50 protein-coding genes, 6 pseudogenes and 1 riboswitch (2 of these 57 only partly in view) are annotated in these 57671 nt (G+C 34.1%); of the genes and pseudogenes, 8 read left to right on the top strand and 48 right to left on the bottom strand.

Features of this window, described 5'->3' with window-relative positions; all coding sequences use genetic code 11:
• The 3 genes in view from ACUXEY_RS02845 to ACUXEY_RS02835 are tightly spaced (at most 18 nt apart) and all read right to left on the bottom strand, a layout consistent with a single transcriptional unit that may run on beyond the window.
• Positions 1-300, bottom strand: partial view of a small multi-drug export protein gene (locus ACUXEY_RS02845; RefSeq protein ID WP_000230643.1) — the 5' portion only. Its footprint begins 177 nt before the window's first position; the window shows 300 of its 477 coding nt (coding positions 1-300); the start codon lies at positions 298-300; its stop codon lies beyond the left edge, outside the window.
• An 18-nt stretch (positions 301-318) separates the two neighbouring features.
• Complete coding sequence (locus tag ACUXEY_RS02840) at positions 319-753, bottom strand: hypothetical protein (protein WP_065845814.1); 435 nt, start codon at positions 751-753, stop codon at positions 319-321.
• Entirely contained in the window at positions 750-962 is a 213-nt protein-coding gene (locus tag ACUXEY_RS02835) for a helix-turn-helix transcriptional regulator (RefSeq protein ID WP_000599740.1), read from the bottom strand. The genes ACUXEY_RS02840 and ACUXEY_RS02835 overlap by 4 nt, the downstream gene beginning before the upstream one ends.
• 229 nt (positions 963-1191) lie before the next feature.
• Between ACUXEY_RS02835 and ACUXEY_RS02830 the strand changes: the two genes are divergently transcribed.
• The gene (locus ACUXEY_RS02830; protein WP_461300034.1) at positions 1192-2622 is read left to right on the top strand and encodes an IS4 family transposase; all 1431 of its coding nucleotides are present in this window, start codon (positions 1192-1194) and stop codon (positions 2620-2622) included.
• Positions 2623-2824: 202 nt separating this feature from the next.
• Here the strand turns inward: ACUXEY_RS02830 and ACUXEY_RS02825 are convergent, their stop codons facing one another.
• The 4 genes from ACUXEY_RS02825 to ACUXEY_RS02810 all read right to left on the bottom strand — a co-directional run bounded on the left by ACUXEY_RS02825 (position 2825) and on the right by ACUXEY_RS02810 (position 6013).
• Complete coding sequence (locus tag ACUXEY_RS02825) at positions 2825-3775, bottom strand: magnesium transporter CorA family protein (RefSeq protein ID WP_461300033.1); 951 nt, start codon at positions 3773-3775, stop codon at positions 2825-2827.
• A 265-nt stretch (positions 3776-4040) separates the two neighbouring features.
• Positions 4041-5066 (bottom strand): ParM/StbA family protein, encoded by a 1026-nt coding sequence (locus ACUXEY_RS02820; RefSeq protein WP_461300032.1) that lies wholly within the window; start codon positions 5064-5066, stop codon positions 4041-4043.
• 35 nt (positions 5067-5101) lie between these two features.
• The gene (locus tag ACUXEY_RS02815) at positions 5102-5503 is read right to left on the bottom strand and encodes a peptidase U61 (RefSeq protein WP_144611875.1); all 402 of its coding nucleotides are present in this window, start codon (positions 5501-5503) and stop codon (positions 5102-5104) included.
• A gap of 123 nt (positions 5504-5626) precedes the next feature.
• The gene (locus ACUXEY_RS02810; protein WP_327960847.1) at positions 5627-6013 is read right to left on the bottom strand and encodes a YflT domain-containing protein; all 387 of its coding nucleotides are present in this window, start codon (positions 6011-6013) and stop codon (positions 5627-5629) included.
• 118 nt (positions 6014-6131) lie between these two features.
• On the opposite strand from ACUXEY_RS02810, the pseudogene ACUXEY_RS02805 reads away from it, so the two are divergent.
• Positions 6132-6236: pseudogene (locus ACUXEY_RS02805) on the top strand (acyl dehydratase); the annotation flags it as partial.
• A gap of 394 nt (positions 6237-6630) precedes the next feature.
• Positions 6631-6996: a YxeA family protein gene (locus ACUXEY_RS02800; protein WP_461300031.1), complete on the top strand. Its 366-nt coding sequence runs from the start codon at positions 6631-6633 to the stop codon at positions 6994-6996.
• A 102-nt stretch (positions 6997-7098) separates the two neighbouring features.
• Here ACUXEY_RS02800 and ACUXEY_RS02795 read toward each other — a convergent pair whose 3' ends face one another.
• The 3 genes from ACUXEY_RS02795 to ACUXEY_RS02785 form a co-directional block, all read right to left on the bottom strand.
• Positions 7099-7809, bottom strand: a complete 711-nt coding sequence (locus tag ACUXEY_RS02795; RefSeq protein WP_048525469.1) for an alpha/beta hydrolase — start codon at positions 7807-7809, stop codon at positions 7099-7101.
• A gap of 103 nt (positions 7810-7912) precedes the next feature.
• Positions 7913-8368 carry a TspO/MBR family protein gene (locus tag ACUXEY_RS02790; protein ID WP_461300030.1) on the bottom strand — a complete coding sequence of 152 codons (456 nt, stop codon included), beginning with the start codon at positions 8366-8368 and terminating at the stop codon, positions 7913-7915.
• Positions 8369-8480: 112 nt separating this feature from the next.
• A complete protein-coding gene (locus ACUXEY_RS02785; RefSeq protein WP_461300029.1) occupies positions 8481-9911 on the bottom strand; it encodes a cryptochrome/photolyase family protein in 1431 nt (476 codons plus the stop codon).
• Between the two features lie 213 nt (positions 9912-10124).
• On the opposite strand from ACUXEY_RS02785, the pseudogene ACUXEY_RS02780 reads away from it, so the two are divergent.
• Positions 10125-10693 (top strand): annotated as a pseudogene (locus tag ACUXEY_RS02780) (DUF3841 domain-containing protein).
• Between the two features lie 114 nt (positions 10694-10807).
• Here ACUXEY_RS02780 and ACUXEY_RS02775 read toward each other — a convergent pair.
• The 6 genes from ACUXEY_RS02775 to ACUXEY_RS02750 form a co-directional block, all read right to left on the bottom strand.
• Positions 10808-12025, bottom strand: coding sequence for an NAD(P)/FAD-dependent oxidoreductase (locus ACUXEY_RS02775; protein WP_461300028.1), 1218 nt, complete (start codon positions 12023-12025; stop codon positions 10808-10810).
• A 174-nt stretch (positions 12026-12199) separates the two neighbouring features.
• A complete protein-coding gene (locus ACUXEY_RS02770; RefSeq protein ID WP_461300027.1) occupies positions 12200-13225 on the bottom strand; it encodes an alpha/beta hydrolase in 1026 nt (341 codons plus the stop codon).
• A 273-nt stretch (positions 13226-13498) separates the two neighbouring features.
• Complete coding sequence (locus ACUXEY_RS02765; protein WP_461300026.1) at positions 13499-14020, bottom strand: carbonic anhydrase; 522 nt, start codon at positions 14018-14020, stop codon at positions 13499-13501.
• A gap of 79 nt (positions 14021-14099) precedes the next feature.
• Entirely contained in the window at positions 14100-16724 is a 2625-nt protein-coding gene (locus ACUXEY_RS02760; RefSeq protein ID WP_461300025.1) for a DUF2309 domain-containing protein, read from the bottom strand.
• On the bottom strand, positions 16724-18256 hold the full coding sequence (locus tag ACUXEY_RS02755) for an NADH dehydrogenase subunit 5 (RefSeq protein ID WP_429602478.1): 1533 nt from the start codon (positions 18254-18256) through the stop codon (positions 16724-16726). Before ACUXEY_RS02755 ends, ACUXEY_RS02760 begins: the two co-directional genes overlap by 1 nt.
• Positions 18257-18902: 646 nt before the next feature.
• The gene (locus tag ACUXEY_RS02750; protein ID WP_098346744.1) at positions 18903-19265 is read right to left on the bottom strand and encodes a Na-translocating system protein MpsC family protein; all 363 of its coding nucleotides are present in this window, start codon (positions 19263-19265) and stop codon (positions 18903-18905) included.
• Between the two features lie 634 nt (positions 19266-19899).
• Here ACUXEY_RS02750 and ACUXEY_RS02745 point away from each other — a divergent pair.
• The gene (locus ACUXEY_RS02745) at positions 19900-20850 is read left to right on the top strand and encodes a nucleoside hydrolase (protein ID WP_461300024.1); all 951 of its coding nucleotides are present in this window, start codon (positions 19900-19902) and stop codon (positions 20848-20850) included.
• 181 nt (positions 20851-21031) lie between these two features.
• Here the strand turns inward: ACUXEY_RS02745 and ACUXEY_RS02740 are convergent.
• The 22 genes and pseudogenes from ACUXEY_RS02740 to ACUXEY_RS02635 form a co-directional block, all read right to left on the bottom strand.
• Positions 21032-21597: pseudogene (locus ACUXEY_RS02740) on the bottom strand (FMN-binding negative transcriptional regulator).
• Between the two features lie 19 nt (positions 21598-21616).
• Positions 21617-22135 (bottom strand): GNAT family N-acetyltransferase, encoded by a 519-nt coding sequence (locus tag ACUXEY_RS02735; RefSeq protein WP_461300023.1) that lies wholly within the window; start codon positions 22133-22135, stop codon positions 21617-21619.
• A 25-nt stretch (positions 22136-22160) separates the two neighbouring features.
• Positions 22161-22613 (bottom strand): MarR family winged helix-turn-helix transcriptional regulator, encoded by a 453-nt coding sequence (locus tag ACUXEY_RS02730; protein ID WP_461300022.1) that lies wholly within the window; start codon positions 22611-22613, stop codon positions 22161-22163.
• A 290-nt stretch (positions 22614-22903) separates the two neighbouring features.
• Positions 22904-23815 (bottom strand): 1,4-dihydroxy-2-naphthoate polyprenyltransferase, encoded by a 912-nt coding sequence (gene menA, locus ACUXEY_RS02725; protein WP_429602483.1) that lies wholly within the window; start codon positions 23813-23815, stop codon positions 22904-22906.
• A 194-nt stretch (positions 23816-24009) separates the two neighbouring features.
• Positions 24010-24894: an alpha/beta fold hydrolase gene (locus ACUXEY_RS02720; protein ID WP_461300021.1), complete on the bottom strand. Its 885-nt coding sequence runs from the start codon at positions 24892-24894 to the stop codon at positions 24010-24012.
• A gap of 176 nt (positions 24895-25070) precedes the next feature.
• Positions 25071-26066, bottom strand: a complete 996-nt coding sequence (locus tag ACUXEY_RS02715; protein WP_461300020.1) for a CgeB family protein — start codon at positions 26064-26066, stop codon at positions 25071-25073.
• Between the two features lie 292 nt (positions 26067-26358).
• Positions 26359-27294, bottom strand: coding sequence for a manganese ABC transporter substrate-binding protein/adhesin MntA (gene mntA / locus ACUXEY_RS02710; protein ID WP_429602485.1), 936 nt, complete (start codon positions 27292-27294; stop codon positions 26359-26361).
• A 17-nt stretch (positions 27295-27311) separates the two neighbouring features.
• On the bottom strand, positions 27312-28178 hold the full coding sequence (locus tag ACUXEY_RS02705) for a metal ABC transporter permease (protein WP_098662346.1): 867 nt from the start codon (positions 28176-28178) through the stop codon (positions 27312-27314).
• The gene (locus ACUXEY_RS02700; protein ID WP_144611903.1) at positions 28175-28924 is read right to left on the bottom strand and encodes a metal ABC transporter ATP-binding protein; all 750 of its coding nucleotides are present in this window, start codon (positions 28922-28924) and stop codon (positions 28175-28177) included. Before ACUXEY_RS02700 ends, ACUXEY_RS02705 begins: the two co-directional genes overlap by 4 nt.
• Positions 28925-29291: 367 nt before the next feature.
• Positions 29292-29891: a DJ-1/PfpI family protein gene (locus ACUXEY_RS02695; RefSeq protein WP_322356852.1), complete on the bottom strand. Its 600-nt coding sequence runs from the start codon at positions 29889-29891 to the stop codon at positions 29292-29294.
• Between the two features lie 55 nt (positions 29892-29946).
• Positions 29947-30930: a phosphotransferase enzyme family protein gene (locus ACUXEY_RS02690; protein WP_461300019.1), complete on the bottom strand. Its 984-nt coding sequence runs from the start codon at positions 30928-30930 to the stop codon at positions 29947-29949.
• A gap of 60 nt (positions 30931-30990) precedes the next feature.
• Positions 30991-31818 (bottom strand): annotated as a pseudogene (locus ACUXEY_RS02685) (GNAT family N-acetyltransferase).
• A 148-nt stretch (positions 31819-31966) separates the two neighbouring features.
• Positions 31967-32371 (bottom strand): arsenate reductase (thioredoxin), encoded by a 405-nt coding sequence (gene arsC / locus ACUXEY_RS02680; RefSeq protein WP_461300018.1) that lies wholly within the window; start codon positions 32369-32371, stop codon positions 31967-31969.
• 25 nt (positions 32372-32396) lie between these two features.
• Positions 32397-33437 carry an ACR3 family arsenite efflux transporter gene (gene arsB, locus ACUXEY_RS02675; protein ID WP_461300017.1) on the bottom strand — a complete coding sequence of 347 codons (1041 nt, stop codon included), beginning with the start codon at positions 33435-33437 and terminating at the stop codon, positions 32397-32399.
• A gap of 18 nt (positions 33438-33455) precedes the next feature.
• Entirely contained in the window at positions 33456-33893 is a 438-nt protein-coding gene (locus ACUXEY_RS02670) for an ArsI/CadI family heavy metal resistance metalloenzyme (RefSeq protein WP_429602492.1), read from the bottom strand.
• A 60-nt stretch (positions 33894-33953) separates the two neighbouring features.
• Positions 33954-34280 carry an arsenical resistance operon transcriptional regulator ArsR gene (gene arsR, locus ACUXEY_RS02665; protein WP_175573773.1) on the bottom strand — a complete coding sequence of 109 codons (327 nt, stop codon included), beginning with the start codon at positions 34278-34280 and terminating at the stop codon, positions 33954-33956.
• Positions 34281-34703: 423 nt separating this feature from the next.
• Positions 34704-35381: a DUF1266 domain-containing protein gene (locus ACUXEY_RS02660; RefSeq protein ID WP_429602493.1), complete on the bottom strand. Its 678-nt coding sequence runs from the start codon at positions 35379-35381 to the stop codon at positions 34704-34706.
• 12 nt (positions 35382-35393) lie between these two features.
• A complete protein-coding gene (locus tag ACUXEY_RS02655; protein ID WP_461300016.1) occupies positions 35394-36674 on the bottom strand; it encodes a J domain-containing protein in 1281 nt (426 codons plus the stop codon).
• Positions 36674-38374, bottom strand: coding sequence for a molecular chaperone HscC (gene hscC / locus ACUXEY_RS02650; protein ID WP_461300015.1), 1701 nt, complete (start codon positions 38372-38374; stop codon positions 36674-36676). Before hscC ends, ACUXEY_RS02655 begins: the two co-directional genes overlap by 1 nt.
• Positions 38375-38865: 491 nt before the next feature.
• The gene (locus ACUXEY_RS02645) at positions 38866-40116 is read right to left on the bottom strand and encodes an MDR family MFS transporter (protein ID WP_429602496.1); all 1251 of its coding nucleotides are present in this window, start codon (positions 40114-40116) and stop codon (positions 38866-38868) included.
• Positions 40117-40440: 324 nt separating this feature from the next.
• Positions 40441-41646: a M20 family metallopeptidase gene (locus ACUXEY_RS02640; RefSeq protein ID WP_429602497.1), complete on the bottom strand. Its 1206-nt coding sequence runs from the start codon at positions 41644-41646 to the stop codon at positions 40441-40443.
• A gap of 88 nt (positions 41647-41734) precedes the next feature.
• Positions 41735-41836, bottom strand: a riboswitch (SAM riboswitch).
• A gap of 75 nt (positions 41837-41911) precedes the next feature.
• Positions 41912-44221: an AAA domain-containing protein gene (locus tag ACUXEY_RS02635; RefSeq protein WP_461300014.1), complete on the bottom strand. Its 2310-nt coding sequence runs from the start codon at positions 44219-44221 to the stop codon at positions 41912-41914.
• A 111-nt stretch (positions 44222-44332) separates the two neighbouring features.
• Here ACUXEY_RS02635 and ACUXEY_RS02630 point away from each other — a divergent pair, with 111 nt between their 5' ends.
• Positions 44333-44725: a VOC family protein gene (locus tag ACUXEY_RS02630; RefSeq protein WP_001145282.1), complete on the top strand. Its 393-nt coding sequence runs from the start codon at positions 44333-44335 to the stop codon at positions 44723-44725.
• An 88-nt stretch (positions 44726-44813) separates the two neighbouring features.
• Here the strand turns inward: ACUXEY_RS02630 and ACUXEY_RS02625 are convergent, their stop codons facing one another.
• The 8 genes and pseudogenes from ACUXEY_RS02625 to ACUXEY_RS02590 all read right to left on the bottom strand — a co-directional run bounded on the left by ACUXEY_RS02625 (position 44814) and on the right by ACUXEY_RS02590 (position 54333).
• Positions 44814-45185 carry a DUF1304 domain-containing protein gene (locus tag ACUXEY_RS02625; protein WP_078417456.1) on the bottom strand — a complete coding sequence of 124 codons (372 nt, stop codon included), beginning with the start codon at positions 45183-45185 and terminating at the stop codon, positions 44814-44816.
• 916 nt (positions 45186-46101) lie between these two features.
• Complete coding sequence (locus tag ACUXEY_RS02620) at positions 46102-46578, bottom strand: GyrI-like domain-containing protein (RefSeq protein WP_461300013.1); 477 nt, start codon at positions 46576-46578, stop codon at positions 46102-46104.
• 349 nt (positions 46579-46927) lie between these two features.
• Entirely contained in the window at positions 46928-47233 is a 306-nt protein-coding gene (locus ACUXEY_RS02615; RefSeq protein WP_461300012.1) for a monooxygenase, read from the bottom strand.
• A 394-nt stretch (positions 47234-47627) separates the two neighbouring features.
• Positions 47628-47858: pseudogene (locus ACUXEY_RS02610) on the bottom strand (SAM-dependent methyltransferase); the annotation flags it as partial.
• Positions 47859-47906: 48 nt separating this feature from the next.
• On the bottom strand, positions 47907-48413 hold the full coding sequence (locus tag ACUXEY_RS02605; protein ID WP_166703100.1) for a GNAT family N-acetyltransferase: 507 nt from the start codon (positions 48411-48413) through the stop codon (positions 47907-47909).
• Between the two features lie 250 nt (positions 48414-48663).
• A pseudogene (locus ACUXEY_RS02600) lies at positions 48664-48807 on the bottom strand (ABC transporter ATP-binding protein); the annotation flags it as partial.
• A gap of 342 nt (positions 48808-49149) precedes the next feature.
• Positions 49150-52347, bottom strand: a complete 3198-nt coding sequence (gene cypD / locus ACUXEY_RS02595) for a bifunctional P-450/NADPH--P450 reductase (protein WP_461300011.1) — start codon at positions 52345-52347, stop codon at positions 49150-49152.
• Between the two features lie 507 nt (positions 52348-52854).
• A complete protein-coding gene (locus tag ACUXEY_RS02590; RefSeq protein ID WP_166703098.1) occupies positions 52855-54333 on the bottom strand; it encodes a DHA2 family efflux MFS transporter permease subunit in 1479 nt (492 codons plus the stop codon).
• Positions 54334-54721: 388 nt separating this feature from the next.
• Here ACUXEY_RS02590 and ACUXEY_RS02585 point away from each other — a divergent pair, with 388 nt between their 5' ends.
• The gene (locus ACUXEY_RS02585) at positions 54722-55315 is read left to right on the top strand and encodes a hypothetical protein (protein ID WP_461300010.1); all 594 of its coding nucleotides are present in this window, start codon (positions 54722-54724) and stop codon (positions 55313-55315) included.
• Positions 55316-55590: 275 nt separating this feature from the next.
• Here the strand turns inward: ACUXEY_RS02585 and ACUXEY_RS02580 are convergent, their stop codons facing one another.
• Both ACUXEY_RS02580 and ACUXEY_RS02575 read right to left on the bottom strand, forming a co-directional pair.
• Positions 55591-56316 (bottom strand): YwbE family protein, encoded by a 726-nt coding sequence (locus tag ACUXEY_RS02580; protein WP_461300009.1) that lies wholly within the window; start codon positions 56314-56316, stop codon positions 55591-55593.
• Between the two features lie 447 nt (positions 56317-56763).
• Positions 56764-56925 carry a hypothetical protein gene (locus ACUXEY_RS02575; protein ID WP_000441003.1) on the bottom strand — a complete coding sequence of 54 codons (162 nt, stop codon included), beginning with the start codon at positions 56923-56925 and terminating at the stop codon, positions 56764-56766.
• 372 nt (positions 56926-57297) lie between these two features.
• Between ACUXEY_RS02575 and ACUXEY_RS02570 the strand changes: the two genes are divergently transcribed.
• A protein-coding gene (locus ACUXEY_RS02570) for a hypothetical protein (protein WP_461300008.1) crosses the window boundary here: on the top strand, positions 57298-57671 show its 5' portion. 4 nt of this gene lie beyond the right edge of the window; the window shows 374 of its 378 coding nt (coding positions 1-374); the start codon lies at positions 57298-57300; its stop codon lies off the right edge, out of view.

Below are 57671 nucleotides of genomic sequence, written 5' to 3'. Positions count from 1 at the left end.
TGGAATACCATATCGATCCCATATTTTTCTTGATCGGGTTTCTTTTTTAGAAGGTGTTGTTATACCTTTTTTTTGTTTTCTTGCTGCTTGCCATTTTGCATACTGTTTAAAGAAAAAACCGAGTAATAGAACCAAGATAAGATTTCCTGCAAATGCTGTTACTCCTACTGCAAATGGTTGTAATCCCCATGCGATACCAAGTGGTACAACAATTGATACATCCATCCATGGGGCAAATGCTAAAAGAAATAACACTACATATTGCCATAATGCCCCCGCATTTTGAGCCCACTCCACCATATTGTTTCATCCCCTTTGTTAAATACGATTTAAAATAAAAATAGTGGTTAACCAATAGACAATATATTGACCTGCACCTAGTAAACCAATGCACAATAATGGAACAAAATTATGTTGAGAAAAGAGAAAGCAAATCCCTGCCGTTACTGGAAGCGCAATGCTATAGTAAATATACACATTTCGGCAAGCCTTATAGGTTACCCACTGCTGCCCTTCATCTATTTCACGAAATTCGGATGGTATAAAACCAAATAGCCTAATCTTATCATGAGGATTATTTCGGTTATAAATCCTTGTGAGAATGAGCCATAAAAAAGTAACCGTCACTAAAATCCCGAAACATAACTTAGCTAAAATGACTTGTGTATTCATAAGAGAAAATAGTAAAAATGCAATAATCAACACAAATATACTGGCCCCTATAAGTGGAGATCTTAAAACCTGTTTTATCATAATCGTTCCTCTCCCTTTAAATAAAAAACCTCTTCTACGGTAACTTGAAATACAGCAGCTAATTTTAACGCCATAGTGACAGATGGAGAATAATCACCTTTTTCTATTAATCCAATTGTCTGCCTTGTGACCCCAATTGCATCGGCCAAGTCTTGCTGAGTCCATCTAAATCGTGCTCGTAATTCTCTAACTCTGTTTTCTAGTATCATAATTCCCCTTTCCTCATTTACAATTACTGTAATTGTAAATGATTACTAACAAAATGTAAACAATCATTTGCATTATGTAATGAATAATTGCTAAACACGACATAAATTACCCTTATGTTAAAAAGGGAGTCCACCCCATCGCTATCAAGATACCAAAACAAAATACCCCATAAAATGAAAAAATACGCTATTCTTTCTGTAGAATCATAGGAAAGGATGGCGTTTTTGTATGTCTATTTCTGTATCTGATGAATTACAACTATTTGCTCAAGAAATTCAAAAATTCTTATCTCCAAATATCTTACGAGATCTTGCTAGAGATGTTGGTTTTGTACAAAGAACTAGTAAATACCAAGCAAAAGATTTAGTCGCTTTATGTGTATGGATGAGTCAAAATGTCGCTACAACTTCTTTAACCCAGTTATCTAGCTGTTTAGAAGCATCGACAGAAGTGCTCATCAGTCCTGAGGGACTGAATCAACGATTTAATAAAGCGGCTGTCCAATTTTTACAACACATATTATCTGAACTACTAAACCAAAAATTGGCCTCATCTATACCTATTCCTTCTCCATATACTTCTGTTTTCAAGCGTATTCGTATTTTAGATTCAACTGCATTTCAACTTCCAGATCCCTTTTCATTTGTTTATCCAGGTGCAGGAGGATGCAGCCATACAGCGGGGGTGAAGATTCAGCTAGAGTATGATCTATTAAGTGGCCAGTTCCTGCATATCCATACAGGTCCAGGTAAACAACATGATCGAACCTACGGTTCCCTGCGTGTTCCAACTGTGACAGCGAATGATTTATGTATCCGAGATTTAGGGTATTTTCATTTGAAAGATCTTAAACATATACAAGACCAAAAGGCTTACTATATCTCTCGTATCAAGTCGAATACACGTATTTATCAAAAAAATCCCAATCCTGATTATTTTCAAGATGGAAGAATTAAGAAAGGTACAGAGTATATTCAGATAGATATGGAGGGTTTAATGAGCTCTCTTCAACCAGGACAAACATGTGAAATAGCTGACGCTTATGTAGGAATGACTGATAAAGTGCCGACTCGTGTGATTATTCATCGACTAACAAAAGAACAACAACAAAAACGATTACACGATCAAACTGTAAGAGAAAAAAAGAAAGGAATGAAGTATTCTGCTCGTAGTAAACGACTTAGCGGTATCAATGTATATATGACAAATACCTCTATAGATATTGTCCCGATGGGACAAGTACATGATTGGTATTCTTTACGTTGGCAAATCGAGCTTTTATTTAAAACGTGGAAATCATTCTTTCATATTCATCATTGTAAAAAGATAAAACGAGAACGATTAGAATGCCATTTGTATGGGCAACTGATTGCCATTTTACTTTGTTCTTCTACCATGTTTCAAATGCGACAATTGCTTCTTATGAAAAAGAAACGAGAACTGAGTGAATATAAGGCCATATATATGATTAAAGATTACTTTCTTCTTATTTTCCAAGCTATACAGAAAGACACCCAAGAGCTATCAAAGATTTTAATTCGCCTGTTCAACCTCCTACAGCAAAACGGGAGAAAATCTCATCGATATGAGAAGAAAACAGTCTTTGATATATTAGGTGTCATTTACAATTGTACCATGTTTGATAATCAAGCGGCTTAAATCAAAAAATTGAAACCCATTAGGGTTTATTTCGTATGCAAATCTTTAAATTCCCTACACGTAGCTTTTAAAAAAAGAAACAACCTCTACTATAATTAACGTTTTATGGTCTTAGCTTGATAGCGATGTGGCGCTACCCCTATTAATAAATATTACTAACCATATTTCTAGTTAATATCTATCATATTTTTTATAAACAGGACTAATTAGATTTAAAAAAAGATTTCTTTTTCTTTACTCGTAATAAATCACCTGTCCATCCTTTAACTCGCATATATAAATACATACCCCCTGTTGTGAAAATAATAAATAAGAGAGCGATTAAATAGCTATATTTCCATTCTAGTTCAGGCATGTATTTAAAATTCATCCCCCACAATGCTCCTAAGGCCGTCAAAGGCGTACTCACAGCAGTTAATACAGTAAGAGCTTTCATAATTTCATTCCCACGGTGAGAAGAAACCACTTCTTGTAAATGAATCATCGTGTCTAATTCTTCTTGATACTCTTTAACAAGTTGTAATCCACGCTCTAATTTCAAGTGTGTTTGTTTATAACAAAGAGTTTTTGTTATATTTTCTAACCAAGCTTCCTCCAAGCCTTGTAACACTTCTTGTATTAAACGAAACACATGTGTGTTCATAAATAATTCATGACGAATATGATAAATTTTTTCTAAAACTGCTATGTTATTATGATGATAAAAATCCCATAATACATTTCTAAAATGGTTTTCAAAATAGTCAACCTTTCGTAAATAGTGAGATATAAACATTGATAAGATAACACATAATCCTTCAGCGGAACTATTACAATTTTTTATACCCATAGGGAAATTATGTATTAATTTTTGAAAATCCTCTTCCTCTTTTTCCTGGACCGTTATCAGTATTCCATGGGCTACGAAATAATGAAGAAATTTTTGGATTTTGGCGTCCTTTTTATCTTGCTCATATAAAAACGAACCATATACACAAGTTTGACTCGGTGATAACGTATAAACATATAATCCATTTTCACAAGGGGAACTTATTTTCTTTACAAATTGAGAGAAATAAGATGTTACATCACGAGGGATTATAGAAGAAAGTTTTTCAAGCTCACTAGTTTTCACATGATACCAACTCCATTTCGGCATTTTTATGCATTCCATATTATTCTTCCTTTCTGAATAGTTTTATGTTTGATCGAATCATATCCGTAATATGAAATTTATATGTAGGTATTCATGTCTTAGAGGAAAAGTTTTTAGATCCTCTAAATTACAAACTAAATGGCATAGGAGGTCTTATTCTGTTACAAGGAAGACCCCCTATATATTAGCTATTTTTATCTTTTCTTATAAAGAATTTATTATATGTGGAACAGAAGCCACATAATTTGGCACGTCTATTCAACGAACTCTATTTTGGTCGTTATTATAATTTAGATTCATATGCAGATTGATTGGTGATGTCGTCAAATACTTGACTTCCAATCATATAGTATCCATAAAGTGCAGCCTCTTTCGAAGCGTCTACCATACGGAAAGAAGAAATTTCACCTTGCATTTTTTCAATTCGTTTTTTGTGGATATCTACTATTCCTCCTGTCCAAATAATAGTGTCATACTGGTCTAACTTAAATTGTTCTTGTAATACACGCATAACGTCTTGGAAGTGTGTATCCAACTCTTTTTGAATCAAAGTATCAACCTGACTTGTCTGATGATTTTCTTCTCGACCTCCATATCCTTTTTCTAATATTTTTGGCATGTCGTTCATATGCAAGTGATTACTTTCCCCTGCATAATTCTGCAGGATATTCTTAATATTTTTCAAAGGCTTGCTACATCCTAGTTCCGTCTCATAATGATTTAAAATAACATTCTGTTTCATATCTGTCATTTCTAATGTACGAAATCCACCATCAATAATTAAGATACGATCTCGTTCCTCAATGATTCCCTCTTTTAAGAAATAGGCATGTAAAGCGACCGGTTGCTGAAGAATCAAAGCATTTTCCACCGTAATATTAATAAATTTCCCATCAATTTGCACGGAAGTTTCTTTTTTCAATACATTTTGTAATTGCTCATGCTGACTACCAAAACAAGTAACGGGAAGCCCGGTAACAACTAAAGGTAACACGACATTTTCTTTATAATCCTTTGCAATGCAACCAAATATTTGTTGTTTAAACTGTTCGCTTTCATAATAATTTTCTATTTCTTCGTCAAATGGAGGAAGAAATGAAGCGTCAGATTGATGTGCTTCATTTCCCATGTAGTATGCAAAGTCTAAGTCTATAAAACTTACCTTTGTTAAATCTTCACTTTCAGCATGATTAGGTACAGGGGCTAGTGTGGAAGCTTCACTCTTAATCGTCACCTCAGAATCTACATCCTGTCGATATGCCCGTTTGGTAAAGCCAATTCCTACATCAATTGCATACAGAGATTTCATACTTTTTTCCTCACTTTCTCTTTTTAGAATTAAATCTAAGCACTCTCTTCTTTCCCTTCTTTCATATATTTCTTTTCATTTTTCGTTTTTTCCTCATCTATGTCCTTACTATTTTGATTTATTTCGTAATCCTTTTCATCTTTTTTCTTTTTATTATTTTCATTTTCTGTTAAGTCTTTAATAGTAGAAATGACAACTGGTGTGGCTGTAAGTAGTTGTGGTAATGTTTGTTTTGCAACATTAGCTGCAGTTACAGAGAATTGTTTACTTGTCTCAGTTACCTTCTCTAATGTTTCCTTTATGTTTCCTTCTTGTAGTTTGTCTTTTACGCTTTTTCCTTTTGTTTGTATAGCTTTCCGATTTTCTTTTTTTAATAGGGAAACCATGACTCCGGTCGTAATCCCAATCACTGCATATTTAAATATTGTATGTTTCATTTTTCTCACCCTTCTCTACTTTTATTTTCTTCCATGCTACAACCTAAAATGTAGCCTATTTCAATTTTTTCTTAGAATAGCAAGTTAGTATTACCTTACCTATTTATCAGATGTTGCAATCTATTAGAGAGAATGATAGTTTTGCAGCTGCCTATCACTCGCCGTTGGTGTTTCATCTGTTACTAGGAGTAAAATTCTCCCTTGATCTAGTTTTTCTTCATATAAGTTAGCTTCCTCCTTCGACAACCCCATTTCCTCCATTTGATTTCGGAGTTCGTCCCCTTTTTTGGAGAAAAAGTTGATAATACTTGTGCCTAATCCTTGTTCTTTTACTCCAATCGTATTTGTGTTTGTATCATCCGCAATCTTTTTTGTTAGATGTTTTTCATGTGTTAAGACATAAATGTCATCTTGGCGAATCCCTTGCAATTCTAGCTCTTTTACTTTCATAACTACTTCCTGTTCATTTTCATATTCATGAACCACCGGTTTTCTTTCATTCTTATGCATTGTATTTTTCCTCCTTTAGTTTTTTATTTTCTTATTTAGTTGTTATGTAATATGTAATACACCTATTTTAAAGATGTTAAACCTAAATTTTCAAAAAATTTTATGTAATAGATTATTAATGTTTTTGAATATTAAAGCAATGTCACGAGCATTTTGCTTTAATAACAGTGTTACAAATAACAATTTGTTTGGAAGACAAGCCTTTTTTTTTATCATTGGATTTTCCAATGACATAGAAGCACAGCGCTGCATTACATGTAACTGTCCCATGGAATTCCCTACTTCAAAAGAAAAAAGCATCTCACTAGATGCTTTCTTTCATTGTTCGCACTATAAATCTATTTAGATAATTCTCTTATTACTATAAAATACATTTATTCTAGTTCCTAAACCTCACTTATTTCTTAATTCACTCATACCAATATAAAAGCAAATAACCTACCATTAAAAAATAAAGAAAACAAATTATTTGGCTATTCATTCCGTAAGCTTAATACTCAAGTTAATTTTTTTCACAAGGTTAAACTTTATTAAGAAAACCTTAAGGAATTTCCCTCTATATTTATAAGATTTTTTTCTATCCTAAATCATGTAAATGAACAAGAGGAGAAATGCTTATGAAGAAATTTGTACTTTGCATACTAGGAATAGGCCTACCTATATACATACTACCTTTCATATTACGGGGGGATTTGGATAGATTTAATCCGATTGCTGAAGAAAAAAATGTATATGCCATTGCGAAGGGGTATGGTGTTCCAGATTATCATCATAAAGGACAAGCTATGTACGCCCTAAAAGGTGTTGATGAATCAAGAAATGAGAAAGAATATACAGTAGGAACTAGCGCCCCTAATGATTTTATAAAAAAAACTTACTTAAAAATTCATGTGAAAGGAAAGTATGTGTATTCTTACGACGTTATTTCTAAAAAGGATGTTCCGGAGAAAATAAGAAAGCAATTAGAGGTAGAAGTTAAATAAAAGAGCCTGCTCTTATGAGCTGGCTCTTAATTACCTCCCCAACCTACCATTAGGATATCTTAAGGAAGGAGAATTCTTTCGATCACTTGATTACATTCGCTATCATTGTTTTAACAACCATTCTTCAATTACTTTCACTGTTTCATCTCGTTGTGCTTTTGGCGTAATTAAGCTCGCATTATCACCTTTTTGCTCACCATACATGCCAAAATGAGCATGGTTTCCACCTTTTATCATGTGCATAGTTGTATTCTTTGACATGAACTTTTTATTGTTCTCTATTTTTTCTACTGTTGCTAAAGCATCTACTTCCCCATAAATTGATAACATCGGAATCGATTTCGTAGAGAAATCATCTGCAGGGTACGAGCCTAAGAAAATGATCCCGTCTACCTTGTCTTCATGTTGGAAGGTATACTTAGAAATCATAGCTCCCCCCATTGAATGCCCTGCAACATACCATTTTTGAACTTTAGGATACTGTTCCCTTACACTGTCTACTGCATTGATTCCAAGTATCGCTAAATTTAATGGTAATTTAGGCATTACTACAAAGTGCCCATCTTTTGCAAGAGCTTCCCCTAAGTAACTATAAGCCTCAGCTTCTACTTTAGCTCCTTGATAAAAAATAACCCCTATTTTAGCATCTTTCTCTCCAAAAACTATATTCTCTCCATCTTTTTTATCATCTACTAACGACAAAGCCTCTGTCGTCGGTTTATAAGTAAACTGAGACCAAACAAAAAAACTAATACTTCCTATAAGTAAAATACCTAGTAAAGAGTACAGAATAATTTTTATCCATTTCTTCACAAAGATGACCTCCCTAAGATGTATATATTCTATATTTTAGATTACCATTCATACACATAAAAACTCGAGCATTTTTATTATGCTCAAGTTTTCATTTACGTCTTTAATTTATACTAAAAATTGTCCAAGATAAATATGTAGCAAATACAGACCATAAAAAATATGGAATTAGCAACCATGTCGATACTTTAGATAATTTGGAAGAAACCGCTATGAGAAGTAACGTAGTAATAGCGACTAGTAAACAATCTACTGTTGCTAAAAATAAATTTTTTTGACTGAATTGAAAGTAGCTGAACGCTTGATTGCACATGTAATTTAAAAGGAATACAAACCAAAATGTTTTTGGGTTACATCCATATTTGTTGTAAATAATTGTAACCGTCAATGCAATAAGTCCATATAATACAGCCCAAACTATTCCGATTGTCATACCAGAAGGTGTCCAAGACGGCTTTTCTAGCGCATCGTACCACATACGATCAATAGGAAATAAAATACTAGAAACATAAAACAAACCATATGTTAGTAAGAATACTAGAATACTAGATTTTTTCATAAACATTCTCCTTTTTCAATAGAAGGTTTTAGAAACTCTATATGATTATTCTGTCCCTTTAATGGGTAATATTCTAATATTTAAATTTCAAATACATATTATTTAACCTATTTTATGCGAACTCTTTCATACTTTTATATGCACAAAGTGCTCTCTCTCGTGCCGCCTTATGATTAACAACTGGCAAAGGATATGTATGACCAAGCATTATATTGGCCTTTTGTAAAATATGCTCAGGTGCTTCCCAAGGTTTATGTATATATTTATTAGGCATATCTCTTAATTCTGGTACCCATTTTCTTATATACTCCCCATCTTTATCAAACTTTTCTCCTTGTGTGATGGGATTAAAAATACGAAAGTACGGTGATGCATCTGCCCCACTTCCAGCAACCCACTGCCATCCCATTGTATTATTTGCAATATCAGCATCTAGCAGTGTATCCATAAACCATTTTGCTCCTTCTTGCCACGGAATTAACAAATGCTTTACAAGAAAAGAGGCTACAGCCATTCTTGCCCGATTATGCATAAAACCTGTTTGCCATAGTTCCCGCATTCCCGCATCAATAAACGGATAACCAGTTTCACCCTTCTGCCATACTGTTAATAACTCCTCTTCATTATTCCACGGAAAATGTTCGAAGCTCTTATTAAGAGGTTTATATACTGTAAATGGATAATGATATAGCAAATAATAAGAAAACTCTCGCCAAATGAATTGACGGATAAAACTACTCACTTGTTTTTCAAAAAGACTACATTGTCTTTCGGTACTTTTATTGATTAAGTAATGATACATCCATCTCACTGATATTTGGCCAAATGAAAGATACGGTGCCAACATCGAATGAGCATTTTCATTTGGAAAATCTCTTCCTTCACTATAAGAGGCTAATTTGCTAGAGAAAAATTTCTTACATGTTTTGTATGCCCCTTGTTCTGTAGGCTCCCATATTAATTCAATATGAGATGTCCACCGTATAGTCGGCAGCAAATGTAATTCTGAAACAGATAAGCTTGCTGGTAAAGAGTTTCCTCCTTTTATATGCTGCACTTTACTAATAGGTTTAGGTATTACCTGCTTTTGAAATGCATTGTAAAAAGGCGTAAACACCTTATATTCAGTGTTATCTTTCTTTTTAATAATCCACGGTTCTAATAATAAATGTGAATTAAATTCCTTACAAATAATACCTTTACCTTCTAACATCATTTTCATTTTTTGATTAGATTGTAATCTGTCCGGATCAAAACAAATATTCCAATATACAGCCGTTATACCTAACTGTTCTATGAGAGAAAGTATTTCTTCGTGTGTATTTCCTTTACGAATTATTAAAGTAGAGCCCAATGCCTCAAGTTGCTTTTGGACATCTATTATAGCATGATGTAACCACCACTTTGACGCACTTCCTATTGAAAAAGTTTCGTCATGTACATATACCGGAACAACCTCACCGGACTGAGCAGCTTCAAATAGAGCTGGGTTATCATATAAACGAAAATCTTTTTGAAACATAACGATAATTTTATTTTGCATGGCTATCCTTTCTAATTCTTAAAGCACAATTCTTTCTTTATGAAAACAAGTACTTCTGTTATTTTTAAATGATTATAAGAATCACTGTTTGTAATTGCAAACAAACTTTTCTATCTTTAATGGATTTTTCCAACTCTTAATAAAAGTAAAAATACAATGTACTTTGTACTTATCTTAAACTCTTATAAAATAAAAAAGAAAATGGAGAGAAATATGAGAAAACAGTTTGATAAACAGTCAAAATTAAATACATCTATAGATTCAACAATCCTATGGACTTTTCAAAACCAAAATGCTATAAATACACTTTTGAATGAAGGTAAGCTTATAGCCGATTCTATTTTTGTTAGTAAAGAAGATTTCACCGCATATAAATACATTGTAAGACATATGAAACAGAGTGGTATTAATTTTATTATAGATTTGCCCATTTGGGCATGGCATTCATGCAACGGTTACAAAAAAAGCCTACTGTTGAGACAGCAAGGGAATTACTGTCAGATATTCAATTAGAGAAAGAAATATACCTCATCGAATTCACATGTCCTAATTTTTTATTCATGCTAACAAACTATAGTCGATGGTGCGACATTTATTTTAAACTTACTGACAATCCTAAAGCAATTATAACAAGTGATGAAGAAAAATACTTATTTGATCTTTATCCTGCCATGGAGGAAGAATGGGAATATCATCATATCCAAGCAACTCTACCCTACCTAAAAAAAGAATGGATTATACAAATAACAGAACTTAGTAAGATGAATGGATTTAACAAATAATATTGTTTATGAATGCTTTATTTAAGCATTCATAAACATAACAAATAGTCACATTAAACTAATACATTTAAAATAGCGCTTTTTATATGGTACCCTATTTTGCATACGTGCAGCTTACTCATTTAGTTTTGGTCTAGTTTGTAAATATAAATTCAAATCCGGACTTGAACCGCTAATAATTACATCTCGCATAATTTTAGAAAGTACCATACTATATACTAATCCATTATCTCCATACGCATAGATAAAGTGACAATTTGGAAACTCTTCATACATTCCAATTATAGGTAAACCATCATGAGTACCACCATAAAAAGCACTTAAATAAAATTCAGGTTCAACTGTTATATTTGGAAAGAGCTTATTAAATTCATTTACTAATTTCTCTTTTTTATGGATTAATTTTGAATCTCTTTCTTGAGCAATGTTTGTATCTTCATCTAACCCACCTATAATAATCCTGTTATCTGCAGTAGTTCTCATATAAATATATGGTCTCGCAGTTTCCCAAATGAGAGTACGTTTATACCAAGAAGATAAGTCTTCTACAGGATTAGTAATAACTGCATATGAGCTAATCAGTGTAGCGTTCTTTTCCTTTTTAAATTCCAACCCTTCATATCCTGCAGCCACAATTACTTTATTGGCAGTAATAGAATTGCCCCCTTTTGTATAAAAGATAGCACATTCTTTCTCTAACTTTTTGCCAACAATCTCTGTATCTTCATAAATGTGAACTCCTTTATTAGAAGCTTGTTCTAATAAACTATGTGTAAATTTATAAGGATTTATTTCACCATCATTATACGTATAAATAGCTGCACGTTTTTTAAATGGATATCTCTGTCCAATTTGTTCCTCTGATAGCCAAGTCGCTTTAAAATCATGCTTATGTAAATAATACAGTTCCTTTTCTAATTTCTTTATATCCTCTTCATAGCTTGCATAATATAAACTGTCACGTCGTTTAAAATCAGAGCAATAAGGTAAGTTTTGATCAGTATATTCAATATCATTAATAGCTTGTTCACACAATTTCATATGCCTAACTGCACACTCTTCTCCAAATGTATTTACAAGCTCAAAAAACATCTTGTCACCTAAATATTGAATAAGTGCTGTATTGGTAAGGTTACTCCCGTGTCCTACCTTTCTTTTATCAACGACAACAATATTTAAATCTGATTCACTCAAATAGTATGCTGATTGAGCACCTGAACTTCCTGCACCTATTATTAGTACGTCACATTTTATATCTTCGTCCAATCGAGGATAAGAAGGTGTATTAGAAAAAGTTGTGTTCCAATATAATTTCCCTTTCTGTAAATCCATTTAAAGTGCACCATCCTAAATAAAATAGTTATATCCCCATCTGTATCTCCAAATCATTCTTACTATATACTTCTTATCAAATTTATTTTTGCTATCATTAGATTATTAGTGCAATATTTTGTTCATCCATATTTGGTATTAAACTAAACTTATAAAAAGTTAATAGTATATATATTATTTATTTTCATTTAGAAATTTAAGAACTCGATTAAAAGCTTCTTGACCTGCTGGAGTGTTCATTTTAAATTGAAATTCATGTGCTAACTCACCAGAGATATTTTTATCAAAGAAAAGTGTATCTACAGGTACTCCTTTATTTTGTAAAGTAGAAGCTAATGCTTTACCTTGCTCTTCAAATGATGCAGTATTTCCATCTGTGATGAACGTTGGTGGGTAATCTTTTGTAACGTGTTTATAAATAGAGGCGATTTCCATTTCAGGTAATGTTTCAAACTTCTTTTTACCAAAGTAAGCCCAGCCAGTAGTACGCATAAAGTCTTGTACTTCTTTGGATGTTTCCATTTTAGCTAATGCAGGCATATTATACGGGCCGCAAAATAGCAGTATACCTTTAATTGTAGAAGGAGCAACAATAGCGTCAATTCCGGTTAATTTCGCATAATCTGGAGATGTTTGAATAGTAACAAATTGCCCAGATATTTGCGCTCCCGCAGAATCTCCTGCAAAATACAGGTCATCTAGTTTTACATTATATTTCTTTGCATTTGCTTTTATATATTCATAAGCCTCACCAAGTTGTAGTACTGGTGTAGGATACTTTCTTTTAGGAGCAAGAGCGTAATTTATATTTATCACTGTATAACCACGAGCAGCTAATTCTACTGCATAACCAGTAATGTTTGATTTATCTCCACCTACAAATCCACCCCCGTGTACCCAAAAAATAACAGGTGTTTTTCCTGTAATATTTTTGGGATAAATAATGTCTAATGTACCATCAGGAAATTTAGAATCATAATTGATATCTTTAACAATTCGTGTCTCTTTTAGAGCGTTTTTATAATTATTAGATTGAACAAACATCCCACCTTCAAATGCTTTTTTTATGAGAAACGCTTTTGGAATAGGTGAAACATTCCAAAAAATAACTCCAGCAATAATCAATCCGAAAACAATACAAATAGTTAGTAGCATTCTTTTTTTCCAGATCATTTTAGATTTTAACTGTTTTGTTCTCATAATTAAAGAAGCTCCATTCTTTTTAGTAATAATCTTAAAATAAATTACAACATACTTTTCGATTTTACGATTACCTTTATTTTCACCTGCCAATCCGCATTTAAAATTTCATGCAAAAAGTTATATATTTTTATTATGTACATATTAGATATCTCCTATAAAACACATGAAAAATTCAAACAAAAAGAGCAAAAGATCCCCATTTATAGAAGATTCCTTTTGCTCTTTGTAAAGGACACAAGTCCAAATAAAAGTTGCTTATCTATCGATAACTTACACATAAGAATGCATTTTTTTCGCTACTTTATTAGTAGCAATTTTAACAATCGTTTCTTTTTCACCTGTTCTATCAATCCTGAAACCATGAACTTTAACATTAGACGGCACTAATGGATGATGACGAATCATATCTATACTCTTCTCAATATTTTCACTAACATTTTCTTGTCCACTTAGCCATGCATTCAGGCTACCACTTGAAAATTCAGGCATGCAATTTTTAAAGAGATAGTCTATTTCTCTGTTATTTTTTATGGAATCACGTTGAATTTGTAGATTAACTACATCAGTTTCTTTATCCTCTATTCCGACAACAAAAATTTCTTCTACATTTTCTTGATAAATAGCAATAATAATAGATCTCATTATATCTCCATAAGGATGTATAATTACAGAATCATAGCTGTGTATAGTCAACATGTTTTCTTGTTGAATGTTAGTTACTTGTTGGATAGTAGGCTCTATCCCATGTTCAATGTCTGTTAATAATAATACTTTTTTATTCTTTGAATTCATATGGAGCACTCCTTCTTCATTATTGTATTTATGGAACTTTTAAACTAGTAACGACAGTTGATTATTCATGACATGATTGTTACCAATTTTTCCATTGTCCTTCTGGATCAACACTTGCAAGTCTAACCCATCCATTTTGAACTTTTTCTCGAAATGTGAAATCATTATTTAGCAAGCGTTCTATATATTTAGTAGGCGCTTGAATTATAATTAATAAACGAAGTGGTGAATGATACGTTTCACTATCTGACTGCATAACGGATTGCCAAGGTAAGCCTGGCAACAAGTCACTTGCATTTCCTTGCATAACACCGAGACCCGCCGTTACGGTTTGTGTTGTTTTGTTTCCACTACCATAATAATGAGGGGCTACAGTTGAAGCGTAATATTGTAGATTTATCCACTGCGCTACTGTTCCTGGTCCCGCTATGATGTTAGCTAATATATCGCCACTTTCATCCTGTTTCCAATCATAATTATGAAGGAAAGCTCTACCTTCTAAGTCACAACCCTGAGTCAATTCACGCTGCCCGATAATAAAAGATGCGTTACGGGCTAATCCCCATTCCGGACGTATTTCACTCCAATCTTCTGCAAATCGGTGTGCTTCTTTACTCGGATTTTTTATTTCCGTTTTAAAATTAGGTAATTGCATTAAACGCTCTCTATTTGCATGTTGGCTCACATTTGGCATAATCGACCCGATACAATCAAATGCTTCTTGCGCAGTTTCCGAAAGTTGTGGGACGTAAATCCATTCCAATTCATCCACTGTTGTTTTATGTTCAGCTGCTGCAAAAATGGTGTCCTCAGGAATTTTAATACCTTCAGCAGACAACCCCTCTCTTACTTCTGGAAGATTACATAAAGTAGCGAAAACTTTTGCATTGAATCCCCCTGCTGCTCCGCCACAAGCACCACACTCAAGCGCTGCGGCATAAGGATTGTTCGTACTTTGACTACTATGTCCGCACATTACAACTAAAGGCGCAAATTTTTCTGTCAATCCCACCATTTTTAAAGCCTGACGCACATAGTTCACTTTTTCTTCTTTCGTAAAACCGATAGGTATCTCACATTTTGTATCATGAACATGATTAAGTGAGAATGTTGTATCAGGTTTTTGTAACATCGTTTTACGAAGGTTACGAAGGAAACTACCTACTCTTCTTGGCACAAAACTCCTTGTTATCATTTGTAAACCAAGTAAAGGGCCACTTACCTCAGGTAATAGCATACTTGTCAGTACGTTTTGTTTCATCGTTTTAAACGTATAGCTTACTGAGCTGTCTATCTTCTTACGTTGCTCATAAGATTTAAATTCATTTTCATCCGTGAGCTCTTTTATTTGATGTTTCGGTTTTAATATAACTGGCAAAGAAGGATGGCTATCATTACTACCTAGTTCACTAGTCGCAATTGGTAACCCAAAGAAACCAGCTATTCCAAACGTTTCGAACGGACCTAATTTTTCTAGATGGCGGCGAAACGGTTCTGAACGGACATCAATACAGAATGCTAATTGAGCTAGTACACGTTTTTTATCATTAGTTGCACGTTGCTTAGAAGCAACCTTCTCCCTTAATTGCTCTGCATGCGTCTGTTCCCAAGCTTCTAGCCAAAGTTTCCTGCGAATATTTTCATCAAAACGATAAGCAAATGCTAATAATTCGCTTTGTTCAGCTGCAGACATTTGTGACCATTCCAGGGTTGAAATATTCCCCCAGTAGATCCAAGAAGCTATAAGTGGGACAATCGCAACTTTTTTCTCAGCCTTTTGATTTTTTATAGGTAAATAAGGTTTGACAATGGCCAGCTCCATAGAAATTCGAACTGCTAAATATTCTATAACGAGTTCCTGCTCCTGAGTTGACTGTCGTGAACGCCATAGTATCATTCCTGCCCACCCAGGCAAAGCAAGCAAGTGCTCTTCAAGGTAAGCTTGCATGTTAGATTCAGAAATTCCTAGTTCAGATAACGCTCTTGTTAAAGCTACCTGAGCATCCTGTGGCCAATCTTTTAAAACGCTACGCTCATTTTTACTAAGCGCTGGATCAAATTTAATAAGGTGATGCCATGCACGATACAAACCTTTCTCTCGATTTGGCATCGTCCAACTTGACCCGGAATCATCCAAATATAATTTACACCATTTAATGATATGATAATTAAGAATATTAGAGAGGTTTTCACCCTTTTGATTCTCTATAAGTGAACTTACAGGTTGCAAAGAAGAGCCTTTCATACTCTCTGTATTTATATAACTCATTTCTTCTGCCAGTTTATTTAATTGTGGCGATGATAATAGACTAGAAGGTAATTCCTCTAATTTTAATGCTGCTTGGCAAAACTGCTCCACTTTCTTTCGCGGGATATGAAAAGATTGTGAATCAAGCCAATGAGACAAGCCACTTTGTAAAAATGATTCCTCAATCTCCCCTTTCGTCTTTGCCGAATGAATCATAGAAGCACTAGGATATATATCCACATTACGAATTTCTTTTAACCAATCTGCAACTTGTTCAAATGATTGTTTTTCAAGTCCCATCCAAGGGTGATGAGCTGCAAATGTAGCGATCGGCCAAAGTGGTGCAATCACTCGGCTAGCAGATTCAACTAAATCATTCATATTCTTTTCTTGTATTTCAATATTTGTATCTTTCTTCTTTAAAGTTTCTTTCGTTAAGATTGACTGTATGCTCATCACTGATTACCTCCCTTTGATACATAATGTTTAAGATAGCTTGGATGACTTTCTACTGACTTTTGTCTCGCCTCACCTACTCGAACGAACCAAAGATACATTACAGCAAACATTGTAGAGGATTGATTACGAGTAACGAGAGTACTAATAGCACTACCAAATAATAAGAGACATATAACAAAAATAACGGCTGAAGCTGAAGGTTGAACATTTTGATACATGTCAGTATGCAACCATTTATAAAGAGAATTATGAACGGTAAAGTAAATGAGAGAAAATCCAGCTAAAATAAATAGACCAACAATTCGTCCCATTCTTCCCTCTCCAAAAACAACAAGCTGTTTCCATGAAAAGTATAATGACCACCCTAAAATGAACGCACTAACTAATTGATACCCTTCTCCAGAAGTCGTAAACCAAAAAGCAATCGCTATAAATAATCCGAAAACACGCCCGACCATAGTCCATAAATTAGACATCTTTTCATTAGACGGCTTCACTGCCCCAAAACGTTGTACGGAAGAACCAGCTTGTAAAAACAGTGTAGCTTTAAATAAACCATGTAAAATTAAATGAATAACAGCCGCCAAATAGGCTCCTAATGCGCATTGAATAAGCATAAACCCCATTTGTGCAATAGTTGATCCCACTAGCTGACGTTTATAATCAACTTGAACTAGACTAATTCCTGTTCCGATTAAGATAGAAATACTAGAGAAAATTAGTAAAATGATTTGTGCAATATCATCATGAAAAAGAGGTGAAAATCTAGTTAACATGATACCGCCAGCATTTACTAAACCCGCATGCATAATAGCAGAAACAGGAGTTGGAGCAACAGCTGACTCAATTAACCACCTTTGAAAAGGCCATTGTGCTGCTGGAATCATCACAGCTACTATAATCAATAAGTTAATTCCTGTTTTCTCCAACGTTCCAAATTGAGCTACATTTTCATTCGTTAAAACTGATGTTAACTGCCACTGTCCAGTGACTTGAAAAAGCCAAATGATAGCTGCTAGCAAGGCGATCCAGCTTATTATAAATAAATAACTAGAAATTTTTGTTGCTTCGCTAACTACTTTCCACCCTTTATTTAGACCTATGAGTAAAACCAATCCTATAAGAGTTGCTCCCCAACAAATAATCATGAAACGAAGATCATTACTTAACCATGCGACTGAAGATACACCTGTAGTAAATGTAAAAAGTGCAAAGTATTTTCGATATGAGCGATCTCCCAGTAAGTAACGTATAGAAAAACGTTGAATGATTAAACCAATTGTAAGAACAAAGAAAGCCATAAACCAAGCTAAAGTATCTAAATGCCAAGGCCCTACAACTCTATCTCCATTGTGATTAACAAGTGCGAGTAAAGAAACCAATGAAGGCAAAGCAGCGATACCAATATGGATATGAACAAAACGTAAAGGCATCCTTGCATGTAAAAACAACAATCCACTTAGCCAAGAAGCACTAAGCGCCATAAAAAATAATGTTAACAGTGTTGATGAACTCAGCGAAATTAACATGTACAATACTCCCTTCCAAACGAAAATAACCTATAAAAATTCCTTTTAAGTAAGATAGTTTTTTAATTTCAATTTTCATTCACTCTTTTTAGTACATCGTTTTTTCCCATAAAAAAAACCGACAACTTCCATAATTCAATGATTTTATATCATCATTGAATTATGGAGATTGTCGGTTTCCCTTCAACTAACTTCAATAAAGTTTTTTGAAGAGCTCCCATTTTATAGAGGATAATAATGTATGTATTACTCCTGTTAAAAAGAAATGTATATTTCTGATCTCCTAGATTATGCAATCAATATATCAATTTATGTTATAAGCTATCTTTTCATTAAGAAACTTTTTCATTTAGTCAATATTACATATTAAAAAAATGCTAAAGCCTTAATTATAGCAAACTGTTAAAATGAGCATCTATCAATTTTTTAAAACAATTATAAGATAAACCATATTAAGCAGTTTGTCAATTTATTTATCCGTTTTTTGAACGTTATTTCAATCAGAATTTATTATACCTTAATAACTTCAAATTTTTAATTATTAGCATGTTAATAAAGTTAAACAAATTGCAAAACTTGTAGGTTTCTTAATCCTCCCACTACATTTTTAGTTTATCTTCCACTAATCTTAAGATGTTTTTTATTTTTAAAACTTTTCCTCAAGATTATGAAGCAATTTAAAAATCATTACTCGTTCGCCTGTACGGGAGCTTATATCCGTATGAAAGCTTTTCACTTTCTCTCCAGTTAATTCTAGTATAATCTCTTTTAACTCTTCAATTCCAGATTCAACTAGCTCCGAACGATTTTTCTTTATCGTTAACATACCGTCTTTTGTTTCGCAAACAGTATATTCAGCCGGTGTTAAAATACCTTGTAAATTTACGATAATCATATCCCGTAATATATCTGTCTTAACGGATATAGACCCGCGTCCTAAGTAGTCCTTTTCCCAGTGAGTAATTGCTTTACTTATCTCTGATTCAATAGAACCTTTTGAGTTTTTCATTTATGTATCCTCCTTCAATAAAATAAATTTACAATAACAATATAATAATCTGGATTAATTTTATTTTCAATTCTTAAGTAGAAATTATAGCAATTACAAAAAAGACTCTTATAAAATTAATAGTCCTTTTTATATTGTTTCAGTCAATCAACCTTTTAATTGTTGTAAGTATAGTTTTTCATTTCTCCTTTGATATTTCTACAAAATAAAGTTAAGTTCATAAACAAATAAAAAGAAAAGCAAGTGCCCTCAATATTAGATCACTTGCTTTTTCTTTCATCATATACTTTCTAAACAGCTCTATGGACTATTCGAATTACTTGCTTTTGTCGTATCTGCAACGTTCATTAAATATTTCAATGCAAGAATAATGACGATGAATACAAATGGAGCTAAATAAATAACTATCTAGTATTTAAGTCCTATTTCGCTACGTATATTGGGATAGTACCCGATGACTATCAACTTAAGAACGGAAGCTTACGTTTGAACATAATATCAAATTTAGATGAGCAAGACTATTTTAAGTGAATAGAATGCAATCTTTCAGAATACATAAAATATATATACAAGCTTAACCTGATCACTTCATCATTAGTGAAAGTTGGATTATATAAATTTTGGAGGAAAAGTTATGCAAAAAAAGGTTCTCCTATTTACAGATTTGGGGATTGACGATGCGTTTGCTATACTGTACACCTTTTTTCGTAAAGATATTCAACTTGTAGGAATTGTAGCCGATTATGGAAATGTATCAAGAGAAAATGTAATAAGAAATATTAACTATTTGAAATACATTGCGGGAAGAGAAGAGATACCTGTATTCCTTGGTGCTTCTGTACCATTGACAGGTATCTTGATTCAGTATTTCCCTGAGGTACATGGAAAGGTTGGATTAGGGCCTATTATTCCACCTGAAATTTCATATCCAGTTTATCCTTTAAATGATATTTATCAAGTTATAGAATCAAATTTGGAAGATCTTACAATTATCAATTTAGGAAGACTTTCTTCGCTAGCTACGACTTTTGTATTGAATTTAGAAATAATGCGAAACGTAAGAGAATGCATTTGCATGGGGGGAGCTTTTTTCTATCCAGGTAACGTAACTGCTGTAGCTGAAGCTAACTTTTACGCCGACCCTTATGCAGCAAACTTAATTCTGCAGCATGCAAAGAACTTGACAATTATCCCTTTAAATGTGACTCAACATGCGATTGTTACACCCGAAATGGTCCAACAAATCGATGAATTTCATCGAAATACACAGGATCTTGCAGGGCTCATCCTCAAACCTATGTTGGACTATTATTATAATTTTTATTCCAAGTCTAATCCTGGTATAAGTGGAAGCCCTATGCATGATTTTGTAACAGTGTGGTATTTGCTGAACCAAGAGGCTGTTGGTCTTTCAAGAGTACCTATTAAAATAATTCCTGATCAAGGAGAAGGTTTTGGTCAAAGTATTGCAGACTTTCGTTTTGTTACTAATCCAGGCTATAAAACGCATAATGTAGCTTTTCAGTTTGATTATGAAAGATTCAAGAAGGATATTATGGAAACGTTCTTAAAGAAGAGAGTGTAATAGACTTTATTAACTTCAGATAATACGGATTATGTGAATGAAATGCCACTTCACTTAACGTACAGGAAATCTACTTTTTATATTTCTCATTCAATTAAAGCAACTATATCTTAAAAAAATCATAAAGTGTCCTATAGCACTGTTTTATAATTTTAACCCTCTTTTTCATCACCTTTGCCATTTACTGAGAATCAGGATTTTTTTCCGCTCGCAATTTATCAACGATATTTGAATAATCTTTCTCCTTACGTTTCTGGCTTAAATTATATGCAGCTTTAACTTCTTGCACTTTAATTTTAAATCCAACAATTCCTTTTAATTCTCGTTCTAATAGCTGAGGAAAAAGTTCATCCCATAAAACTATATTTTCACGATTTTCTTCATACTTTTTTAGCATCATTGCTAGTTCTTCTATTAATTCATCTATCTCTAAAATGCTTGCTGTACCATATACATGAATGGCCTGATAATTCCATATTGGAACTTCTTCCTTTCTATATACCGAAAAGAGGAAATATAAGCGTGTGGTCCTTGAAACACACCAAGCACATCTCCATGATTCCCGATATTTCCGGCTAATTATCTCCATAAGCCATATGACCAGTAATATAGTAATCATCACCTTTTTTATTTAACCCAAAGGCAAATGAATGGCAATTGGCTTCCCTTGTTCTGTTATGACAATCGTACCAAAGGGGTTTTTTAGAAAAACTCATCAAAATCTCTAATCTTAAAATATTTTGGAATATCCCCCCTTTTAACAAAGTTATTTAAGTGTTTTAATCATTATAAAGTCTGTTTGTTCTTCATCACCCATATAAAACGAGTGGGCGCCAACTTGGACAAATCCCATTTTCTTATAAAAAGCGATAGCATTTTCATTCTTTTCCCAAACGCCTAGCCAGATTTTCTTTTTATTATGTTCCATTGCAATTTCAATCGCTCTATTTAATAGATATTTACCAAGCCCATGTTTTTGAAACGTGCTTTTTATATAAATCCTCTCGATTTCAAGTAATTCCTCACCCATTTCTTCAGACTGAGCGTCATTCATATTTACCTTTACGTATCCAGCGACTTCATTATTAAAATAAATTAAATAGAAATGAGAAGAAAGATTGGCTAATTCTTTTTCTAATTGTTTTAAGTTAAATGCCTTTTCCAAATAAACATTCATATTTTCGGGTGAATTTTGATGCTTAAATGTCTCATCGAATGTTTCATAACTAATTTCTTGAAGCTTATGTAAATCTTCAAGAGTACACTTTTTTATATTTATAGTCATTTACATACGTCACTCCTTTATATGATCAATACATTCTCTTGTTCCCTTTTTTTACAAAATCCCAGTCTTTTTCTACATTCCCTCTTACCCTTTGAAGAAAATTGAAAATAGTTTCTGATTCTTTTTCAGAAAACCCCTCCAATGCAACGGCATTGGAATAATCATTTTCTCTTATTATAAAGGGATACACATTTTTCCCTTTCTCAGTTGGAAAGAGTTTTTTTATTTTTTTGTTATGTTCATCTTCTTTCTTTTCAATAAAGCCATTCATTTCAAGTTTTTTTATAGCACGAGATGCTGTTGTTCGATCCACTTTTATCATCTCAGATAGCTTTTCTTGAATGATACCTGGGTTTTCACATATTCGTACAAGGTACAAATACTGCCCTTTTGTCAGCTCATATTCTTTAAATTCTATATTACTTATAGAATCTAATACCCTTGCTATCATTCCAATTTCACGAAGAATTTCCTTCATAAGTAGCTCCTCATTACGTTTTTTGTTGCAAATGCAATATTTTAAAATTACATTTAATATAAAATATTTTTATTGTAAATGCAATAAAAAAACATATTGATGAATACTTTAAAATAACTGAATCTTACTAACCAGTTTATCCTCTTTTCGAAAAGGAAATATTTAAGTGACTTCTAGTTTTATAGTAAAACTCAAATTTACAACATTAAAGAAATTAAAAAACAAAAACCCCAATCTCTCCATATTAAAATTGAGAAATTGGGGTTAAGTTATTTAACAAGATTTTTTAATTAAAACAAATAACTGATTAATAAACCTGCCGATAATAAGAAGCCGAAAATCGTATTTGTCATCGCTGTTGATTTCATGGCGATGCGCATATACCCGGGATCCTTTGCTCCTTTTTGGAAACTTTGAATTGCAGAGATTGGCTTTCTCAAACCTAGGAACATAACTAATGCCCAAGGGCTTATATAACCCATCAATACAATTACGGCAATCCATAAATAAGCAATGAAAAAGGCTACTGCTAGTGTTACTATTGCTTTTCCTCTCCCAAGGAGGATTACTAATGTCTTTCTTCCACCTTTAATATCTTCTTCGATATCTCGGATGTTATTCGACATGTTGATTGCACCGACTAAAATTCCAATTGGAATGGAAATCAATACACTTTCAGTCGTTATCGTATTCGTTTGAATAAAGAAAGCGATGAGTACAAAACATGTCCCCATTAACAATCCAGAAACTAATTCTCCAAACGGAGTGTACGCAATTGGTAATGGGCCACCTGTATATAAATAGCCAACCGCCATCCCAATTAAACCGATGACGACTAACCACCAGCTGCTATTCATACAAATATAAACTCCAATAATTGCTGCTACTACATACAATAAAAGCGCAACTGTTAACACATTTTTTGGTTTCAATCCGTGACGGACAATTCCGCCACCAATCCCAACAGAATCAGCGGTATCTAATCCACGTTTGAAATCATAGTACTCATTAAATAAATTCGTCGCTATTTGCAATGCTAAACATGCAACCATCATCGCAATAAATAAAAGCCAATCAATTTTGGCAACATAAAGTGATGCCACCGTCCCTAAAATTACAGGAGAAAACGTCGCCGTTAACGTATGCGGGCGTGTCATCTTCCATATTAATTTAGCGGAACTAATTTCTTTTTCTGTCCCCATAACTCTATTCAAGCTCCCTACATTTAAGTATAAATTACTAGCAGTATCTTTCTATCTGTTTTCTGCCACGCATCCATTATATCAAAAAATGAATTGGTAATAGAACTGTAATGCTCTTGCTTATCCCTCTATCACTCTTGAATTCAGTTTTTCAAAAGAAAGTCCATTGCTCACATTCGAACAACGGACCTTCTTTATATGAACCATTTTAAAACATCTTCAGCAATCTCTTCTGGTCTATCCCAATGCATTAAATGCCCTGTATCTTTGTAAAGCTTAGTTGTAATATTAATACGCTTCTTAAATTCTGCTATCTGCAATTCTCTTATTTCTAAATAATTATCGGGAAGATCGCAATACAACAATAAAATATCGCTTTTAATTTTATGAGGTTTCAATGTTTTATACACCGTATATTGAAACTTAATTACACCTCTAGCGGTATCGCCAGTAGCATGCCATTTTACTTTACAATCTTCTTCTCGCATTAAGTCATAAACCGCACGTTCTATTAATGGTGACCACCTGCTGTAAGCCATTTTTTCTGATTGGATGAATGCTTCTTTACTGTCAAAAACATATTCATTAAAATCCTTTTCGTAATGAGTGATCTCTTCTTCTAATGATCGTGGTGGACACTCTCCTTCTTTCGCATCTTTATATAGCTTCGCAAAATAATCTGCATTCATTTCACCATGATGATAACCACCATCTAACAAAACCATTTTATTCACTTTTTCTGGACATTCTGCTGCATAGTGAAGCGCAACGCTTGCGCCCCATGAATGCGCTACTATATGAAATGTTTCTTTTCCTATGTGCTCAAGTAATGCTACTACCCAATTTGTTAAATGGGCTGCACCATAATCTTGATCCTTCTCAAAATTTGGTGTTTTCCCATGTCCTGGTAGATCAAACGATACAATATGGTATTTATCTTTAAAAAACTCCGCTATTTCTATAAAACTTAATTTTGTACTTCCTAAACCATGAAAACAAATGATTTGAGGGTTACTTTTATCCCCCCATTCACAAACACTTGCCTTATATTCACCAAATTCTACAAAAAAGTGATTCATTTTTAATCTCCTCTAATTATCAGATATAAATTAGTTCCAATGCAAAATTGTTTTTTCAGAATAAATAAATTCAACAAAATTATCCAAATCCCTTTTTCGTAAATGATTTTTATAGAATGCGGGAGTTACCTCTAGTTGAAAGCACTAAACACTTATCATTTCAGTTAATGGTTAGATTACATCTTCACGCCCCTCAAATTAATATAGTTTAATAATTGTATGATTCGTTTATCATATGTGTGATGTTTCAAAGTCCTATCCAGCCCATTTTTTGCTATACGTTTTCTTTCTTGTACATGTTCCAAATAATACTCCGCTTTTTCTATAAACTCCGATGCGCTATTAAAAGTTTCTATTTCAACACCTGGTATGTAATGTTTTGCTACATCTGGGCGTATATCAGTTAACTGAAAAGAACCTACAGCATTAATTTCAAACGTCCTATTATTTACTGAATACGCTTGAATATTTGCAGAATTACAATTCAATTCCTGATCAATTAGTGAACGATGCAAATTTATATTGATTTTAGTAGATACATAAAATTGTAACGCATCTTCATACTTCGCAAGTGGCAAGAGTTGTATTTTATCCTTTAACCTTTCATAATTCTTTAACTTCTCCCAACCGAACCCCACAATTTTTGTATTTTTTTCTGCTAAATACTCTGAAATAGAATCAACAAAGTTAATTCTATTTTCAAATGCTGTGCCTATAAAACTAAGATCATACTTATATGTATCTTCTTTAAGAGAAGGTTTAAATACCTCTTGATTTGCTGCTAAAGGAAGATGAAACACATTCTTACACCCTATCGCTCTATAAAACTTGATACAATTTAAATCTTGCGTAAATATGTAGTCATAATACGGAACAAAATTTTGTGTTATATCCGTATAATAAGGATCATCTGTCAGCCAAAGCCCAGTAGTAAATCCTGCCTTTTTTAAGAATGGCATAATATGATAAAATTCTTCACTTAAACCGCTTAGTACCAAAATAAAATCTGGTTTCATTTTTAACGCGGTTTTTATAGCTTTTTCTGGACTCATCATAATGGTATCGCTGTTTACCTTTTGTAAACTATTCAAAATTGCCGCTTCGATCATTGGATAATAAAAAGGAATTCCCGATTGAATAAATAAAATTTTCTTAGGAGTATTGCCCTTCATGTCATTTCCCCCTATTTCTACATAATCAAAGTGCACGAAAATTAGCAGTCTTTATTCATTTTCATGACCTCTTACTTTACATGTATAAGCACCGTTTATGTCCATTATGTTGAACTTTTCCTGATTTACAGACTAGCGGTGGATGATTCTTATAATATTGTTTCACCTTCTTTAAAATCTGTTACTTCAACCAGATTATTAATAAAACATGATATATAAAAGAAGAGCCAATTCACACATGAATTGGCTCTTTCTTATCGTATAAAATCTCAATAGTTACACTAGCTAGATTTTATTTCTGTAACCCATTAATAATGGTATCTGTATTCCATTTCATCATTTTCAAGTAAGTATCTCCATCCTCCCCTGTTTTACCTAGTGAGTCTGTAAAAATTGTACCTGCAATCGGTACATTTGTTTCTTTTGAAACAGTTTCCATACTACGTCGATCTACACTTGTTTCGACAAATAAAGCCGGAACTTTGTTTGTTTGAATTAAACTTACAACATCTCTAATTTGATCTGGAGTACCTTGATTTTCTGAGTTGATTTCCCAAATGTATCCCGTCTTAATGCCATATGCTTTTCCAAAATATTTAAATGCACCTTCACTAGAAATTAAGAAACGTTTTTCTTCAGGGATTTGTTGAATTCTGTTCACTGTCTCATCATGTAATTTTTGAAGTTCCGCTACATACTTATCGGCATTTTTAGTATAGAACTCTTTATTTTTAGGATCTTCTTTAATTAATGCTTTCTTCACATTTTCAGCGTATACAATACCATTTTTAATATTCATCCAAGCATGTGGGTCTGGTTCTTTTTCTAATCCTTTTGTTTCTAAATAAATAGCTTCTACACCTTCACTTACTTTATAAACCGGTGCATCTTTCTCTGATTTATTTGCCGTTTTTAATAGTTTTTTAAACCATGCTCCGCCCTCTTCTAAGTTTAGCCCATTGTAAAACACCATATCTGCATCTGTCATTTTCATAACATCTTTCGGTAGTGGATCATATTCATGTGGGTTAGCTCCAATTGGAACAAGACTATGAATCTCAACTTTATCTCCACCAATTTGCTTCACCATATCGTATATAATGGAGTATGTTGTTACAACTTTTAATTTTCCACTACCCTCTTCTTTCCCATTTGTGTTACTAGAACACGCTGTTAATGCAAATACGAAAATACAAATTACCGATAATAAGATATTTTTTAATTTCATCATTATCCTCCAATCAATTATGACAACTCTGCTCTATTTTTTCTAATTTTAATAGCTCTCCAAAACAAACCTTGTGACGGTGAGAAAAAGAATGCCAATGCGAACAAGAATGTTGCAACGAGAACGATTGTTGCACCTGAAGCAAGATTATACGAGAAACTAAAATACAGCCCTACTACAGATGAAAGCGCACCAATTCCTGCCGCTAAGTAAATCATGACCCATAAACGGTTTGTTAATAAATACGCTGTAGCCGCTGGTGTAATAAGCATAGCGACAACTAGAATAATTCCCACAGTTTGAAGTGAAGCAACTGTAACCATTGTAAGTAAAATCATTAAACCGTAATGAATCCATTTGTTCGGCAATCCATAACTTTGCGCCATCGTTGGATCAAAAGTGGATACGAGTAGTTCTTTATAAAACAAAATCACAAGACCAATAATGACGACTCCAATAATAAGTGTCATCCACATATCGGAAGAACGAACTGATAGAACATTCCCGAATAAAATATGATACAAATCCGAACTACTTTTCATAAAGGTAATTAAAATAATCCCTACAGCGAAAACAGATGTAAACATAATCCCTATCGCCATATCATGTTTAATTCGACTATTTTGACTTACAAATCCGATTCCAACTGCAGTAATAACACCTGTTAAAACCGCTCCTATAAAATAGTTCATACCAATCATATAAGAAAGGGCTACGCCTGGAAGAACAGCATGTGAAATGGCATCTCCCATTAAAGCCATACCTCGTAAAATAATAAAACAGCCAATTACGCCGCAAATAACGCCTACCATAACGGAAGTTAATAACGCTTTCTGCAGAAAACCGTACTGCATTAATGCATCTATAAATTCTACAATCTTCATGATGAATGTACCTCCGCTGCATTATTAAACAATATGCCGTGATTTACATACGCTTTTGACATAACAGTTGGTTCTAATACTTGCCTTACTTCTCCGTAATGAATTAAGCTCTTATTCAATAATAGTAATTTATCAAAATAGGACTCTGCTTTACTTAGGTCGTGATGTACAACAACAATTGTTTTTCCTTCTTTACGTAATTCTCTAAGAATTTTAATAATTGTCTCTTCACTTGTTACATCAATTCCAACAAACGGTTCATCTAAGAAAAATATCTCCGCCTTTTGTGCTAATGCTCTCGCTAAAAAGACACGTTGTTGTTGTCCACCTGAAAGCTCACCAATTTGGCGATTTTTAAACTCTTCCATGCCGACCTTTTTTAAACATTCAAATGCCCAATCTCGATGCTCTTTCTTCGGTCTTTTCATCATCCCTAAAGATGGATACGTTCCGATTAGCACCACATCTAAAACTGTAATCGGGAAATCCCAATCGATATCACTTCTTTGTGGTACATAAGCAACATGCTTTCTAGCACTTCGAATATCCTCCCCAAGAACTTGAACATATCCCTTATCACTTGGAATTAGATCTAAAACAGCTTTCATTAAAGTAGATTTCCCCGCACCGTTTGGACCAATAATTCCAACGAGCTTCCCTTTTTCAATATCGAAGGAAACATTTTGAACTACTTGATTCCCTTGATAAGATACAAACAAATCTTTAACAATTATAGCCTCATCCATTTTTTATGCATTCCCCTTTCTTTTTTTCTTATATATAATTATTTTGCACAAAGGCAACTTTTAAGCAAAAAAATATACAGCGAATGAAAATCCGCACTTAAGTTTCCTTAAGGAAACTTTTTTATATGAGTCAAATTATATAAGCTAGACACAAATTTGTAAACTAAATTTTACTAATTTATAAATATATAATGAAAATAATTATCAATGTGGAACAAAATATATTATCTATTTTATGATTTAAAAAAAAAGATATTACTGTGAAAAATAAGCAATATAGTATAAAAGAGAAAGAACCTACTCGTATGAGTTGGCTCTTTCTCTTTTATACTATTTAATACGCTCTACAGCAAAAAATATAATTAAATCACTTCCAAATAACACCTCGCCGCTCGTATTCCATTCTATATTCAACTGCAGCTGCAATTTGGGAGCTTGCGAACCTTTCTGTAATCCAAAGTCCTAAATCAATTCCTGAAGTGACTCCTCTTGCAGTGATAATATCGCCTTGATCTACAATTCTATAATGAAGAAGTTCAGCTCCGTATTTACTGACTTCATCTTGTGCCAAATGGTGCATCGTCGCCTTTTTACCATTCAATATACCTGAGGCTGCTAGCAGCATACCTCCTGTACAAACTCCCGCAACAATCGTTCCTTCATTATGCATCTCTCTAATCGTTTCTGTCAGTGTTCCAAGCTCTGCTTGCTTTCGTGCCCCATGTTCAGCTTTATGATTCCAGCCACCACCAGGTACAATTAACAAATCTGGGCGATTATCCATTCGTAAAAAATCATGTAGTGTAACCGTAACTCCAAACGAGGTAGTAACTTCTTGTTTTCGTTCACTTGATACGAGTTCAACTGTAAACGGAGCCCCTTCTTCTATTGCCCTTTTTAGTACTTCAAAAGGTGCAAAGGAGACAAGCTCTCCAAAACCGTCAAACAATACAATTTGTATTTTCATTTTTTGAACACCCCATATGGTTTCTTTTTCGCATCCAAAATTAGAATAATAAATGTTATCTACCAATTAACAATGACGACAGTCTTTCTCCTCTTCCTTTATAAACTCTCAAATGTTCTACTAATGCAATCTCATCACCTAATAGACCTATCGTCTTTTTAACGAAATTCCAATTTAGACTACCTGATAACCATAGCAACGAAGAAAGTCTTTTATAATCATTTGAAGTTAAAATATTATTAGCTTTATACCCTTCTAAAAATGCTTTAGCAACTTTCGGACATACTACATGTGACTCTATTCCTTCTGTCCGGGAATACCACTTTATTAAAAAGGCTAAACCTTCAATACGATCAACATATGCAATGGATTCAAAATCTATAATTCCTTTTACAGATTGATTGGAGTTCCATATGACATTTAAAGGATTTAAATCCGTTTGTACTATATACTCTAGATCATTCGTATGTGCGCTTTCTATATGATACTTAGCTAAATCCATATACCTCTGCAATTCCTTGCATGTACCACCTTTATTTTCTAATAGTCTTATAAACTCACCATATCCATCTAAATGAGATTTCTTTTGAAAAGTCGAGCTTTGAAACGTACTAGAAATATCATGTATCTTTCTTGCTTCTTTTCCGAAGACTTCTGCCATCGTTTCTGTACAATGAGTAATATGTTCCCCTTCAATCCAAGTAGACAATACAAACCGGTACTGTTCCTCATTCCAAGTGAGTAATGTAAAGCAATCCCCCGCCATATTCTCCTTAATCTGCATAAACGGAATTTCATGCTCTCGCAAATAATACGTAAACCGTACTTGCTCTTTCAATTGTTCATTAGATAACGTCCCAAAGGCTGGATTACTTATTCGATCGCTATTTATAAACCGTGCGGAATATCGTTCTCCATTTACGATAATTTTATAATGCAAATCTGTATGCCAACTGTTCTTATGTAATTCTTCTTCCACTACTAATGTATGAATTTCTTTAAAATAATTTATTACTACGTCTTTTATTATGTGTTTCATACTATTCTCCTTACATGTAAAAAACTTTCTAAGATAAGAGGTTTGTAAAACAAGCCAAACTTACTCAAACGGAAAATAATAACCTACATAATTAAACACATTTGTAAAACCTACATTTTCTACAACGGCCACAGAAGGCTTATTTATTTCCATGCAGTCCCAATATGGAATGATATGATTCGCCAAACATTCTTTTACGAAACTATGAGCTATCGTTTGAGCTAATTTTCTCCCTTGGTGACTTTCTATCGTTTCAATATCTATACAGTGTATATTTTCAAAAACGAACCCTGAAGAACAAACACTTACAATCATGCCGTCATAAACAATACAATAACCTATTCCCTTATTAAAAAATTCATCTGTTGAGGACCAAAACTCTAAAATTTTTGATTGTAAAAACTCAATATTCAATACATTCCCTTGATTTTCATAGAGAGTTTTACTTATTTTTATCACAGTATACCCTTGTTCAATTTTAGGTTCATGATTGCCTTCATAATCCTCTTCCTTTAGCGTATACACTCTTTGATTTCAACTTTTTAATTTACGATGCTGAAATATTCTTTCGATTGTTTTATTCCACTTTGAATGATTACCGATTGCTTCAAAGCAAGTTAGTCCAACCTTTCTAGCCTCAGGTATTATTATATTATCAATAAAACTATTCATTTCATTATTAAATTTTTCATTTTCAGCATTGCCAATAAAAAAGAAGCCATCATTATTCCCTAACCAAATAAGTCCTGAATGAGGAGAATAGATGTTATCTACAAATATACGACCAGGATTCACTCCTGCAATTACAGCTTTTACTTCTAATTGACCTTTTTCATTTACTAACCTGTTACATTTATAAAAATCCGTCTTATTTAATTCAGAAATCATATGTTATCCCCCCTAAAACTGCTCTATTCTAACTTTACCACCATGATAGAATATTCTCTATTCGTTTTGATAGTTGTTTTAAACCAATGAAATATATAATAAAAAAGAGCCAATCCCTATAAAATAGAAGATTGGCTCTTTCCTTTATTTACTCCCCTGTTTCAGAAAATCTCTTTATACGTTCTCCAATTTCATCACGGACACGTTGAAATTCAGACCACTCTTTTCCTGCTGGATCATCGAATCCCCAGTGAACACGATTTACGTGCGGAGGTGTCGAAGGACAAACAGAATCTGCATGACTACAAAGGGTAACAACTATATCAGCTTTATTTAAAATATTTGCATCAATCATATCCGAAGTTTGAGTTGTTATGTCGATATTTACTTCATTCATTGCTTTAATAGCATTTGGATTTACTCCGTGTGCTTCGATTCCTGCCGAATATACATTCCACTTATCACCTAAATATTGTTTCCCCCACGCTTCTGCCATTTGGCTTCGGCATGAATTTCCTGTGCATAAGAAATAAATTGTCTTTTTGTTTTCCATGTTGTTTTCCACCTTTGTTTTTAAATTATACTGGTTGATCATTAAAATATTTACGCTTAAACCAAAAAGCGACGTTTACAAGTGCAATCATTACAGGTACTTCCACTAACGGCCCGATAACAGCTGCAAATGCTGCGCCTGAATGAATACCAAACACACCAACTGCTACAGCAATTGCTAACTCAAAGTTATTACTACCTGCTGTAAATGCTAACGTTGTCGTCACCGGATAGTTTGCACCAATTTTTCTTCCCATAAAGAAAGAAACAAAAAACATCACAATAAAATAAATGAGTAATGGAATCGCTATTCTTACTACATCTAGTGGTACACTAACAATCATTTCCCCTTTTAAAGAGAACATAATGATGATTGTAAATAATAATGCAACTAATGTAAGTGGACTAATCTTAGGTATAAACACCTTTTCATACCACTGTCTTCCCTTTAACTTAACGAGTACAAAACGTGTTAACATACCTGCTATAAAAGGAATTCCTAAGTAGATAAATACTGATTTCGCTACTTCTACCATTGTAATATCGACAATAGCCCCTTCAATTCCTAACCATTCTGGAATGACTGTTACAAACACGTATGCATAAACAGAGAAGAATAGCATTTGGAATACTGAGTTAAAAGCCACTAAACCTGCTGCATACTCTTTATCCCCATCTGCAAGATCGTTCCAAACAATTACCATTGCAATACAACGTGCTAAGCCGATCATAATGAGCCCGACCATGTATTCTGGCTTATCAGGAAGAAAAATAATTGCTAAAACAAACATAAGTACAGGTCCAATAACCCAGTTTTGTACTAAAGATAAAACCAATACTTTTACATCTTTAAATACTCGGCCCATTTCCTCGTAACGAACCTTTGCTAATGGTGGATACATCATGACAATTAAACCAACAGCTAGCGGGATAGACGTTGTTCCAACTTGTAATGTATTCAGTCCGTCTACTACACTAGGAAACACAAACCCTACACCAATCCCAACAGCCATAGCTAGAAAAATCCATAGTGTTAAATATCGATCTAGAAAAGATAAACGTTTCATTTTATTTTCCATCTCCTATTAACAACAAGAATTTTGTTCTACTACGTTAGAAGTCGTGCAACAAGATGGATCTTCAATTTTATGAACATCACTCTGTGCTTTTGTATAAAAGAATTCCCACTCGTTCCCATCAGGATCTGTTATCCAAAACTTATCTTGAACTGCATAGCAACAAGTCGTATCCATCTCATCACGCGCAAAGAACCCTTCTTTTTCTAATCTTTCTTTATGAAATGTAATTTCTTCAGCTGTATCCACTTGGAAACCGAAATGATTTACCTGATTTCCGTTCACTTCATCTCTTACGTTCAGTGTAAAATTAAGTCCTGGCGTCTCTAATAAAAATTTTGCATAATCCACTTTCACCTTAACTGGTGACACACCAAATACTTTTTCGTAGAATTCGATAGACTTCTCTAAATCCGTAACATTTATACCAACATGAACATATCTCATAGCTTATTCCTCCTCTTTATTTGTTATTAATCAATTTTTTTTGATTAATAGTGCAAAATTTTAACAACAGCTACCTTTGCCTGTTTTTCTAAAGATACAACATAATTCTTCTGATAATAAATTATTTACTTCCGCATCATTTAAATCATAATAACTCCACGTACCTTTTGTTTCTTTTACAATTAAACCTGCATCTAATAAAATCTTTAAATGATAGGACAACTTAGATTGCGTCATTTCAAAAATCTCTGTTAAATCACATACACAAGTCTGGCCTCGCTGGCAAAGTTCATACATAATCTCTAAACGCTTCTGATCAGCCAACGCTTTAAACTTTTTCTCATATAACTTAAAATCCTGTGCCACTGTAGGTTCCTCTCCCTTCATCAAATTTTTTTGATATTTATAGTATATACGCAGATGAGTTTTATATGCAACTTATTAATCAATTTTTTTTGATTAACTTAACCTTCTCTTCCTTCACATCTTATAAAGAATACACCTTTAGCTCCTTAGTAAATCATTATATTTTAATGTGATTACATAACAGAAAAAATAGTACGTTATCCTTACTATGATTCTCATAAATAGGATAACGTACTATTTTTATACGAAATGAGAAGTATCAACTCTAACCGAAGACTCTTTGAAACACCTTCTCATTTCTCTATTGATTTAACATAAGACACTGTTATGGCACTACATTTAAATTTTCAAACGACCATATTAATACTTCTTCATCTGGTGAAGTAGTATTTATGATCAATCTTAATATCATACAGTCCAATTGTAAGGTTTTCCTCTCAAACATTATCCTTTCTTCATATCTGTAAGGAGGTCATTTTTCCATGCAATTGTATGCACATAAGAATCTTTAACTCTAAACATATCCAATGTGTACATAAGATTGTATTTATTTTTGTTCTTGAACTCTATATCCAATTTATTAAAATGACTACCGATATGAAAAGCAAGAAAATACTCATTCCAATCTGAATAGGAGTTTTGAGCAAGTTTTGCCGCTTGTATCATATAATGTTCCGCTTCTTTTTTAGATAAATAACCTAATCTTTTACCAATTCGACTTAAACAAATACACCATGCATAATCAAATGCAGCAATTCCAGCATCCGGTAACATGTGTAATGAGTAATTCACAACGTACATTTTTTCATCGTTTGCTTGTCCTGAAAGTAATAACTTCCGCTTTGCTTCTGAAAGAGGAGTTAATTGATTGTACATCGTTTGAAATTCTTGGCGTGACCCTTCTTTTAATAACCACTCAATCATTTCTTTCAATTGTGCTGGTTCGTTACAATCAAATCTTCGTAATTGCTCCTTCAAAAACTTTTTCCCAAGTATACGGTCTCTTATAAATGTAAATTCATATTTTGTAAAATAATGAATAAGAAAATAAGTACCCATACATATAGTAGACATGCTTCGTAAATATTGTTTTACCTGTTTTTTCTTTCTTGAAACGAACACCTAAGCTCCTCCTTATATTTTGATTTTCAGTCTATAAAACTTCCACGCTTCCCAAACAACCGGAAGAAGAAGGATATATTTGAAAGGTAGTCGCGTAATAATAGCAAGAATAAAAAAGAAAATATACACCCAAGTACGTCTTAAAAACATGCCACTATACATCAATATCCAACCAAATACATAGGCCATTGTAAACCCTGGTTTATTTGGTTTCTTTCCGCTTTGTGCCAAAAATGAATTGAAGTATGAAAGAAACTCAACATGGTTCATATCTATTTGTAAAGCATCCTGCACTATTTTTTCAGCTTTCTCTATTTCTCCCGCTTTTTCTAAACATTTTGTCATCATGAGCATCGCATCCATATGCTCCGGATAGACAGAAAGAAGATGTTCACAATCTTTGATAGCATCGTGAAATTTCCCAGAATTATACTGAATACGGGCACGATATAATAATGCATCTGGATCATCTTTATCAATTGATTGAATATTGCTAAATGCCTGTAATGCCTTCTCTTTATTGCCTATACGTAAGTAATAAATACCTTGCATACGTAATAATTCAGGGTCCCTTTGATACATTGCCAACGCACGATCCAGTTCTTCTTTTACATCCACTAATTCATTCGCTAACAGCTTCCTTTGGATTTCTTCCCGTATATAGAAATACAACTCAAAATCTAAATCATCATTTTTTTCAAAAATATCATAACGCATTTCTTTTTCGCCGCTAATTCTTTCTAATAAAAATCGGATTGTATCTTCTCCATATTCATTTACTAAATCATCTTTTTGTTCACTGAATCGAAATACTTGATCGATTAATTCCCAAATCGAATGTGGGAAGTGATAATGATATAAGAAAAATTCAATTAACTGATCTTGTAGTGCTGCTGCATATTGAACATCCCATATCACATCTGAACGTAATATTTCTTCCCAATTTCCCTGCTCAATCCGTGCAAAGAAATCATCATAAAGCGTTTCAACACTTTCCATGAATGTATAGACTGGATGCTCAGTAACTGTAGTAGTAGCAATTTCCGCATCACTGTCAGTCCATGGGGAAAATACAAATTCCCTATCAGGTGCATTTATTTCATCTATTTGAATCGACTGCTTATCTTTCATATTTTTTACACTTTTCACTGCCTGGTCAAACGCTTCTCTTACTCTTTGATATCCTTCTGGATCATCTTCTGGATGATGTATTTTTAGGAGTTTTGCATAAGCTTTTTTAATCACTGAAATATTGTCAGTAGGTTCAATCTCCAATGTATCCCAAATACTCATTAGCGATTTGCCCACCTTTCCATACTTTCAATATGTTCTTTTAACTTACTGGAAGCTTCTTTAATCTTTTTATCATTTTGCGTTGTGAGCACGCTCTCAAATTGTTGTAGTAATATAGAAATCTTTTTACGTTCATCACCAAGCAACTCTTCATAAAGTCTTTCGCACTTTGCAAGAAGTAGTCGATTTTCTTCTCTATCTCTCGGATGAATTTTAATATCTCTTAACTCTAAAAGTCTCTTTTCTATTTCTTCATCTGTAAGATTTCCAGCGTTTTGCTGTATGATTGTTCTTTTCTTTTCCCCAGTTGATGTACTTATTACCTCGACTTCAAGAATGCCATTAATATCGTATGTATAACGAATATCAACCGACTCATTTCCAGCAGGAGCAGGAGGAATTTTGATTTTGAGCTCACCTAGTTTCAAATTGTTTACTACCCTACGGTTTTCTCCTTGATAGACATCAATAGTTATAAATTGTTGTCTATCCTTTACTGTATATAGTCGCTCCACCTTACTTACAGGAATTGGTGTATTTCTCTCTATAATAGGGAAGAAATACCCAGACTCTGACTTACCATCTCCAAATTCTTGAACAACACTTGTTCCTAAAGAATATGGACAAACATCGGTTAAAATCACTTCTTCCAACGCCTTATTTCGTTCTTTTAAGGCAACTTGAATTGCAGCACCTAAAGCAACAGTTTCATCTGGGTTTATATTTGCATAAGGCATACGCCCAAACATTTTAGAAATAACAGATTTCACAAGAGGCATTCGAGTAGCTCCACCAATTAAAATGACAGCGTCTAAATCATTTAGGTTTAACGAAGCATCGCGAAGAGCACGTTCAATTGGATAACGAAGACGTAACAGTAGCGGCGTTACAATCTTTTCGAATTCCCCCCTATTTATACTTGTTTCATATGTTTGATTATGAATCACAACATTCATAGTTGCAGTTGACTCATTACACAAAGCAAGCTTACAGCGTTCTGCTTGTGTATAAATTAATGATAATGTTTTTGAATCAAGTGAATCTGGATCCAGTTGATGGGATTCTAGGAAAAATGTCATTAAACTTTTTGTGAAATCTTCACCACCAAGATAATTATCACCTGCAATAGATTTTACATCCATTATCCCTTCAAACAATTCCAAAATGGAAACATCAAAAGTTCCTCCACCTAAATCAAATACGAGAAATTTTGTTTCTGATTGTTCTTGGTATAAGCCATATGCAATTGCCGCAGCTGTCGGTTCACTAATGAGGCGTTCTACTGTTAATCCTGCTATTTCCGCTGCACGTTTCGTTGATTTTCTCTGCGTATCATTGAAATAGGCAGGGACACTAATTACAGTACCGGTAACCTCTTCATTTAAATACGCTTCTGCGTCTTGTTTCAAAGATTTAATAATAAAAGATGATAGTTCTTCAGATGAAAAAGTATATGTACCTAACTCATATTTTTTCTCTGTTCCTATAAAACGTTTAAAAGTTGCTGCTGTTAGTTGTGGATGCGTAATAAGTCGTTCTTTCGCAATACGCCCGACTAAAATTTCACCCGTTTCATCTATACTAACTACCGATGGTGTGAGAAATTCACCTAAAACATTAGGAATAAGCTTTGCACCATCTTCCGACCATGTCGCTACTAAACTATTAGTTGTCCCTAAATCAATTCCAATTATCGCCATACTAATCCCCTCTCTTTTTACTATATTTTACTATACCATTACAAATAGGAAAAGTATGTAAGAAACTAATAATACTGAACTTTCTAAATGTAAAAAACCTATTTTAATCTAGTTAAATGAAATACTTTGTTAAGTTATAAAAAAGATACTTATTTTATAATAGAATCGTTTAAAACTGCCAGTCATTGAAATTTCATTCCCAATCCATCCTTAGGCTCTCTTCCATCTAAATACAAAAACCACACAGGAATAACCGCTACTCGCTATACGCTCATCACCCAAATTTTATTTACTAAAAAACATGTACGGTGTACTTTAGCAGCAAAGTATACGTTAGCTTCCTGAAACTGTTCCCTCCTAAACTTTATCACTTCTACAAAATTACACATACAAAAACGCTATTCTCTCCTATGATTCAACGGAAAAAAATAGCGTTTTTAAATGGTATTTTATTAGCTTGTTATTGATTTACAAGCTTCTTTAATAATTGATCATTCATTATGCATAGTTGTATTTGAAATCATACGAAATACTTTCACATAGAAAACTGCACTAACAAGGGTACAAAGTAATATAATTCCGAACACAACAATTGGAGATAGCCATGTAGAAAATACAATCATTATTGGTGCAATAAAACGCCCAATGGTAAACTGTAAATTAGATGCTGCCATATACTGTCCTCTAGAATTTTCAGGTGCATATTTACTGACAAAACTATGCACAACTGGCGAACGAATCAATTCCCCAATAGTTAATATTGCCATAAAGCCAAACAGTAACCATATATTCGTCGTTAGACCTATTAAAAACATACCGGTTCCAAATAAAACATTAGAGACAATTAAAACATTTCGGTCGCTCCAATTCTCAAAGTATTTTGCAACAGGTAAAGAACATAAAACAAATAAAATCCCATTCAACCCCATCATCCATCCGAAAATTTCAGTATTACTTAGAGAGAATGAACCAGTACTCCATGAGAAAAGAGATTGTGTTGGTACAAATTCTTTTACATATAACGCAAGGTAAAGATCGAGTTGCATGAAAGCTATCATAATGAATATTCCAGCAACTATATAAAGAGCGAAAATTTTATCACTAAAGATTTTCGTATAATTATTCCATTGTTCTTTAAAGATTTTCGATATTTTGTTTTTGTCCCTATTATTTTTAGAAGCTTTTGGAAACGTTTCTCTAATTATGAAATAGATTGCTATAAAATAAATAAATGTAACAATTGTACAAGTCCATAACAATTCACTTCGATAATGAAAGAAGAAAAATGAACCTAACACTGGTCCAAATACAGCACCAATATTATTTGCTGTAACAAAAGTGGCAAAGACTACCCTTCTATCCTTTTCTGGCACTATATCAGCTATCATTGCAGAACTTGCTGGACTGTATATTGCCCCGCTAATTCCAATACCGATATAGGCTAAATAATTAATCCAATGTGAATGAGATAAAGCAAAAACCGCAAACATTGCTACTTGTATGATTGTGCCTAATAGCATGACAGGTCGACGCCCTAATCGATCAGCTAAATATCCACCTAACAAATTACCTATTATGCCTACAAGAGGTATAATTGCCATTAAAATTCCGCCAATTGCTTTACCAAAAGCATCGCTATAGTATATTGCCATAAACGGAAAATACATCCAAAACAATGTATTGAACATAGTTTCGCCAATCAATCTAGTTTTTAAATTTCTGTCCCAAGATAACCATTTCAACGTAATACATCCCCTATTTTAACTTGTCAAATATTCACTATACATTCTATAAACTGTCAGTCCAAGGGAAATATAATAACATAAATTGAATTTATTTTACAAATTAATATAGAAATATAAATTTTAATTACAACACATTCTCTAGTTATTATCCTTTAATGCAATTCGAACTCACAGATCACCGTTACTATTAAACTAGACTAGACCAGATTTAAGATATCACTAAAGAAATAAATGATTCATAAATAGAAAAGAACATTGATTTTTCAATGTTCTTTTCTATTATTTCTGCATATGAATTAGATTTATATTCGAAAAAGCGCCTTACCCTTGATTCCTCTGCGCCTCTTTAAACTCCTCCTTCACCTTATCTAACAATCCTTCTTCCGTAATTAATCGATACGCCGTATTTGCTAGTGCTTTTGCTGATGTAATTAACGCTTTGTCTCCAAGTTCTGAACGTGCTGCTTCTCTAAATTCATTCGTATGTGCAATTAAATCGTCTGAACCAATTTTAATGTACGGATGAATGGTCGGTACGACTTGACTTACGTTTCCTGCGTCTGTTGAGCCGATGCCAAATCTTTCTTTCCGATTTACGTCTTCACCTTGTAATTCTAGCTCTTCGGCTACGACTTCATTAAATGTTTTTGTTACGAGTAGTTCATCGATTTCATTTTGGAATTGATGAATTTTCACTTTCGTACCTGTTGCTAATGCTGCTCCCTCTGCGATATTTCTTACTTTCTCTGTTATTTCCGCACATCTTTTTCTCGTTGCTGCGCGGATGAAGAATCTTGCTGCAGCGTAGTCAGGAATAATGTTAGGTGCTTTTCCGCCCTCAGTAATAACGCCATGAATTTTCACATCTGACGGAAGTTGTTGGCGAAGTGCGTTAATGCTGTTATACAGCTGAATGACCGCATCTAATGCGTTAATTCCTTCTTCTGGTGAAGCTGCGGCGTGAGCTGCTTTTCCGTAAAAATGAAAATCAAGTGGATCGACTGCTAGTGATGGACTCGTTGTCGCTGTTTTTCCACTCGGATGAATCATAAGTGCCGCATCAATATCTTTAAATAAACCAGCCTTTACATAACTCGCTTTTGCACTACCGTTTGGTCCTCCTTCTTCAGCTGGTGTTCCAAACACGACAACTTCTCCCCCAATTTCTTCAAGCGTTTCTGATAATGCGATTGCTGCCGCAACGCTAATTGTGCCAATTAAATTGTGACCACACGCATGACCAAGTCCTGGTAAAGCGTCATACTCAGCTAAAAATGCGATAACTGGTCCTTGTTTTCCTGAGCTTTTTCGCGCGATAAAACCTGTTTCATGTCCAGCTATATTGTGCTGCAACTGAAACCCTGCGCTCCCTAGCAATAAACTTAACGTTCTTGATGCGTAAAACTCTTGGTTACCTATCTCCGGATTCGCATGAATATCATGACTTGTTTCTATGTACTTTTCCTTATTTCTTTCAATACTCTCTTCGATTGTTTTTCTTTGTGACGTTACTCCAGTAGCTCCCATTTTTCTTCCCCCTTATATTTTCACGTAAAAAAGCCTCTTTCTAAAAGATAGAAAGAGGCTTCTGCATATACAGTCAAAATGAGCTTCTTTCTTATCTTTCAAGTTACCTTGCTGGAATTGGCACAGTATTCATAATGAATCCGCTGCCGAGGTGTCATAGGGCCAGTCCCTCAACCTCTCGCGATAAGAATTTTCATAAAATTATATTAAATTACATTCATTCTAAGTTCATTCTGATTAAAAGTCAAGGAATTCCTATCCGAATTTACCGGATATCTAAAAACCCTTTTAATACACCAATTGTTTCTGGTGCTTGCAGTCTTGCACATACGTACGGAAATTCCGTACTACCTTCAAACATCATTTGGGATGTGAGTGGCGCGCCTGCCCAGAAGATTTCATCATCAATTACGATAAATGGGAATGCTTTGTTTTGTCTTTGTAACTTTACATTTTTTAATGGAACTGGTCCATCACTATACACTGTTATTTGCGCATTTGTACGCATTAATGCTTGCCATACTCGCTTATCCACTTGTTTTGTACTTGGAAGTGAAATAATAATTTTTCGTTTTGCGGCTAAAATATCTTTCAATAACCCTTTCGGCTCTTCAAGATTCATTTCCATAAACCAACGTAATCGTTTCGAAATTTTTCGCTCCCACAATTGTCTTGATGTCGTGCGATCATACACATCTCCGTGACGTTCTATATGAGCTGTTAATTGCGATAACGCTTGTTTTCTCGAAAGATTTTTACGCATATAATGACAATCTGATAGTTGAATGAACTTCCCTCTCGCCCTTGTCACTGCTACATTGACGAGGCGATGATTTTTATGGTCAAAGAATAATACACCAGGTCGTTCTTGCGGATAACTATCCACTGTATCAAATATCATCATATCTCTTTCAGACCCTTGAAACTTATGAACTGTTGCTGCTAAAACTGGTATATTTTGATATTTCGTTCTCTGCAATATTTCCCTGATACACGTTGATAAGAAACGGGATTGTGCTCTGTAAGGTGTAACAACACCGATCGATTGAACACCGTCTAACAATCCAATTAACATCATTTGCATCGCTACTAAACCAGACATAATGTTAAAACGAGAACCAGATGCAGCGTCTTTTAACGAAAAAGCGCCCATTAATCCCGTATCAAATAAAACACTCGCCTCATTTGCGAACGGTTGTAGTTGCGCAAGTTCTTTTCGCTCTGAAACAGACGGATGATCATATACTCTATTTTTATAAATAAATGAGTTTGTAAACTTCGAAATATCTGCATGCATACGCCTTTGCTCCTGCAACATGAAGAGGTTTGGATGTGCTTCTGATTTATTGACAGACTCAACAATTCCAGCATGATAAAACATATCTTCCCCAAGCCATTTTCGAACGAGTTCATGGTTCGCCATCGCAATTGGAGGTAACTGTAAAAAGTCCCCACAAACGACGATGCGTTTTCCAAGTGAAGCAGCTAATGCAATTTGCGGAACATATGCCATACTCACTTCATCTACGACAACTAAATCAAATGTACGCTCATAAATAAGTGAATCAATGGCACATTTCGATAAAGTTGCGCCGATTACTTTCGCATTTTCAATGTATTCTTTTTCTACTTCTTTAATTTTCGCTTTTTGCTTTCGAAGGTCACTTTCAATCTCTTGTATACGCTTCTTATCAGCAGAAGTCGCTTTATACGATAAAATCTTTTCGCGAAGATCTTGTCGTGTTTCTTCTAAATAGAGTCTTTCTTCTCCCCAAGATCCGTTCGTCGTTTCAACTAACTTCGACGCAAGTAACGTTTCATGATTTCGTATATGATCATGCTGGCTATAACCGTAACGAACAATTTCGCCAGGTGTCCATTTCTTTTTCTTCTCAATTTGCTTCGTTACTTCACTCATTAATACGTCCACTGCCGCATTACTATGAGCTAATACAAGTACCGATTTTCCTTTTTGATAATGAGCCGAAATAATACGTGATAAATTGTAAGACTTCCCTGTTCCAGGCGGTCCCCACACGTACGTCGTCGGATTGTAAAACGAACGATACGCCAATTCATTTTTCGGGTTCTTCATCTTCTCAATATGCTTCGGACTGCTCGTCCCGTCAACAAGACGCTTTATACGATTACGTTTTAATTTATCTTTATGTGCTTCTTTTAATCGCTCTTGTAGTTGCTCTAACAATTGCCACGGTTCACTATATAAAACCGCTTCTCGTATTTCACCTTGTATATAATCATTTAATTTCAGCTCTATTTCTAATCCATGTACAGATAATACTTCCCCTGTCGCTTCTTCGCCATCGAATTCAATTCGAATTGGTGAACCTTCAGGTAAGCTTACTTCCGATATAAGCTGAAATACGTATACTGTACTTTCATAATCTGTATATAAAAAACGACCGTTCATGATAGAAATTTTACTACCACCTATCGTTTTCCAATGTTTAATTTCATACGCTAATGCATAATGCCACTCTTTCATCGTTGCCGATAATGAAGGAGTTTGAGTAGGTGTATTCATCGTATAATCTCCTTCCTTCTCCCCAAACATACTTTCTCACTATACCATATAACACGCTAAAATTTGTAAGGTTTTTATCTTGCTTATTTTCTTAATTTTCAATATTATTTTATATATAATTTTCAGAAAGAAGGGTTGCACATGCCAGTTAGAAGAATAGAACACGTAGGACTTATGGTTGCAAACTTAGAAACATCTATTTCATTTTATGAAGAAGTAGTTGGCTTACAGCTCATTAAACGTATGGGACACCCGAATCCAGACTTAAAACTTGCTTTTTTAGGTGTGGAAGAATCGAAGGAAACGATACTAGAACTCATTGAAGGTTATAACTCTTCTCTTCCGGCAGAAGGAAAAGTACATCACATTTGCTTTAAAGTCGATTCATTAGAGGATGAAATCAAAAGAATACAAAAACACGGCGTAACCTTCCTACTAGGAGAAGAAATTGAAACATTACCAGATGGAACACGTTACATATTCTTTGCTGGTCCTGATGGAGAATGGATTGAGTTTTTTGAGACGGAGAGATAAAGTAAGACTTTAGTATAGAAAAGGAGCCGGAATTCCGGCCCTTGTTTTTAACCAGTAACAATGAAATTTTTATTGAAAATCTTCGTTTCTACATCACAGATAAAAGAACAACCAATGCTAAAATAGCTGGAAGTCCTTGTTTCATAATAATTGATTTATTAGATGTGAAACCTCCAAAAATAGCTGCAATCACCACACAAATCACGAAAAATAATTGCACCATATAACCAATTGGGTTAAACCCAATTATAAGTCCCCAAATGAGACCAGCAGCTAAAAATCCATTATATAACCCTTGGTTTGCAAACATAACAGCTACGTTTCGATCTCCTTCTAAATGCTTCGGTAATTTGAAAGCACGTTTCGCTACTTTTGAATTAATAAAAAACATTTCGAGGATCATGATAAACAAATGTTCTAATGCTACAATCCCGACTAAAATAGCTGCGATTATTTCCATACCATTCTACCCCCTCTCTCCGTAATATCCGTTCTATATTATTTCCATTGTGAATTCTATCAACTAGGAAACGATTCCCTTCGTCGGCTGCTTTATCGATAGAAAGAAGCATAATTGGTACATAGCGGGCAATTCCAATCGGGATTGACTAATACCATTGCATTCTTCAAACTTCTAACCAAAAACAGTTGACGTATCAATAATTGATACGTCAACTAATATACATCTCTTTTTTTATTTTTGCAAGGTTTTTTGCTCAAGTGAGTCTATTTTGTTTCAGCAGCTTTAAATTCGTTCACAACAACAGTTCAAATTTCTAGAAATCATAGTTATGAAACTCATTTTTATTATTTTTTTGAAATCCATTTTATTAGCTTTATAGGCATCAGGAACTGAAAGAAAAATTGGCTATTATATGTGAAAACATTTTTAAAGAGCATACAAAAGACACCATAAGGCGCCATCCTCCGACTTGAAAATCCTATCTATGTATAGAAAAATTTAGAAAAGACCAATATAAAAGAGCAGCTTCTAACTATAATTTATAGAACTCTTATCCTATGAATTACTTACATACATTTTTCCTCATTTACCAGAAGAAAAGTCCCGTTATATCACTTTCTAATTAGTCTCGTTAAAGTCATCCCAAGAAATCCAGCCCCCATTCCTATTAGCCATCTTGTTTGGGCATTTTCCAAGTCTTTTCGTAATAAAGAAATATAGTTTATCGTTTTTTGCGAGACTTGATTTCTTAGGTTGATGGGGATGCGATAACTTCAATAAAATGAGAATTTACACTGTAAAGAACTTTCGATATTAAAAATCTCAATTTCTCAGCATTAAAATAGAGCATTTGAGCTTTTTTCGTTCCTCCATCAAGGCATCTTTTTGCAAAGAACCCGTATTCCAGCTTTTATTATTCAACTGTATCTAACAACTCTACAACTAATTCTTTAGGATTTCCCCAGCTATGATATATTTCTAAGTGCCATTTCGTTAATGACCTTGAGTATCCCTTCTTTTCTATCCATTTATGTAAATCATTATAAGCATTCATAATCTTAGTATTTGGGCCCTTATACTTTAGCACGGCATACTTTTGAGCTGGAACCGTTAACATTACCATATCTTTTGGAATATCTTCATACACTTTAACTCGAACACAAACCCAATAACCTTCTTTTTCATTAGAACATTCACCTACAACAAAAGCTCCAACTTGAATAGCTGGATTCATTATCTGTTTAATTTCGTTAATACGTTTATTCAAAAGCATTGATGTTTTAGGTATTTCTTTTATAAATTGGTCTTCTGGACATAATACTCGAAACCCTACTAACTTCACCTCATCCAGTTCTTTAATCGTTATATTTTGTAATAATTGTTCAGACATAATAGGTAATCCTCCTCATTCTTCTGATTACCTATTACTTTCATCAAACACTTTCATTCACCTCTTTTTCCTTCAAGTTATGTTATAATCCTTTAAAAACAACCTAGATTATACAACCTTCGTTACTCCTAGTTACTAAATATTAGTTATGTTCATAATCCCTCGATATATACAGATAAGCATACGTGTTATGATTACTTTAGCAAATAACAAATATATTTGCATTTCCTGTGCCTCTTCCTCCCAGTAAGGGGCACACCCTTTTACAAAGAACTATATGCTCTATAAAACATAAAAGAAGAATTTAAAAAAGAAGGGATTATCCCCTTCTTTTTTTGAATTACCCTTACTATTTACTATAACCACGATTCAGTTTCGTTAACTTATCATTAATGTGAAAAATTCTTACTCTAATATCTTTAACACCAAATGTTTGAAGTCTGTTTTTGTGCATTTCCGCGTATTTTTCAGCATCTTGTTTTTCTTCAAATACATAGATGCCTCCTGTTTCTTTCGTTTCTTCATTCTCCGTCCATATTTTCCAATGGAATCCTTCTTCTTCATTAATACTTTTTGCTAAATCCAAAAATGCTTTTTCCATTTCTTCACCAAAAGGACCTTCAAACGGAAAATCAACCTGTAATAAATATGCCATTTTCACCCACTCCTATGTTCAATATTTTCAATTCGATTGCAGGTAATACCTTAAATGAGTACTGCTATTATTCCTGCACTCATTTGAAATTTCACCTGTATTTTCACAACCCCTTTTATAAAGTGAAACTGTAACCAGTGGGGGGGCGTCCATCCCCCACTGATTATTAGCATTCACCAATCGGGCTTTTACGGGCAGTTGATCTCCCACCTAACTCCCTCGCATTCGCCGAATTTTGAGGTAGGAGTCTTACTGCCCATTAATGCGGGATAAAACAATTACAAAATGATAGCAAATTGAACGCATACAATTTAACGGCTTTAGGTTATGAAAAAAAACAGCCATTCTTTAATGAAACGGCTGTTTTCGTAATTCAATAAAAGCTCCCATATTACGGTTCAATTATTTTATCCAGGGAAAGCCCATGTTCAATTAAAGTATTTATTAATGTGGAAACAGTTCTATGATAAATAACCACACTATCGTCAACAAACCAGTTATGTACTCTGATTCCTTCTTCTTGATAATTATCTAATGCCCAGTGTGATTTATTACCATCCTCAGTTTTTATCCAATGGTTGCTTCCTTTGCGAGCTGTTGCTATTGGATGTTCGGTTGAAAAGATAGCACAATTTTAATTATAATTTTGATTTAAACAATGCGTTCTGAGACACTACTCTTCTTCTAAAATAGCGTAATAATATTCATCCCACCATTCATTTCCATGTGGTATACACTTCCTGAAATATCCTTCTCTTCTCATTCCAATTTTCTCCATCACTCGATATGACGGGGTATTTTGTGGCTGACATGTAGCTATAATTCTATGTAAGTTCATTTCCTTAAACCCATATTTTAATGTAGCTTGTGCTGCTTCAGAAGCATATCCTTTATTGAAATATTTAGGATTGAATACCCACCCAATCTCGTAAGTATGCTCACCAAAATATTTATGAAAAACAATATGACCAATTAGAATATTTTCATCTACCAGTATCACAGGAAAGTTCTCTGCATTTTCACCCATATTTCTATTTACAAAGTTTCTTGTATCTTCTTCAGTAAAAACCCCTTCGGGTATGTATTTCATAACATTGCTATCTGATGTATACTCATGGACAGCTTGCCAATCTTTGAACTCAAAATTTCGTATTAATAATCTTTCTGCTCTTATAAACATTTACTTTTCTCCTCTCAAAAAATCGTTTCTTTATTTCAAATCCACATTCAACCCTTAAACTAAAAAGAACTTGTAGGAATCCCTGCAAGTTCTTTTTAGTTTAAGGTGAATATATGGGCTAAACAAACTATCTTACAGATTCATCATAGAAAATACAGGAATGGTACTTTGACAAATATATCATATAACAAATATTAACATTCGTATACTTTTGAAAATTATGTTAATTAATAACGAAAATAGCTTTTTCTTAACTATTCTTAATTTCGTTTACTACTAACTTCATTTTAATTAAATAAAATGCTCGATCTGATTTTTTTGCAAATTCTTGTGAATGAGTAACAACAATTACGTATTTACCTTCTTTATGTTCGACTTCCTGAAACAAGTCAATAAATTCAATTTTATTTTCACACTTAAGTAAATATTCATTTACAGCTCCATTTTCAAATCATATCCCCCAGATTTGTGTGAAGGTTTTGTTGAGTTTAAATTAATATCTACTTCTCCCTGATGTTTCCCCTTTTTATTAAGTCAAATCTACCATGTTTTGTATATAAAGCATAAAGATTATTAAATTTTGAATCAACATATACGTCCCTTTTATTTAAAAATAAGAAAACCCCATATTCAATAAAAAATACAGGGTTTTTATAAATCAGTTTATTTTGTTCAAAGTTATGCTTAGTCGAAAGAAGTTCATGAATGAAATATTACGTATCTAATTAAGAAGAATTTAGATTCCAGCCCAAACATCTTTTCCATATCGTCCTTCATCTTGCACACGTTCCAACCAATCCCTCGCTTCTTGTTCACTGACTTCATGAATTTCTTGATATGCTTGACAAAGGGTGTCTTCTACGTCAGGAGCCATTTTACTTCCATCACCACATATATAAAGATGAGCTCCATTATCTAATAACGAAATTAAATTGATTCTATCTTGTTTTATTAAATGCTGTACATATGTTTTTGGATGTCCCTCTAGACGAGAAAAAGCTGTGTGTAAAGAGATTAATCCATCTCTTTCATCATTTTCTAGTTCTGTACGATAAAGATAATCTTTTTCAGGATGACGACAACCAAAATATAGATGCGCTTGTCCTAAGTTAATACCTTTTTGCTTTTGAACACGACGCGCTTGCAAGAATCCACGGAATGGTGCAATTCCAGTACCTGGCCCAACCATGATAATTGGTGTTTCTGGATTTTCAGGTAATTGAAAGTTTGATTGTGGCGTTCGAATGAAACAAATAATCTCATCTTTATTATGGCGCTGAGCTAAATAATTAGAAGCGACTCCTTCATATGTCCCTATCCCACTCCATGCAGGTGCATTAACAACACCAACCGTAATGCTCAGACGATCCTGTGCAACGAGTGGAGAGCTTGAAATAGAATAGTAACGCGGTTTGAGCGCAGGAAGAAGTTCTAAAAAGCGTTCAAATCGGATTTCACAAGCCTCATACTTTTCAAGAAGATCCAACATTGACATACGTTTCTTTAATATTTGTTCATGATAAACTCCCTCTTCCAATAATGATTCCAATTCTTTTTTATGAGGAGGGCATGCTGTGAATGTCACCATTTCTCGTATTTGTGCTCGAGTGGCTGCTTCTTGAACTTCTACACTATAACTAAGAAGGTCAAATAAACTAACAGGACTGTCTAAAGGTATGTGATTTACACTGCGCCCACTTGCGCTCAATATGACTTGATCCTTTCCGTTTAATCTAAAGCGTTTTAAAATTCGGTTGACATTTTTCTCACTATTAATTGGCAGCACCCCAAGGTGGTCTCCTTCTTTATACGTAGCGCCTTCTGGCAAAGATATCTCAATATATCGCGTGCTTCTTTCACTACTAGATGATTGAAGTTCACGATTTTCTAGTATAGATGCATAAACTGCTTCATATGTTCGCGCGAGAGGAGATCCTCCAAGCCGACTAACAAATTGTAAACTTAATGTACTGCGTTCTTTCTCAATGTTTTTGTTAAGTTCCAATCCAAATGCCTTCATCGCATCAGACCACATACTTTGTTTCCATTGCTCGAGCTGTTCCTCGAAATCACCACTTGCATCCGCTTCTCCACGTGTAGAAAATCTTGTTGCTCCTTTTTGAGCCATTTGCTCATCAATGTATCTTGGAATTCGTTGATAGGTACTCGCCCAATTATGATCTCCACAACCAAACACTGCGTATTGAACACCTTTTAGCTCATCCGGTTTTAATTCCTCCAACCACTGCACAAACTGTCCTGCATTACTTGGCGGCTTTCCATTATAAGAAGAAGTTACAATAAGAACCGCCCCTTCTTTTGGCAGACCTCCAATTCGATCGTTAAGAGCTACCACTTCCGTTTGAACACCTTCTAAACTAGCTGTATCTGCTAGTTCTCTTGCAATACCTTCTGCTACCCCTGTATCCGATCCATATAGAACAAGAAGTGAAAGATTATCGGCCCCAATAATAGAAGGAGTCTTCTGAACTTGCTGCTTAATTTCATGGTTTTTCAGTTTCTCCTCTGTAGGCGCAAGAACAGTAGTATGGCTAATAGGTTGCTTTCGGGGGAGAATCCTAATTTTAAAATCACCAGGCTTTAGCGTTAATGTTTGTTTTACGTCCAACTGATAGTCTTGATAATCGATTAATTCAAAATGTTGAAGAAGCATTCCCATTACGAGTGTGGCTTCATGAAGTGCAAATTGCATACCGATACATGCTCGTTGGCCATTTCCAAATGGCTTATAAGCATGATGAGGAACTTTATCTAGATCTTCAAATCGTTCAGGTTGGAATTCTTCTACATTGTCTCCCCATGCATCTTTATCCCTATGTAGCTGGGGAATAAGAACAGAAATACGATCTTCTCCTTTCTTAATTGGATATTTCCCACCAATCACTGTATCTTCTTTTGCATAGAGACTGAATGCTGGAGCAGTAGGCCATAGACGTAGCGATTCATTTAAAATCATCCGTATATACTTAAGTTTCATAACTTGTTGGTATGTTGGAGTAGGATCTGTCAAAACCCGATCTACTTCTTCATAGGCTTTTTTCAATTTATCCGGATTCTTTAATAAAAAATAGATTGCAAAAGATAATAATCCACTTGTTGTTTCATGCCCAGCTATTAAAAAAGTGATAATTTGGAAACGAATATTTTCATCATCTAATTTTTCACCAGTTTCCGGATCCTGCACATTTAACATACGAGAAAGTAAATCATTTTCTTCCTGATTTCCACTACTTTTACGTTCGGCAATAATATTATCCACTAAAGAAAACATAGATTGAATATCATGCTGAAATTGACGTTTCGTTCTCCACATGAGTTTGTCTTCTATATCCAGCCGCTGTAATTGGTGCATCGCCTCATCTAGAGCACGGCTCATGCTAGTAATAAAAGGATGAGGGGTGTCACGATAAAAGCTATTAAATCGATAATTAAAACCACATAAACCAATTGTATCCAATGTAAGGCGAGTCATATCCTCCGGTACATCTACGCTTTCATTCGGATTAAGCCGTGCCCATTTTTGAACGAGTTGTACGGCAAGATCGACCATCATAGCATGATAATCTTTCATTGCTCGTTGGCTGAATGTAGGCATCAAAATATTATGAGCTTTTTTCCAATTAGGCTCATGAGTCTCGCTTGTAAATAATCCGTCTCCAGCAAAGGCGCGAACTTTCGCTAATGCACCCTCTATACTTTTATCAAATCGTGTTTCGTCACAGACTTCTGCTACCAGTTCATGTCCAGAAACGACAATGATGGTATCACTTAAAGTTTGAATTTGAAAAATGGGACCATACTCTTCCGCTATCTTGATAAAAGATAAGGTCGGTTTATCTTTATCGATTAATGGGAGATTCCCCAGTAATCCATATGTTTTCGGTAGAGGAATGGCAGATACTTTTTTATCCATTAAAAACACCCTTTCAAAAAAGCATAAAATAAAATATCCCATTCAATAAAAAGAAGATAGCAATGAATCGCCTGGGATAAAGATATGTAATTGATTACCTTATTTTATCTTTTCCCTAACTATTCACGATTATGATATTGCTTATAAGGTCGGTAATCTAAGTTGTTTGTTGCTATTACATTTATAACTTGCAGAAAAAATACTAAATTAAAATGAAGTGTATTATTATAATGTTAACCAGAAATTGAGAGCTAAAGATTGTAGTATTGGGAAAACCAGTAGTTCCTAATGTCAATTCAAACAAATACGATAAGCAAGTATGCTGTGTTACTAATGAAAAAGGATCTGATATGAATATCAGATCCTTTTTACTATATATAATTATTTCACTGGTTCTTTTCCAGATTTAAATACCAGCGCCTTAGCAGCAGAAATTTGCATTTTTTCATAGTCTAACTAAACAGCAAAAAAACTTGTAGGAATCATTATGTAGAGTTTTATTTTATTCTATCGATTTAACCTCTCGACAGCTTCCGCGCTTGTATCTACACGTTTAACGAAAAAAACTAATAGTAGTGCAACAATATTCATGCCAAGCGCTACATAGAACGAATATTGAATTCCGGATAATAAAGCCTTCTGAGTTAGCATTGCCTTCGTAGCTTCTGTAAAGGTTGTTGGATCTACATCAGCCAATAGACTTTCAGCTTTTGTTTTTGTTACAGAATTCATAATCGTAACAAGAATAGCAGTACCAATTGAACCGGATACTTGTTGCGCTGTATTATTAACAGCTGTACCGTGCGGATTTAAGCGAGTTGGCAATTGATTAAGGCCATTTGTCATAAGCGGCATCATAACCATCGCCATCCCAAACATCCGCAGTGTGTAAATAAGAATAATATGTGTGTGACTAGAGTCAAGTTGCAGGTTTGCTAGCATATAAGTTGAAACAGCTGTAATGGAAAGTCCTACTATACCAAGAATACGAGGGCCATATTTATCAAATAGTTTACCTGTAATTGGTGACATAATCCCCATTATTACCGCACCTGGAAGCATCATTAGCCCTGAGCTCAGCGGCGAAATACCGCGGACGTTTTGTACATAAGCTGGTGTTAAAATCATACCCGAAAACATGGCTACTGCGTTAACAATCGCAATTACAGACGCAAGTGCAAACATTGGGTACTTGTAAACACGTAAATCCAATAACGGTTCATTCATTTTTAGTTGGCGGATAATGAAAGCACTTAGGGCAATAGCGCCTATGAATAAAGTTGTTAAAACAATTTTATTCGTCCAACCATCGGAACTTGCAGAGCTGAATCCATATAACAAACCGCCAAAACCGACAGAAGATAATAATAATGAGAAATAATCAAGTTTTGCATTTTTATTTTGCCTCATGACATTCTCCGATTTCCAAATCCCTAACAGTAAGCTAATGATTGCTAACGGTAATATCATTTCAAAAAGCAAACGCCAGTCATAATACTCTACAATATAACCTGATAGTGTCGGTCCAATTGCTGGGGCTGTAATCATAACTAACCCAAAAATCCCCATCGCTGTTCCCCTTTTTTCTCTCGGAAAGCTTACTAGCATAATATTCATTAACAAAGGCCCCATGACTGAAGAACCTGCTGCTTGAACCATCCGGCCAGTCAGTAATAAACCAAAGTTCGGTGCTAAAGCCGCTAAGGCCGTACCAAGAATAAAAATCAACATAGATGTAATAAATAAGCTCCTATTAGAGAAGCGGGTTATTAAAAATGCTGAGGCCGGAATTAATACACCACTTACAAGCATATACCCTGTAGAAAGCCACTGAATCGTTGAATAATCTTGAATGTCTAAATCCTTCATTATCGATGGCAAGGCTACATTTAAAAGCGAGTTATTTAGAAATGAAACAAATGCTCCAATAAAAAGGATTACAAGCATTAAATATGGTGGCTTTCTTTTATGTAATGTTTCACTCATATATTCATTTACCCCTTCATTATATATTCCATTAATTCGTTTAAATTGTTTTCATATCTGCACAACAATACATGATCCTTGCAGTATTTTGCCATACTCTTCAACTGGATATTCTCTTTTTGGCAATTCTACTTGCTCAACATAACATTTTTAAACCTTTTTTTATTGATTAAACCTTTATAAACGCGTTTGTTAATCGAAATTAAATTAGGCTACATTTTGAGGGGGAGTTGTCTTATTGCCCACAAATAGTAGGATAAATCAACTAGACCATACACCTATTCCTTTAAATACAGGCTTGTAAATCTAGTTATGTAACCATCCGTAAAAAGGAATATTACATAGGCTAAGTCTAACATTACATTTTTAAAGTGAGGGGAATAAACTTATGTACCAATATTCGTATTTGAATTCAGAGGGAAACGGTGAGCGATATACGAACGAAATTGCAATGTCATCATTATATTTACAGCCTCAAATCACTAAGGCTGAGATAATTAATAATCTGAAGATTCCTAAGAATCAGAGTTGTCGAGGCTATCCATTTGGTTGGGATTCACCAGCTAATTATACGGGTTTCAATCCCCAGTCCCCTCCCTTCTCTTTAGGTCAGCCAATCCATTATGCAGGGATGATTCCTCAAGGACATCCCGCTAATTGGACTCCATTACAAGGCCATGCAGGTAATTTCCAAAAACCTCCCTTACCCTGGGCCCAACCATTCAATCATACAGGGATGTTCGCACAAGGTCACCTTGCCGCTTTACTATCGCCACCAGCCAAAGCTTTTAATTTTAATACCAATAATAACTGGGGTATTTTTGGAAACCCTCCAGGATGGGGAGGACAGGTAAGTCCTATGGGATGGGGGAATAACGGTCAGCCAGGAATGTTTGGAAACTTACTGACAGTAGGAAAAGGCACCATGAATGGAATCGGAATGCTTAGTAGTCTAATTGGTATGGGAAAGTTCTTCTTTTAGTTAGTTAGAACGGGAGGATAGATCCATATCCCAGAATAAAAAAACATTTCCTTTTAATCTTCTCAAACATACTCCCTCCAAGTTCGCTTCCTCTCCTTTCAAATTATAAAAAACATCTATTACCTTGTATGTGATAACTTGATAAAGATGTGGTGGCATCAACAAAACGCAAATTTCGTACGCTAAGCAAAACGCTACAAAAAACCGGTTCCTTTACGAAAGAACCGGTTTTTTGTAGCGTTTATTTATTTGAAAAGTAGTCAAATCTTTTTTCACTAGTTAACACTTTGAACACGGCCAATTTGTCCATCTTGTAATCGAACTTTAATGCCGTACGTATGTGTTTCACTATGTGTCAAAATGTCTTTCACAACACCACTTACAGTTTTACTATAGTCATTATCCAATTGAATAACTACATGTGAACCAACTGAAATTTGTGATCTTGTTGGTTTTCCACCTGTTGCTTGTGTTGTTTTTTCTTGTTTTTGTGTTCTCTCTTGCTGTATAGACTGTTGTTGCTGAGTCTTCTGCTCTTGTTGTTTCCGTTTTTCTTCCTCTACTCTTTGCTGCTCTTCTTGCTTACGTTTTTCTTCTACTCTTTGTTGCTCTTCTTGTTTACGCTTCTCTTCCTCTGCTCTTTGTTGCTCTTCTTGTTTACGCTTCTCTTCCTCTACTCTTTGTTGCTCTTCTTGCTTACGTTTTTCTTCTTCTACTCTTTGCTGCTCTTCTTGCTTACTCTTCTCTTCTTCTACTCTTTGCTGCTCTTCTTGCTTACTCTTCTCTTCTTCTACTCTTTGCTGCTCTTCTTGCTTACTCTTTTCTTCCTCTGCTCTTTGTTCCTCTTCTTGCTTACTCTTCTCTTCTTCTGCCACTTTTTTGTCTTCATCTATTTTTTGCTCATCTGTTGCTACTTTTAATTTTTCTTCATCACCCTTACAAGAACTTAAAGACATAACACACAAACTCAAAAGTACAAAAAATAACAATTTCTTTAACATTAAAAAATCCTCCTATATATACATTACAAACCAATAACTTTCATAGCATAACAAAAGTATATGTATTTCTTTGTCGCAATTTGTCGTATATATGGAATTTCTACTAAAAGACTGACACTACAATAAAAGCGGAAATTATTATTATATCGATTCGTGCATAGGAATTACGTTCGTTTGCTAGTCAATTAAACTTAGTTAATGAAATACAAGAAAACACCTTCATCTTATATATAAAAGATTATCGGAATCTAACGAAGTCTATTATATGGTAAAGCATTTTTAGAGAGCATAAAAAAAACACCTTAAGGTGCCATCCTCCGACTTGAAAATCATATCTATGTATGGAGAAATTTAGAAAAGAGCAGTTTCTAACTATAATTTATAAAGCTATTATGCCATGAATTACATACATATTTCCTTATTTACTGGAAGCAGAATCCCGTTATATTACTTTCTGATTAGTCTCGTTAAAGCCATCCCAATAAATCCAGCACCCATCCCTATTAGCCATCCAGCATGAGTATCGCCTAATATAGATCCCACTCCGCCGCCAAGAAACATGCAGCCAACGAATACTAATCCTCCAATTCCCCAATTCGGTCGTTCCATAGTTCAATCACATCCCTTCCATAAAACATATGCGATTAACTAGCCCAACTTTCTTGCATAGGATAGTTAATTATTTTGCTTATGTTTAGCACTTTCAGGGCATTCAAAAGATGCGAAGATTAGCCAATTTGAATGAATTGCAAAATGTGAATTTAATTTTTTCATATTATAATACCTTAAGAGTTGTGGGACAAATTCTTCTTCAACTAACGAGTTAATAGAAGTTTGGAGATTCCCCACATTTTATGACTCAACCCTCGATATCAAGTTAAGAAAAGAAAATCCCACAAAAACGAAAATTATATGCATCATTGACTACTGTTAATAATGCGTTATGTCATACAATGGAGTTACTATTAGAAAACTGTGAGGATGATTACGTTGATAAAATTTGCAATTAGTTATGCTGCAAGTCTGTTTGCTTTTATTTTTGGATGGTTCTTGATTTCATATATTTCTCATCCTAGCTTTATTCACCCGAACGTTGTATTAGGATTCATAAAAACAATCGTCACTTATGGTAGTATACCGGCTCTTGTAGCTTGTCTAATTGGGGAAGTGTTCTACAGGAAAATTAAACGATGTAGAGAATTTCAATTTGGAATTCCTGTATTTATAGGAATAGCTGTTATCTTTACACTTACACCATTTCTTTTTCTTTTTCCTTTTAACTTTTCCCATTTCTTTGATTTCGTTGCACCTGTTATTATGGGGTCCTTAGCTTTTTATTTCGTACGTAGAAAAAT

It is taken from the genome of Bacillus sp. F9_6S_D1_P_5 (genome assembly GCF_054823925.1).
This window is presented reverse-complemented; position numbering and strand designations above follow the sequence as displayed.

Coding starts and splice junctions, on each gene's coding strand:
- ACUXEY_RS02635 (WP_461300014.1), bottom strand. CDS start 44,221: ATGTTTGGGGAGAAGGAAGGAGATTATACGATGAATACACCTACTCAA.
- hscC (WP_461300015.1), bottom strand. CDS start 38,374: ATGGCGATAATTGGAATTGATTTAGGGACAACTAATAGTTTAGTAGCG.
- ACUXEY_RS02585 (WP_461300010.1), top strand. CDS start 54,722: ATGTACCAATATTCGTATTTGAATTCAGAGGGAAACGGTGAGCGATAT.
- cypD (WP_461300011.1), bottom strand. CDS start 52,347: ATGGATAAAAAAGTATCTGCCATTCCTCTACCGAAAACATATGGATTA.
- ACUXEY_RS02790 (WP_461300030.1), bottom strand. CDS start 8,368: ATGAAAAAATCTAGTATTCTAGTATTCTTACTAACATATGGTTTGTTT.
- ACUXEY_RS02715 (WP_461300020.1), bottom strand. CDS start 26,066: ATGAAGGGCAATACTCCTAAGAAAATTTTATTTATTCAATCGGGAATT.
- ACUXEY_RS02760 (WP_461300025.1), bottom strand. CDS start 16,724: ATGAGCATACAGTCAATCTTAACGAAAGAAACTTTAAAGAAGAAAGAT.
- ACUXEY_RS02670 (WP_429602492.1), bottom strand. CDS start 33,893: ATGAGATATGTTCATGTTGGTATAAATGTTACGGATTTAGAGAAGTCT.
- ACUXEY_RS02840 (WP_065845814.1), bottom strand. CDS start 753: ATGATAAAACAGGTTTTAAGATCTCCACTTATAGGGGCCAGTATATTT.
- ACUXEY_RS02705 (WP_098662346.1), bottom strand. CDS start 28,178: ATGAAGATTGTAGAATTTATAGATGCATTAATGCAGTACGGTTTTCTG.
- ACUXEY_RS02615 (WP_461300012.1), bottom strand. CDS start 47,233: ATGGCATATTTATTACAGGTTGATTTTCCGTTTGAAGGTCCTTTTGGT.
- ACUXEY_RS02800 (WP_461300031.1), top strand. CDS start 6,631: ATGAAGAAATTTGTACTTTGCATACTAGGAATAGGCCTACCTATATAC.
- ACUXEY_RS02825 (WP_461300033.1), bottom strand. CDS start 3,775: ATGGAATGCATAAAAATGCCGAAATGGAGTTGGTATCATGTGAAAACT.
- ACUXEY_RS02835 (WP_000599740.1), bottom strand. CDS start 962: ATGATACTAGAAAACAGAGTTAGAGAATTACGAGCACGATTTAGATGG.
- ACUXEY_RS02830 (WP_461300034.1), top strand. CDS start 1,192: ATGTCTATTTCTGTATCTGATGAATTACAACTATTTGCTCAAGAAATT.
- ACUXEY_RS02630 (WP_001145282.1), top strand. CDS start 44,333: ATGCCAGTTAGAAGAATAGAACACGTAGGACTTATGGTTGCAAACTTA.
- ACUXEY_RS02695 (WP_322356852.1), bottom strand. CDS start 29,891: ATGAAAATACAAATTGTATTGTTTGACGGTTTTGGAGAGCTTGTCTCC.
- ACUXEY_RS02605 (WP_166703100.1), bottom strand. CDS start 48,413: ATGTTTATAAGAGCAGAAAGATTATTAATACGAAATTTTGAGTTCAAA.
- ACUXEY_RS02815 (WP_144611875.1), bottom strand. CDS start 5,503: ATGAAACATACAATATTTAAATATGCAGTGATTGGGATTACGACCGGA.
- ACUXEY_RS02735 (WP_461300023.1), bottom strand. CDS start 22,135: ATGACTATAAATATAAAAAAGTGTACTCTTGAAGATTTACATAAGCTT.
- ACUXEY_RS02690 (WP_461300019.1), bottom strand. CDS start 30,930: ATGAAACACATAATAAAAGACGTAGTAATAAATTATTTTAAAGAAATT.
- ACUXEY_RS02620 (WP_461300013.1), bottom strand. CDS start 46,578: ATGTCTGAACAATTATTACAAAATATAACGATTAAAGAACTGGATGAG.
- ACUXEY_RS02700 (WP_144611903.1), bottom strand. CDS start 28,924: ATGGATGAGGCTATAATTGTTAAAGATTTGTTTGTATCTTATCAAGGG.
- mntA (WP_429602485.1), bottom strand. CDS start 27,294: ATGAAATTAAAAAATATCTTATTATCGGTAATTTGTATTTTCGTATTT.
- ACUXEY_RS02730 (WP_461300022.1), bottom strand. CDS start 22,613: ATGAAGGAAATTCTTCGTGAAATTGGAATGATAGCAAGGGTATTAGAT.
- ACUXEY_RS02750 (WP_098346744.1), bottom strand. CDS start 19,265: ATGAAAAACTCAAAAGGTTCTATTGAATCAGAGATAAGTAAAGCAATT.
- arsB (WP_461300017.1), bottom strand. CDS start 33,437: ATGAAACGTTTATCTTTTCTAGATCGATATTTAACACTATGGATTTTT.
- ACUXEY_RS02770 (WP_461300027.1), bottom strand. CDS start 13,225: ATGAGAACAAAACAGTTAAAATCTAAAATGATCTGGAAAAAAAGAATG.
- ACUXEY_RS02640 (WP_429602497.1), bottom strand. CDS start 41,646: ATGGGAGCTACTGGAGTAACGTCACAAAGAAAAACAATCGAAGAGAGT.
- menA (WP_429602483.1), bottom strand. CDS start 23,815: ATGGGGACAGAAAAAGAAATTAGTTCCGCTAAATTAATATGGAAGATG.
- ACUXEY_RS02720 (WP_461300021.1), bottom strand. CDS start 24,894: ATGAATCACTTTTTTGTAGAATTTGGTGAATATAAGGCAAGTGTTTGT.
- ACUXEY_RS02580 (WP_461300009.1), bottom strand. CDS start 56,316: ATGTTAAAGAAATTGTTATTTTTTGTACTTTTGAGTTTGTGTGTTATG.
- ACUXEY_RS02590 (WP_166703098.1), bottom strand. CDS start 54,333: ATGAGTGAAACATTACATAAAAGAAAGCCACCATATTTAATGCTTGTA.
- ACUXEY_RS02785 (WP_461300029.1), bottom strand. CDS start 9,911: ATGCAAAATAAAATTATCGTTATGTTTCAAAAAGATTTTCGTTTATAT.
- arsC (WP_461300018.1), bottom strand. CDS start 32,371: ATGGAAAACAAAAAGACAATTTATTTCTTATGCACAGGAAATTCATGC.
- ACUXEY_RS02820 (WP_461300032.1), bottom strand. CDS start 5,066: ATGAAATCTCTGTATGCAATTGATGTAGGAATTGGCTTTACCAAACGG.
- arsR (WP_175573773.1), bottom strand. CDS start 34,280: ATGAAGGGAGAGGAACCTACAGTGGCACAGGATTTTAAGTTATATGAG.
- ACUXEY_RS02575 (WP_000441003.1), bottom strand. CDS start 56,925: ATGGAACGACCGAATTGGGGAATTGGAGGATTAGTATTCGTTGGCTGC.
- ACUXEY_RS02625 (WP_078417456.1), bottom strand. CDS start 45,185: ATGGAAATAATCGCAGCTATTTTAGTCGGGATTGTAGCATTAGAACAT.
- ACUXEY_RS02655 (WP_461300016.1), bottom strand. CDS start 36,674: ATGAGTATTTGGGATACATTGGAGATTGAACCTACTGACAATATTTCA.
- ACUXEY_RS02745 (WP_461300024.1), top strand. CDS start 19,900: ATGCAAAAAAAGGTTCTCCTATTTACAGATTTGGGGATTGACGATGCG.
- ACUXEY_RS02765 (WP_461300026.1), bottom strand. CDS start 14,020: ATGAATTCAAAGAATAAAAAAGTATTATTATTAACAGACATTGAACAT.
- ACUXEY_RS02775 (WP_461300028.1), bottom strand. CDS start 12,025: ATGGATTTACAGAAAGGGAAATTATATTGGAACACAACTTTTTCTAAT.
- ACUXEY_RS02810 (WP_327960847.1), bottom strand. CDS start 6,013: ATGCATAAGAATGAAAGAAAACCGGTGGTTCATGAATATGAAAATGAA.
- ACUXEY_RS02755 (WP_429602478.1), bottom strand. CDS start 18,256: ATGTTAATTTCGCTGAGTTCATCAACACTGTTAACATTATTTTTTATG.